Here is a 57,671-nt window from a genome sequence, read left to right as displayed (position 1 = left end):
GCCATCTTTCCAAACGCGATAACGCGGGAAGTCAGTTCGGATGTCTGAGTCTGCTGCAAGCTTAGTTGCATAGATACCTTCTTCGAGTACATCAAGCACTGGGCAGCTTTGCGGGTTACGGTGTGCATAGAGTAAAAAGTCATATGCCCACTCTTTTGGCACCGAAATCATGTTGACTTGCGTCATGCCCGCAGCCATGCCTGCTGTCGGTTTATCAAAACCTGCACGGATTTTTAAACGCGCCTCTAACGCGGCTTCAAGCTGAGCTGGGTCGACTTTAATATCCTTATACATGGTGTTCATCCTTATGCTTTATTTACAAACGGGCGAATTTCAATATTATTTTTTACAAGCTCGGCTTTAATGGCAGCCGACATCTCTAGCGCACCATCGGTGTCGCCGTGTAGGCAAATGGTGTCGGCTTGAATTGGGGTAAATACGCCGTCAATTGACTCAACTCCACCATTTTTAAGCATTGAAACCACACGACTGGCAACAAATGCCGAGTCATGTAAAACCGCACCTTCTAAACGTCGAGATACCAATGAACCATCACTGTTATACGCACGGTCTGCAAATGCTTCTGATACAACTTTTAAACCAGCCGCACGTGCTTGCTCTACCAAGTTCGACCCAGCCAAAGCCACTAAGACCATTTCAGGGTTATACATTTTAATCGCATCAATCACGGCTTCTGCTTGAGATTGGTCATGGGCAATGGTGTTGTAGAGCGCGCCATGTGGTTTAACGTATTGCACTTTTGAGCCTGCCACTTTAGCCAAGCCATCGAGTGCAGAAATTTGGTAAAGCACATCGGCAATCAATTCGTCACGTGATAAATCCATATTACGGCGGCCAAAGCCTACAAGGTCTGGGTAAGACACATGGGCACCGATGGTCACGCCAAGTTCAACCGCTTTACGAACTGTTTTTAAAATGCCGAGCGGGTCACCAGCATGAAAACCACAAGCAATGTTGGCACTGGTCACAACAGGTAAAATCTGGTCATCATTACCCATTTTCCATGACCCAAAGCTTTCGCCCAAATCACTATTTAAATCTACAAACATGGCATTATCCCTTTATCAATTCATGTCGTCTGGCTTAAAGCTTGGTCAAATAATTAAATACTGTCGTAAATGACATATAGCCCATCCACCACGTTAACAGACATGTTAATCCACCTAAAATAAGCAACCATTTTGGATAGTTATAATTACCCATTAAATCTTTACGGCATGCAGCCACATACACAAAAATTGTAAGGCCAATTGGCAACACCAATCCGTTAAAACCACCTACGAAAATGAGTAAGCCTGCCGGAGTTGCACCCAATAACACATAGAGCAATAACGCTAATGCGATAAAGGTAATGGTCGTATAGTTGGTCTGTTTTGGTGTTAAGTTCTTTTTAAATGCAGTAAAGAATGACACTGAAGTATATGCTGCGCCGATCGTGCTACTAATACCTGCTGCCCAGAAAATTAAACCAAATAATTTAAAACCAAATGTACCTGCTGCATATTGGAATGCTTGGGCTGCTGGATTGGCATCGTGACTGGCTAAATCAATATGAGCACCGCTTACCACCACACCTAAGAATGCTAAGAACAACACATAACGCATGATGCCGACTACAACAATGCCCTTGGTCGCAGCTTTGGCAACTTCATTAATATTTTCAGGTCCAACAGCGCCTTTATCGAGTAACCGGTGTGCTCCGGCATAACAGATATAACCACCAACTGTACCGCCAACAATGGTGGTAATAATGGCAAAGTCGATTTGGTCTGGAGCAAAGGTTTGCTGAACTGCTTGCCCAACAGGAGGCATTACAATGACGGCCACAATAATAATCAGCAAGATTTTAAGCAATCCCAACACGATCATGCTTTTATCCATGGCAAGCGTTGCTTTTTTAGAAGCAAAAATCAAAATGGCTAAGGCGCCACTTAAAATACCACCCCACTTTGTATCTAGGCCAAAAAGTGCATTTAAACCTAAAGCCGCACCTGCAATGTTACCGACACTAAAGAAAAACCCACCCAATATCACCAGAAACGCCAGTAAATAACCACTACCCGGTAAGGCTTTATTGGCAATGTCTGATGCACGCATCTGGGTAAGTGTCACCACTCGCCAGATATTTTGTTGGACGACATAATCAATCAAAATAGAAATTAAAATTGCAAAGCCAAATGCAGCACCTAACTTAACTGTAAATACAGCAGTTTGGGTTAAAAATCCTGGCCCCATTGCAGAGGTCGCCATCATAAAAATTGAGGCAACAATGGCCCATTGGCGATCTGATAAAAAAGAAGATTTCAGTAAAGACATATTAATGCGTTCCTCATCCATTTGAGCTTAACAACGCTATTTTCAAATTGAATCAAGAACATCATTTTTGTCCCAAACGATATTCTTTAATCCTTTTAAATGACAAAGATTCCCTGTTCCCCAATCAACACAATCGGTGATCAAATCTTGTGTTTAAAATAAAAACATAGCTAACCCCTACGAACAATAAGACTTTTTACAGAAATTTAAAATTTTAAATTTTTGATTTTTATAAACTTATCTTCAAAAGTAAGAGTGGGATAAATTTTACTTATTGAAGTACATAAGCTGCTTTTATCGTTTTACCTACAAAACAGCTTTTTTTAATAAGAAAAAATAGGGATAAAAAGCATTCAAGAAATAGCTTATTTTTTAATTTGTTCATTGAGTCTTTTCATGGCACTTTCTGAAACCTGAACCGCCACTTCAGTTAATTTTTCTTTCAAAGCAACGTCATTACCATGAATATAAATAGACGTGAAATGAAAGGTTTTTAAACGGATGGGCGTATTTAATATTTCCAATCGTCCGTCGGTAATTTCCTTTAATGCCGTTAAGGTCGGCACGACCGCAATACCCAAACCTTGCTCTGCTAGACGCAATAACGTCGCTAAAGAATAACTGGTAATAGAAAGTGGTTCATCAATCCCCTTTTCTTTCATTTTTGCCTTTAATTCTTTATAGGGATAGGTAATTTTTGGATAGGTTAAAATGGTATGCGACATTAAGGTTTTAAAAGACATTTGCCCAATTCCACCTTTAAAAGATGGCGCCGCCAAGAAACTCAGTTCAAAGTTACAAAGCGACTGCTCAATACATTCAAAAGCCAAAGTTGGCCCAAGCAAAAAGGCCATGTCCAAGTCGCCTGTCCGAACACCTTCTTGCAAGTTAGGGGTCAGATCTACCACAATTTCTACTGAAATTTTTGGGAACTCTTGTTGAACCTTTTCGATATATTCAACTAACCACGTATAGACAATAGTTTCGGAAACACCCAAACGTATGGTTCCGGTCAGGTGCTGATCTTCGGTAAGCTCTGCAACCAAATCAGTTTCTAAACGCATAAACTTTTCAGCATACTTAAATAATGTCATGCCTTTATGGGTCAGTTTAAACTGCCGCAAGCTCCGGTCTAAAACTTTAAAACCTAATTCATTTTCAAGAGATGTGATTTTTTGAGATACCGCAGGCTGCGTGGTTTGTAATTTAGTTGCTGCCTTATTGAAGCTATTTAAAGTCACCACCCAGTAAAATGCTTCAAGATTCTTTAAATTCACGTTTCGTCCTGTCTTAAAAATTCCTTTACTTTTATAGTATGTAAGCTTTTAGCTGAGTTAGGCTACCCATTTATTCGTTTTTATTTGAGCTTCTTTAAATCAGAATAGTAAATATTAATTTAAGTTTTTGAAATAAATATGGAAAGATAAGAATTCTAATTGATTATTGCACCAGCAGTCATGTTTACAACCGTTGCCGCCATTGAGTTCACATGCTCTGATGCAAGAAAAACAACGGTTTCTGCAACTTGTGAAAGTGTGGGTAATCGCTTTAGCATAGTACTCTGAGCAGCACCTTCTAGCCATTGTCCTATGTTAAGCCCCTTACCTGTGCTTTAGACTCAAACAATTCACGTGTATACGAACCCGCTTGAACAACATCAACTATTGCATGTGAGCGCCCACCGAATTTTGTAGTTTCTTTAAATCTCTTGCGCATAAATAAACATGTGCTCCTTCACGGATTAAAACATTTGCAATAGCAGAGCCAATTGCGCCACTGCCTCAAAAAAATTACTAATACTTTTCCCTTGAGTAACATACGGCTTCCTCTTGTTATTGTGCGCCATGGTTAGGTTATGACACACAATCAAAAGTGATGCATTTTATACAATTTAAAGTTTGTATGAGCTTATGGCAGATGAACAAAAATAATGTCTAAGTTTTGTTTTGGTACGAACTTGGTTTTTATCATTTCAAATTGAGTCGGACTAATTTTATTGACTTTGCCATCCCAACAAAATGAAACTAGTTCGCCTTTATCACGTTCAATCGTTAACTTAAAGTTTTCAATAGGTTTTGCCCAGTTAGCGCCTGTTGTCAAAATATAACCTAAAGCACTAAACGGCGAATGTTCTGCCTGAGCTTTTTTAAGACCCTGTTTAAATTGTTTATCCATGCAAAATCGCTTGCTATCTTCATCTGGTGTGAGACCTACAGATCCACCGACTAAAGGTTTATATTCATGATGAATTTTGGTCAAACTATTGGCTTTAAAGGTTTGCTTCCAGCTATAAATGACTTGAGATGACCACGGGATCACATCATCTTTTTCAAATTGAGCTAAAATTTTCTGCATTTGTGGTTTATTACATTTGTTTAGCTTATCTTGATAATTCAAATAATCATAGTTACTACGAATCCATGGATTCAGCATGTCTTTTTCAGTAAAACCGCATTGCTTAAACTCTTCGGTTACATCCATTAAAGGTGATTTTTCATCTTTTTGAATAAACGTTCTAACATGCATTTCTGGTTTTATATTTTTACCATCCACCACAATTTTAAAGCTTTTTAAAAGTGCTTCAGTATTTGCAAAATCTGCTTCAAAAAAGTTATCTACACGTGGTAGCGGAAATAAAACGGTTTCCTTCGCATCCTTATTACTTAAGTTTTTATATAGATAATCGACTTTAATGATTTTTTTACTAATAAATAGATCCTCACTTTGCATCGCAACTTGTGCATTTTTTAAATACTGAATACCACCTGTACCGACATAACCAGTCGAGTCATTGGCAAAGCTATAAGTTGAAAGTGGAATCAAAACAGCTAAGGTTATTGCAAGCTTTTTCATTTTAAAGTCTCTATATCGTCTTTTGTTTATGAAATATCAACCTAAATGATAGCTGTTTTAAGATTAAGTGCTGTTAATATTTTCCATTCTTCTAAAACCTACAAAATATAAAATACTGTAAATTACATCAACCGCCCTTAAGGACGGTTGATCGTTATAAATTAAAAGTAATTGAAGGTAATTTTTATAACATCACACGTGGTTACTGTCCTGCGTTCACACCAACAATAAACTGACTACAATTTGAACCTTCAGAAGCATTACCTAATTGCTTTTCAGAAAACTTAAATTTTGATGCAACAGAAGCATAATCTTTTTTAAGGGTTTGACCTGTGAGCTCACCTAACTCTTTCACTTGTTCAGGCTTCAAGATTTCATGTTCAACTGCCTGATTCACCATTACACATGCGGTGGTCATCGCATCATAACGTGCGGCCGTTTTAGAGTAACCTATCGCACCGACTACACCACCAATAATTAAACCAACCACTACAGCTAAAGTTACATGCATTTTATTCATTTTAAATACCTAAAAAATCAAACTAAAAAGGAGCACTTTAAGAGTTTGTGCTCAAGTCTGATTAAGATAACTACTTTTTCTTGATCATAAAAGTTAGATTCTTTCAGTTTTATTGATAGTTGAGTTGTCGTAAAGATATTACCATGCTCTTTGTAAGTATGGATGTTTACTCTTTCTATTCAATACCTAAGAAATAAGATTATTAATTTTATAGTGTTTCAAGAAAAATTTATTTAAAATTATTTATGTAACCCCCTAATTATCAAGATTAACATAAAATCATAAATTCCCGCATATATATTCAAAAATTCTCAACTCCACTAATTTTATATCTTTTTTGGAACTATCTATACTTAAAAAATAAATAAAATCCAGAAAACAAAATTCATCCATAAAGTTAAATAAATTTAGAAAAAATTCGTTAGTATTTATCTTAATCACTGGTTCAGATCCAGAAAAATATAAATATACGCTCTCCTCATTTAATAATTTAAATTTCAAATTCGAGAAAATTTTATTTATCACTGTATTATTAATTTCATTTGGAAAACTCAATTTTAAAAAGTCTGTACTTGTGATTTCCCAATTCATTTTGCCTGTTGTTCCCTTCCATAAAGGGCTCATAAACTCATTAATTTCATCAGTTAAATGTAATGGCATTTTTGAAAAATCAATCTCATATTTTCTATAAAACCCTTCAATATCTTTAATTAAATTCATAACTTATGCACTAGTCCTACTATATTAAAATTACAATAAAAATTTAAATTAATTTTTGATTTACATATTAAAAATTTTCAGAATTATCTAAAATAGCACCTAATAGCAAATATAAAGTTCTATTTTGAAATTTTATACAAACTATAACCATCTATTAGCTGGTGATAATTCCTCATATTTTTTTTAAATCAGTCTGTTTAATTTTTCCTAAAGATACTGCCTTATTAAATAATTTATAAAATCTAGCTAAAGATTCAGCATCTCCTGCTAATGAGGCATAAAGCATTAAATATTTTTCGATTTCTTTACTATCTAACTTTATTATTTCATCTATTTGATCATCTAGGATTTCATCAACTTTTTCATATTCTTCCTGTTCCGAAAGCTTATCTACAAGTTTATTAAACTCTTCAAATTTCATAAATAACAACTTAAACTACATTACTACACTTAAATAAAAATTAAAAATGACCCACTTAATCTTTGGACTCTCATTTAAAAACACAATATTATATTATTAATAAATTCCAAGTTAAAAACTTAAAAGCTATTAATATTTAATATATATTAACTTAAAGATTCGTATTTAATCCTCTTCCAGACCAAAACCATTACATCTACCAGTAATTTTTATCAAATCAATATAATTACCATATAAATGGTAAAAGCATATTTTAGAATCAAGCTATTTCTTTTACCCTATTAAAAAATATTAAGCATTTATCATAAAAAACTAATACATATAAGTTTTATCGGTTCTATAATCTTCTATTTCTTTATACTTATCCTGATTTACACTATTTAATCCATCAATATGCCCACTTAATAATTCAATACAAAAAACCCTTAATATATTTTTTAAATGCTCACTATCTAATGAGTAAAATTCTTTATATATTTCATAAAAAATAAAGTCCAGATTATCTTTTCTAACTAAATAAGCTCCATTCCAAGCAAATGGATATGCTGCATAAGATGAATATAGTTTTGTTATCGAATATAAAACTGCTGACATAAAATCTTTAACCGAAATTTCATTAACCAAATTAAAACTGTCCTGTGTTAAACAGCCAGACAAATAGTCAGTTATCACAACGTCATATTCATCACTAGTCTCTTCACAAGAGTTATAGTGATTTTCAATATATTTAAACTCAGCAGTCTTTAGATCTTTCTTATTAAAACCTGTCACTAACTGAGGATGAACCCAAATTTCAAAAAAATCATCGCTCAACCATTGCTTTAAAATTGATATTTCAATGTTTTCACTTAAAAACTTCATGTCGACTTCCCATTTAATGGAACTTTCGTTGGTAATGCTAGAGAATTTTCTAATTTTCTAATATATGGATCACCGTAAGCATGGAATCTTGCTTTATGTTTATCACAAAGGCTATGTGCTTTATCAATAGTCTTCATGGTATCTTTGAATCCTTTTAATAAATCTTTTCCTTTTTTAATATGATCGCTTCCTCCAACAAGTGTTCCTGTCGCTTTTGTATAACCAATTGCGCCACTAACACCTCCAGAGATTTTCAAATTAACGTTGCCGCGATTTGTATAATCATGTACAGCTATTAAACTTTTAATTTTTGTTAATTTCTGATTAAAAATCAATTGTCTTTTTTCACATTCACTCATTAATCCAAGAGGATCAATCCACTCCACTGGATTCGGTGCATATGCATATATATTACTACTACCCAGCAATCCAATTGGGTCTTTACTTACAAACCTACCTACATATGGGGAATAATAGCGATAACGGTTGTAATGAAGCCCTGTTTCTTGGTCAAAATATTGCCCTTGGAAGCGGATATTATTACTGATGATCTCAGAGTCTTCAAAGAAGTTAGATTTAGCTTTTTCAGCTTTACACTCACCCCAAGCCTTATATTCAGCTTTTCAAATGACCGCACCTGTATGATCCGTCATTTCTTGTGGTGTACCCAAATTGGTCACAATGATAGAACCAAAAATCTTTAAAGTCTTTTGGTGTTTTCGTTACTTTCCATAATGGGTCACGTTGTAAACTATAAGGCTTATCTGCCCAGTCAGGTGTTTGATGAAGCTCTATTTCTTCTGGATAAATGGCCTGTACCAGTGGTACAAATGAATCTTTCTCATATATATAATGCTTGGTAATTTGCTCATTCGACTCATAAGCAAGTGTATTGCTATCCCATCCATAAATGATGTTATGTTCTTGACCTGTATGGTGATGTTTACTCCACTTTTGAATACGGCGTCCTAACGCATCATAGCGGTACTCTGCTGTATATTCAGCATTAGGACTTTTAATCAGCCGTCCACATGCATCCCACTCAAGTTGTAAATCACTCTTACTTGATTTTTGACGACAGATTTTGCTATTTTTTGGGTTTCCAATATTCTAAACTTTCAAAAGCTCTTTCTAAATCATCCATATCATCTTCCCCTAAACTATTATCAAATTTACTAGATAAAATTCTTCTAATTCTCGCTAGTCTTTCACAAATATTATTATCATCAATAAATTTTGTAGTTTCATCTGCATATTCGATATAAGAATCAGGTAAGGTTTCAGCATAGTGAGATCCTACTTTGTGCAGAGAAACTAATATATATTCTATCTCTTTTAAAACCTCTACCATTTCATCACCAGAATAAAATATAGTTTGATTATTAACTAACATTATTTTCTCCTATGAATAGTTAAATTACACGGGTTATCTACGTCGCCTTTGATTGTAAGCTTTTCATTATGATACCTAGGGTTTTTAATGCACTCTGTTTTATTTTTTTGAACATCGAATTCTACATAGTCACGCCTTTTACCTCGTTTAATTTGACATTTATCCTCCGCTTCAACTTGAGATAAAGGCTTCCTATTAGCTAGTTCAACATATATCCTATTATTATCAGCAGCAATTATTTTTTGAGTTTTTTCAATAATATTTGAATCTTTTCTATTTGTGTAATGTCTTACACGTATCATTTCCTCTTCAGAATTTTTGGATTTTGAATTTAACCCCAAAGGATCAATCCACCCTACAGGATTCGGTGCATAAGCATATACATTATCTCCACCCAATAATCCAATAGGATCTTTGGAAATAAAATGCCCAACATACGGTAAATAATAACGATACCGGTTGTAATGAAGACCTGTTTCTTGGTCGAAATATTGACCTTGGAAACGGATGTTATTACTAATAGTTTCTGAATTTTCAAAGAAATCTGACTTAGCCGGTTTTACCTTACACTCACCCCAAGCTTTATATTGAGCTTTCCAGACAATAGCACCTGTATGGTCGGTCATTTCTTGCGGTGTGCCTAAATGGTCACGAAGATGAATAATAAAAATCTGTCTCCAATATTTCATTCAATTGATCAGAAAAGATATTGTTATAATCTAAATTTATTCTAGGATTTTTTAAAAATTGATTACTTAAGACAAATTTAAAATAATCAACAATAATTTCTTGCTTTCCTTTCCAATCAAAAGAAAAATCTCTATCAATATACTCAGAAGGATAAATTTTATAAAAGTACATCAATCAGCCTTTAAAATATTTTATTTTAAATAGTACTTAAAAAGTACTATTTAAATTTTCAAACTATTCAAGCAATTTAACCATATCTCATAATAATATACAATTTCATTGTAAAAATTATCACACTCAAACTAACTAATCATTTTATATGATAATTGCAACACATCAATTCAATAAAAATATTGACAATTCTTCCTCATGATAGTTTTCAATAACCCATTTTTTATTTCCGCCAATAATCCAAAAATCCCAATCCTCATCAAAAATATTATCTAAATTTTCTAATACAAACTTAATATCACAAAGAATTGAATATTTATTTAAATTTGACCAGAATACATGAACTTCCTCATGAATCGGCTTCTTCATTAAATATTTTCGTATCATATTCAGCAAGGATTCTCTATCATCCTGAACTATTAATTCCACCTTATCTGTCTCTTTATCTATTACTCCGTAGTTTAAAACATCCAGACCTAAACTTTTAATTGTATTTTCTAAATCAATTGAACTTAATGAAACTCTATTTAATAGAGCTTCATTAAGAAATAAAGGGATAATCATTAAATATTCCTTTTTAAAAGTGTTACAAATGTTTTTTCATTACCTGGGACTAAAGGGCCAATTAACTGTAATGCACGAGTTCGTGCAGCTTCAAATGAACTAAAATTTTCAACTATTTCTGGTTCCCTTTTAGGAACATTACAATCTTTTTTTGGGGATAATCCTAATGGATCAACCCAATTATTAGGATTCGGCGCATAAGAATAAACATTAAATCCCCCCAATAATCCAATCGGATCTTTACTGATAAACCTACCTACATACGGCGAATAATATCGATAGCGATTGTAATGTAATCCTGTCTCTTCATTAAAATACTGACCTTGAAAACGGATATTATTTGAAATAATTTCACTATTTTCGAAGAAATTCGACTTGGCTTTCTCTGCTTTACACTCACCCCAAGCTTTATATTCAGCTTTCCAAATAATTGAACCAGTATGGTCAGTCATTTCTTGCGGTGTACCTAAATGGTCGCAGTGATAGAACCATACATCATCAAATTCTTTACCCTGTTTTTCAGTTTTCCAAAGTGGGTCACGGTGTATGTTATAAGGTCTATCTGACCAATCTGGTGTTTGGTGCAATTCTATTGGACTTAAATAAACAGCCTGTAGCATCGGTACAAAACTATCTTTTTCATAGATGTAATGCTTAGTCAGTTCCTCTGTGGACTCATAAGCAAGCGTATCGCCATCCCATCCATAAATGATGTTCTACTCTTTACCTGTATGGTGATGTTTACTCCGCTTTTGAATACGGCGACCTAAAGCATCATAGCGATATTCTACTATATTTTATGTTCTAAACCGTATTGCTCATATATAACTCGCTGTACACTATTCTAAACATCCCATATTGCCAAAAATAAAAAATCTTCAAGCCTAATAGTGAATTAATAATTTAAATAATTAATTCACTATTAAAAAATTATTAATTTTTATTATTCCAAGAAATTCATTTTGAATTTAAATTTATTAACAATATCTATAAATTTTTTGCTCACTCGGTAGATATAAGGTTTATCAGTATCTCTAGCAATAAAAAAGTCATCTATTATAAGATCATTTTTGACGAATCAGACCATTGGTAGTTTGATTTCTTATATCTCCTAATTTAACATTACGTTATCCTTAAAGGAAAGTACTGTCCATTATTTTAGTTATGATCAGAGCGCTAAATTGATAAATAAAGAGCCCAAATACTGATGATTTGAGCTCGATATTTCACCTATAAGTTATATATTCCAGATTAGTCTTTTTCGGCTAAGGGAAGCAGCGATAGTCCTAACTCTTCGAGGAAAGTGTTATGAGAGAAAGTTGCTCTCTTAATTCTTTCTTCCGATGCCCCCCAATTCATTGTGGATATCACTTAGATCTATTTTTTCTTCAGCCCGTGCTGTACTGACATAACGTGAGATATTCAAATTGAAGCCATCTTCTCATCTCACTGATCCTAAGTCTTCATTTATTTTCCTTTCATATGATCTCTTATCGTATTAGTGCATTCATTCCTCTTCAAGAATATCAAATGAATGTAAATTTATATTATCCAAACTCGCTAATTGTTTTTTCATAAATTCATACTTACTTTGCTTTTCTTTATTTTTTCCATTTAAAAAGCCCAATTTCAAAATAGTTTCTATTCCACCGTTATTTATTTGCAGATCACCATCAGGTAACTTATTTTGCAATATTTTAAAATTATCACATAATAATCCCTCATAAGAGTAATAATTTCCCAAATAATCACTGCTATGTTCAATAAAAGAAATATCAAATTTTTTTTCAAAAATTCGAACTAAATCAATTGAATTTAAGTTTGTCGTATATGCTAAAAAAAAACTCTTTTTCATTTTACACCTTACATACAGTTTGCTGGAATTCGTGTACCTTCCGCTTTAGCTTTGGCACTTTCTGGACTATCAAATATCATAACATTTACATCCCGTCCTCCCGCGAGTTTTGACATCTTTTGAAGTACGCCATTAATACCTAATTTATTTGCTTCGACTGAGTTTATCTCAATAGGTAATGTACGATTACCTTTTGCTATACCCATTTTTTTTTGCTTTTTCAAATAATTCTGGTTGAACCACTGCTATGTCAAAATCACTTACTCTTCCATCATCAAAAGCTTTACCCGTCTCAAAACTTCTACCACTATGTGCACTTCCTTGCATATACATCGTCGCACCTTTAAATCCTAATTTAGAAAACCTTGCCTGCATCGCTTGTCCAAACTGCTTTAATTGGCCAAAGCTTTTAAAGCCTTTTGGTATTTTTGACAGCTTAATCCTAGTGGATCAACCCATTCTGTAGGATTTGGGGCATAAGCATAATTATTACTCCCCCCCAGCAACCCAATCGGGTCTTTACTGACAAACCTACCTACATACGGCGAATAATAACGATAACGGTTGTGATGAAGTCCTGTTTCCTCATCAAAATACTGACCTTGGAAACGGATATTATTTGAGATAATTTCACTATTTTCGAAGAAATTCGACTTGGCTTTCTCTGCTTTACACTCACCCCAAGCTTTATATTCGGCTTTTCAAATAATTGAACCAGTATGGTCAGTCATTTCTTGCGGTGTGCCTAAATGGTCGCAGTGATAGAACCATACATCATCAAATTCTTTACCCTGTTTTTCAGTTTTCCAAAGCGGGTCACGGTGTATGTTATAAGGTCTATCTGACCAATCTGGAGTTTGATGCAATTCTATTGGAGTTAAATAAACAGCTTGTAGCATCGGTACAAAACTATCTTTTTCATAGATGTAATGCTTGGTCAACTGCTCTGTGGACTCATAAGCAAGCGTATCGCCATCCCATCCATAAATGATGTTCTGTTCTTGACCTGTATGGTGATGTTTACTCCGCTTTTGAATACGGCGGCCTAATGCATCATAGCGATATTCTACCGTATATTGACTATTACGGCTCTTCACCATACGGCCATAGACATCCCACTCAAAGTTTAAATCACCTTGACTCGTTTTTTGTCTTACGAGTTGTCCATAAGCATCATATTGGTATTGTTGATCTAGATATTCTTTAACTACGTTATTAACTAAACGGTTATAACCATAGTCTTTTTCTTCCGTAGTTTGTGAATAGCTTTGTGCCTTGTGACTATGATACGAATCTATAATGTTACTGGCGGGGTCAAAACTAAACGTTTCTTTTCCAAGTTTACTGCTCGCTTCAAGTAAACGCCCTATAGGATCGTACTTATAGGCAATATTGCCACGGCGTGTATCTCGAATTGCCGTTAGCTCACCTGTTTTATCGTAGTGATATAAGCGTTCAATCAATTGGTTGGTATGCTAGATAGCATTATTTTTAGTTTGGGCCTGATAACCTTTGTCATGCCCATTCAACATTAATTGCTGAGTTAAGCGGCCTGCTTCATCATAACGTTGTTGTTGGCTAAGACCATTTGCATAGTGGCGTAATGTCTCTCTATGTAAATCATCACGTTCAAAGCTAACAACATCTTCACCATTTAAAGCTACGCCATAGACATGTCCACTTCCATAAGTCAGCCAATCTATTTTCTGTCCATCTGGTCGAATAGTTGTGGTGCGATTATTTAATTCATCATAGACATGGTTCCAGACATAAAAAAGCCCATCAGTTAGATAGGCCATATATTAAAAAATCAAAAAAATAAAATATTATTAATTTTCTAGATCTAAATACCAAATCGTTTCACCCCAAGAGTTATCTTTAATTTCTGGCATAATTTCGCCCTGATTAAAATAACGTTTTTGCATGTCATTCGCTGGGCTATACCATTCTCCAGACTGTGGACAAGATTGACCTGCTTCACAACGTAAACGGTTAGCTTCTCCCTCTATATTTCCATGTTCATCTAGAACCATATACTGGCTTCGAGCATAATCAACTAAGTCTTTTGGATAGTATGGTTTATCTCGATAACTACTGTCATCTATTCGTAAAATAACTGTAATTGCTGCTGCCTCTAATGACCAGTAACCCGGAAACTGACTACTTTTATGACGATCATGATAAGGTTCTCTTTTACTTGCACCATACCATTCATCCATGTAAGCTGACATCAGAGCTGGACGGTGAGCTTCATCCGCCGTAAATACTTTTTCAAGCTTTCTATATGGAAGTTGTCTTAAATAGACTTCCGAGATTTCCCGATCTGGTAACCATGGAGACACTAGCTTATCCAGTAATGCATCTTGCTCATCATTTTCATAAGCCAGAATTTCCATAATTGTTTTTAAATGCTCAGGTTGAGCAAATAAAATAGAGAAACAAACTAACTGTAAAGCTTCCCAATATTCACTTGTAATTAATTCTAAGTGCGGTACTAAATGTCCATCACATTCTGAACTTTGATGAAAATTGATATGATGCTTTGCATAAAGCTGCCAATATTCCACTACCTTTGGAAAAAAGTCAGCAAGTTCTTCTACTGTTAGACAAGCAGAATAACTAAAAAAACACTTTTGAGGTCTCCGCACTAGTTGATCTTTTACCTAACCCTGACTGTTCATTGTACTCAGTCTTTCCATCAAAAATTTTACCAATCTCGCTCCGATTACCTTCAATAGCTTTAGCATCAGAATCTGTCATTCCCGCTAAAAAAGCAAAATGACCAAAAATGCTTCCCTTTGTTTCACCAACTAAATATTTACGACCTTTATGGCTTCCAAACCACAAATGATCTATACCAGTTTGGTTAATATCTTGTTTACGTATTCGGTCACCTGCTGCATTACGCTTTAAACGATCATGTTCTTCTATTAAACGTCCATTATCATTAATTTTACGTAAAGCTTTTCGTCTTTCTTTTGAATAGTAATCCACAATATGCTCAGCAGGCACCCCCGTAGACCAACGCTTTTTTTCGATTGTCTAATTTCTTGACTACGTTTTGTTTTATTAGCAGCAGAACTCTGAACAGTCGGAGCTTTGTCTTTTACTTGCTGCTGTGCTCCACCTCTTTGATGACTTGAAGGTTGTTGAGATGAGTTTTTTCCTCTCCCTGCAACTGTCGTCTGTCTAGGCGGAACTTGACGTGTCGTCTTAGCTGCTGCTGTACTCGGTAATGGTGGATGCATATTCAACATTTGATTAACTGTTTTTTGAATTTCTGCAAATGCAGAATTCATATATTTTGGAGCATCTTTTTTTACTTGCTGAAGCATACGAATTACTTCGTTTACTTTGGGTCTACCCATTACTTGTTTTGCCAACCAAGAATCTAGAACATCTACAAATTCATCGATCATTTTATTGAGTAAAGAAAGGCATTTGTTTTTAAGTTGATTCCAATCCATTTCTTTTAATGCTTTTTTAGGATCTATCTTGGTATATTTACGCATAGCATCAAATACACGCTCTGCATTTGCACCACTTCTTGCAAGCTTAAACCCTGCTTTGAATGCATCTCCAAATCCAGAAATACATCCAATTAAAGTTATGACTAAATCTACCCATCCCATTATATTAGCCGGATTTGTAGCTACTAAGATAATCCCCTTAATTAAATCACGTAAATCAAATAATTGTCCTACGACAGGAACGCATCCTAAAATTGCTGTAACAATAATTTGACTAGGCCCCGTACCGCTCCCATCTAGTAAGCCTAAAAACCACTTCCCCACATCATCATCTGCTTTTTTTAACTGCTGAGGTGTTACTCTTTGTGTTACAGGTTGTTTAGTTGCTTTTGCTGGTACAGAAGGTAAAGTCGCCATTAAATATCACCTTCTTGATAACTACGCTCGGATTCAGCTTCGTCATCTGTTAAATCTTGCGTATGCATTTCTTCAATTTCATCATCAAAAAAATTATCTTTTAGATAAGCATTGTATGTATCAGAAAATGTTGCCCTCGCAGATAACACATCTTCTTCAGTACGTATTTTTTGCTCAGCAATAGGATTTTTCAAAAGATCTATAAAATGCTCAGGTTTAACTCTAATATCTTCACCATATAAAACTTTGGCTTTCTTACCTAACTCGATATTGTCAATTTTAGCGTAACCATTTGCATCCAACATACCTTTTTTACTGGTCCCATCTTCAAATAAAAGTTCATATGTTGCTTGTTTTACAGGAGATAAATCTTCATAAACATAATTAAGCTCTATTGAACCCGTATTTTTTCCTATTGCTGGCAAAGCAGGCAAAGTAGCAGAAGCACTTCCTCCCCCCATAAACAAATGCTGCCCAGCCTTCACCTCAAACTTGCCACCAGTGACAGGAAAAATTCCCGAGCCATTAATCTTGATTTGAGATCCACCCGCCGTGATAACGATTTCTTTAGAAGCACTAATTTCAATTTTGTCTTCAGTTGAAATAATCTGAACAGCTTTACGGGCAATTAAATCAGCTTCATCGCCTTGCGCCTGTATTTCGACTTTACCTTTGCCTGCATACAGTCTCGCCCCTTGTTGCGCTGCAAAAAGGCTAATCTTATTTTAGGCATGTGCAATCAAGTTCTTTTGAGTAGACAGATTGATGCTATCTCCAGCACTTTGAGTGAGCTGACCATTTGTACTGAGGTGTATATCTTCATTACTACTTACAGCAATACTTTTTGGAGATGCCAGCAGCAACACTGCTGATTGAAACTCAGCAGCCTTTTTAGGATCTTCTTGTTTGAGAACTTCTAAAAAAGTCTGAATATTCTCAAGCATATCTAACGGGTCAGTTTGCTGATTTTTAGCAACTTCACTGAGTGCCTTGGCATTGTTGAGACCACCTTCGATTTGTTGCTTGGCCTCATTTGCATCAAGGTGGTCTCCTTTGGCATTATCCTGTTTATGGGTAGATACCAATAAGCCTTGCCCCGCGCGTAAAGCTCCCCATTGGTCCGTACGCAGTTCAAATCCTTCTCCGCGGTCTTCACTTTCCGCTTTATCTTTAGGATGGCTCAATTTCCCGAGATTCAACTGACTTGCACCATGACTGCTTTGTAGCTGGGTACTAATTTGTCCCGGGGTATCATCAAATCTAAGTTGCCCAAACCCACCACCTGAGACTTCTTTAGAACGGATATCACTCAGCTTTTTAGTATCAGGAAGCTTACCTTAGTTATCAAATTTGGTTGGATGGCGCTGGGCCTCATGAATTCGGCCCATTACAAATGGTCGGTCGATATCGCCATTAAAGAAGTCAATAACGACAATCTCACCGATACGCGGTAAAAACCGCGCACCATAACCTTCTCCAGCCCACGGCGTTAGAACGTCAATCCAAGCTGAATCGGTGTCATTGTTTTTGGTTCCTGCTCCACCATTATGGCTATGGTCATTACTACGCGTAAATAGGAAGCGGACTTTAATACGCCCCCACTCATCTACATAGATTTCTTCACCTTCAGGACCCACCACTTTTGCGCGTTGTGGATGAGTGACTGGACTATGAATTTGCGGGTTATAAGCTGGTGTTGTTGGAATATGACGACGTTGTAAAATCAGTTGATTCGCTTGGCGTTCATCACTGTTCTCGGGGTTTTGTATTGCCCAGTTACTTTGCGCCAATAAACCATTGATTTGATCATTCAGATCTTTAGGTAAGTTGTTCTGATTGAAAAAACTTTTAGAGATAATCAAAAAACTTCTATCTGTGCTTTCATGCTGATCTATTTCTGGATGTTCATTTAATTCGAAATAGTAGCCCACATAGGCACGTGAACTGTTGTTTGTGCAATAAACCGCTTAGCCTGTGCCTCGTAGTAATTGCGGAGGTTCTGGTTTAATCGTTCAACTTGTTGATTTCCAGATTTAGTAACCCCATCCTCACCCTTTAAGTCACCAATCCATGCAGGCGAATAGTTCCAAGCTTGCTCCAAGCCAAGTGTAGCATTGTCATAATGTTCACTATGCTGATGCTTACTTTGAACACTTCCAATCCCTTCTTCTTGTTCTAATATTTCTGCTTGCCAACGTTGTATATGCATAACGTTAGGTTGAAGAGAACGCTCGGCAGTTAAGCGAGTCATGCTGTCGTATTGTTCCACCGCACTACTACGGTGGTAACGAATCGTTTTACGGTCTAAAGGCTGATATTGACTATTGGCATCAATTAACCTGAGTTTCTGAGCTTGAATAGATGTATCTGTACTTGGAACAATATGCTGAGCTTCATCAATGAGCCAACTGATATTTTCACTACGAAGTAAGCGTGTAAGGAAATTCCAGTCACTTTCGTTATGTTGCATCACAAAAGGACGCACATCATAAGTTTGTGTTAGACCGCTTAAATCTAAACTTAAACTTGCAGCAAATAGCGGATTTTTAGTTTGCCATTCTTTAAATAGTATTTCCCATATCTCAACCACGCTTTTATTCATAAATACATGTGAATTACGGCGATATTTCCATAATGCAGTTGGATCTTCTAAGATCAGCTTATATAAAGTTAGACTTCCATCTGATTGGCCCTGTTGAGCATGAGTAATAATGCCTGTAACGCGAGTTAATTCACCTCGCTCCGTCACAATATCTACAGCAGCCTGAACACCAATAAAAGATTTAAGTTGAATCGTTGCATTTGTCGATAGGCATAAAAGTTCTGCTTTTAAACCATCATTGAGTGCATGTACACCATCAATTCTTTGCAGAAATACTTGGTCATTCAATATCGGAGACGTAAATTGAACATGAATAGCACGTTTCTGCGGGCTAATACCCAAACTATCTAAAACTTGATGAATACTGTTCAACATCTTTATATGACTAAATTATATTTTGCAGTATTTTATAAAATACATACAAATCTGTCTATTTCATTAGCAGTGAATTTTAAGTGTAAGAGACACTTCTTATCAGTGCATAAACAATATTTTCGAAACTTAAATATAATGAAAATAATGTTTAATTTTATATATTAAGCTTAATTTTTAGCTTATATTTTTTTTAAAATAAGATAAAGAATCTATTACTTAACAAGATAGAGGTAACAAAAAACAATACTTGTCAATCTTTTGTTTTTTATATTCTTTTTTCAAAATTAATTAAAAAATTTCTTATATCTATAAATCTAGGTAGAAAAATTCTTTTATTGAATGTTTAGTTTAAAATATTTATATATTTCAAAAGACTAATTAATTTAATCTTAGGGAAAAGAGTCATCAATATTGAGTGTTCTAAGTTGTCTGTAAACTTTATTGACAGCCATGTTTTTATAGTTAATTAGGGTTTGATAGGCGTGTGAATAGGTATTTTTAGTCTCGTAAATAGCTTTAGATAATAGATAGTTGAGTCCTGTTAAATTAGTATGTAAATAATAAGTACTTTAAAACTATTTCATAAAAACTGTAGATGAATCTGAATATAAGAGGACATTTAATGAAGAACTTTCTCACCAAGAAAATGTACGCAACTAGAGCTTTATTTTTTGCTGTAGGTGTTATGGCTTTGAATGTTTCCCCTATTGTTATTGCTACTACTCATGCAGCGACAGAACAAAAAATGGATAATTTATCGACTACACTTTCATTAATTTTTGCAGATAAACCCATAGAAGCTTCTTTATTTAGCCCTCAATTTTTAGGACAAGTTCCCATCACACAAATTCAAAAAATTGTTGATGATTTAAAAGTCTCTTTAGGCGCTCTTAAAAGTATTAATGTTTCAAATGGCTCTGGAACTATGGATTTCGAAAAAGGAGAATTACCCGTTTCAATTAGCTTAAATGAGCAAGGACAAATTAGTACTCTTTGGTTTAGTGCGCCTCATTTTAAGACAATAAGCCTAGACGAAATGGTTAAAGGTCTACATGAAAATGCAATCGGTAAAACCTCTCTTTTAGTTATTGTAGATAACAAGCCTGTGGTTGTAGAAAACGATAAAACCCCTATGGCTGTCGGTTCGACTTTTAAATTACTGGTTTTAAAAGCTTATGAAGATGCAATAAAAAAAGGCGAATTAAAAAGAGAAACTATTGTTTCTTTAAAAGAAAAGAATCGCTCATTGCCAACTGGAGTTTTACAAAACTTGCCTGCTGGTACGCCTGTAAATCTCGAACTTCTTGCGCAGTTAATGATACAAATTAGCGATAATACAGCAACCGATAGCTTGATAGAGGTATTAAAGAAACCTCATATAGAAGCGTTGTCACCTAGAAATTCTCCTCTGCTGACGACACGAGAGCTATTTCAACTGATTGACCCAAGTAATGAAAAGTTCAGAAATAAGTTTAAAACAGGAACAAAGTCGGCTCGTCTAAAAGCACTCGCTGAACTAGACAAACTGCCGCTACCAAGTGTGAGTAGCATTGGAAAATTGGCTACTTGGCAAGATGCTGAATGGTATATGTCAGCCAATGAGATTTGTCCTCTTCTTGAAAGTGTTCAAGATGCTCCTGCTCTGAACAGTTCTTTAAATCCACTTTTTAAAAATTTAAATTGGCAAAAGATTGGTTTCAAAGGTGGTTCTGAATACGGCGTGATTAACTTTTCCGTGATTGGAAAAACTCAAAAAGGCCATAAAGTTTGTGCTGTATTTACCGCAAATGGAAATGAGCCACAGCCTGAGTCAAAACTAGCCATATTATTTACAGGCATACTTCAAGCTGTTGATTCTATGAATCATTAAGAGTAAAAGCCCATCATGATTAGAAGGTTTTTTAGCACCTCCTTATGATGGGCTATTTTGATTTAGAGTTATTCAAAGAATAATCGTAAAAGTATTTTAATTAAACTGAACAATAGATAGAAATTCGCTATAAATATTAATCTATTTATAAAAGATGCTAAAAATGAAAAAAGTTCTCTTGTTTGACCTAGATCAAACTATTCTTAACCGAAATGAATCACTTTTAAAATTTCTTAACTGGCAAGTAAGCTACTTAAACTTAGTACCCCATGAGCTAAAAAAATCTTTTATTAACCGATTCATAGAGCTAGACAATAACGGAAGCGTTTGGAAAGATATTGTTTACAGTCAATTAATTAAAGATTTTAATATCAAAAAATATAATACGTCTGAATTGCTGCAATCTTACATTAATGATTTTAATAAATTCTCTACAGCATTTGAAAATGCTCCAAAAACTATTCAAAATCTTCATGCTCAAGGATACACATTAGGCTTAGTATCCAATGGAAAAACACCTTTTCAGGAGAAAAATTTTTATGCTTTAGAATTAACGGACTATTTTTCGATTATCGTGATTTCTGAAGCTATAGGTTTAAGAAAACCAGATCCTGAAATCTATTTATACACTTGCAATCAACTAGATTGTAAGCCATCAGATTGTATTTTTATTGGAGACAATCCCAAAGCAGATATAGAAGGTGCCAAAAAAATTGGTATGAAAACAATATATTTTCATCCAACTCTTACCCTTCATCCTTCTCTTTCAGATGCAAGTATTCATCATTACGATGAACTCGAAGAAACGGTTAGAAGGTTAATTAATCCGCCTCATTTTTAATCTAATACGTACTATATGAAAAAGGCTAATTTAAATAATTAGCTAAATTATTTATCTTGTTTTATATCTTATAAATATTTTTGAAAAAACGAAGTCTTGAATATTATAGATAATACTTGCAGGAAAAAATGATGGAAATTTCATTAAGATTCGCGAACACTGCCGATCTCAAAGCTATAAACGAACGCTATGCCGAAATTGATTTTGTTCCATCACATAATGATGAACTTATTATACTAGCTTCTATTGATGAGAAAATTGTTGGTCAAGGTAGAGTTGTGGGTATTGATGCTAACAGTGGCGAGCTTGGCGGAATTTATGTTTTTCCGGGCAATGAAGGATTAGGAATCGCCCGTAAGGTAGTTGATTTCTTAATTAAAAATTCAGATTTTTCTATGCTTTACTGTTTACCCTTTGCCGAGTTAGAGGGCTTTTATGGCTCTATGGGTTTTGCTGCTGTGAAAGACATGGCTCAGGTTCCAGAAGCTGTGCTAAAAAAAAATGAGTGGTGTAACAGTAATTACGACAAACCGGTTTTGCTTTTAGAAATAAATAAAAGAATATCTATAAAAAAACCGCCCCAGAAGGCGGTGGCTGAATTTAAACCAGCAATATATAGAAGTATGGTGGACGAATACTTCTATATTCTTTACGAAGGAGTTTTATTGGTTTTCATAAAATCTTCCGATTTAAAATATTTAATAATCATATCTGCATGCTCTTCTTTAGGAGGAGCAACAGTCACAGGAAATGATTCTTTAGAAATTTTAAATCCGTGCGGAATTAATTGTGAAATTGGTGGAAATTTAGGTTTTCCGCCATCGGTAATTCGCTCGATAAAACTTGCTAACCAGAGCAAATACTCTCCTTCGTTTTCAAACTTCGGCATTACACTTAGATCAACTTTGACTTTACATTCACTAAGAGGCTTCGTGAGCTGCTCGTCAAAATCAATATAATTGAACTTAAGTTTAAACTCAGTCCCTTTAATGGCCTTACGTATCTGACTGATTAAACAATTCAGATTTTGTGTAAGGTCATTGGTGAATAAGTCGTCTTTTTTAATATTCTTATAAACCTTTTCAGCCACGGCTAAATACTTTGGCATTTTTACCCTCCTCAATCTCAATTGTTATAAAGTTTTGATCTTAAAATGTTTTATGGTTCTGATTATGATTAAACAAATGTAAAGGAGTGAAACAATATTATACTCAAACGTAAGTAGTTAAAGCTTTATGTAAAGACTATTAAACAATCACCTAAAAAAATTATGGTTTTGATAACTCATCCGCAATTTTTTTAAAAATATTATTATCTTTTGAAATATTTATTTTCAATTAAAATTTACCATTTGGTAAAATTAATAGGGTCTCATTTGCTGATCTCGTCTTACGAGTCCTAAAACTGATCTACGAACTCTTATTTCATCTTCAGAAAATGGTAAATGCTCTTTTAGCTCATCTATAGAAAGTGAATTATTTTCTATTAAAAAACAGTCTTGTTCGGTCGTCCAACGTGAAGCTATTGATTCGGTTTGTTTCCAGTAACGTTTCATATGCCCTAGTAAATTAATCAGTCTAAAAGCTTACGATGAGTGCAAGCTTTTTATAGATTTTGTGCGGAAAGAAGAATAGGAATAGTACCGAAATACTCAAAAATAAAAAAGCCAAACACCTCAATAAAGCACTGTTTGGCCTTTCATAAAAACTGGTTTAATCCAACTCTAATTGTTGTCTCAATTTTAAAATATCGACTAGTCCTTTATCCCTTTTTTGAGATAAATCGATATCTTTATAATGTGTTAAAAGCTCTTTAGTTTGTTCTTCTAGCAACTCAGTAGTTTCTTCAGAGTGCTGAAAATTTTGCATATCATTCCACCATTCGGTCATAGGTGGTCCTAAATGGTGAATTGCCTCTTTAAACCCCTTCTGATTGGCAAGTTCCATATTTATATAGGGGCCAAATAAAGCCCATCTCAGCCCAGGCCCACTGGTGATTGCGATATCAACATCTTCTGCCGAACACACCCCTTCTTTAACCAGTGAAAATGCCTCTCGCCACAAAGCAGCTTGTAAACGATTTGCTACATGCCCTTTAACTTCTTTATTTAAAACAATCGGATGCTTACCCAAACTTTGATAAAACTCGGAAGCTTTCTTTAAAATTTGCGGATCTGTTAATTTTCCACCCACAATTTCAACCAAAGGTAATAGATGAGGCGGGTTAAATGGATGACCTAAAAAAATACGCTCGGGATGAGTTGCATCTTTTTGAAAGTCAGAAACTTTTAAGCCTGAAGAACTTGAAGCAATTAATGTTTTTTCAGGGCAATATGAAGTGATTTCTTGATATAAATTTTGCTTTAAATCTAACCTCTCCGGTGCATTTTCTTGAATAAAATCGGCATCAATCACCGCATCTTTTAAGTTGTTGTAAAGCTCTAAATTTAGGAAAATATCTTGTAAATGATGACTTGAATCTGTTTGCTGATCTAAAGCGAGCAAATCACTAAGATTTGCCTGTATTCTCTTTTTAAATAATTCTTCGTCTATTGGATAAGGGTCATATACCTTTACCTTAAAGCCTTTATATAAAAATAATGCTGTCCAGCTTGCACCAATGACACCGACACCAACCACACCGATTGTTTTAATTCCTTCCATATCTTCCTCGTGACCTTATTACTTCAAAACTTTTCTTATTCCTTGCATGACTATAAAAATAGTCGACTTCTTACCTTTTCTCAGTTATTCAAAGCCAATTTATAATAAGCACGCATAACCAAAACTTCATACCATTATTGTACTTTTCTTGCATTACCTTCATTTTTTAAGCAAATTGTGGCTACCGCTTGCAGCCCTATAAGCACTGAGGGGGTATAATTGGCAAGATTTTGAGCCATTTAGCTTTAATATGACGAATACATTTTCTGACCACAAGCAAGTTGAAGTGGTATCTACTTTTGCTGAACTTGTGAATACACATTTTCAGGGAAATAAGAATGCTATTTGTTGGTACAGAAATTTGGTAGGCGACTTTAAAGAAATTGTGGCTAAACTTGAGTTAAAAGAAAATATTACCGAAATTTCTACTGAAGACCTGTTAGCACTTGAGCTTTCAGAACAAGGTGGTTTGGCTCGAGATATTATTTTAAAAGACATGCAGCTCTTAACTGATATGGGTGCATCACCTGTACTTAATTTACTTAAGCATTATGAACGTGATGAAGAGCTCGATTTTATTTCAACAGATGTCTATTCATTTCATGTTGATCGTTCCCCTATTGAAACCGACACATTCTTATGTACTTATCACGGCGCGGCTAGCGACATTGTGCCGAATGATCAGGTTGAACAAAAAGTTTTAATTCCTGAAATTAGAGAAAAGCTCAAAGCTTTACATGACGGCCCAGAAGCCGAATTTGAAAGCTTTTTAGCAGAGTATTTTTTTGATTTACATTATCAGCCTAAACCGAATGCCCAACCTATAAATTTAGGTATTGGACACTTATGGCGTTTAGCAGTAGATCATCCCACTCAAAAGGTTTTACCGTGTGTGCATCGGGCACCTGTTGAAAATGACGGTGAATATCGGTTGCTATTGATTTGTTAGGTATTTCAAAATCTTATATAAAACCAGACAAAAACCAAAAATTACTTTTAGAATCGTGAATAATTTCTGGTGGTTAAACCACAATAAAAAGATAAACCTGAACATTTACCAAAAATAAAATAATAAAAAATTATGATTTAAAGTAGTTGACCCTCACGTAACGTAAGCCCCTAGCATAAAACACGCCTAAGGAAGAAGGAGCTAAAAAGATGCTGTTAAAAGTTGGTGAATTGGCTAAGCAAACAGGACTTACTGTCCGTGCTCTTCATCACTATGACGATATCGGTTTACTTCAGCCTTCGGCCCGTTCCGATGCTGGTTATCGACTATATACCCCTAAAGACATCACTCGTTTGCATCAAATTCAAGCATTACGAGGGCTGGGTATGTCGCTAGCCGAAATCTATACGGTTCTTGAAGATCCCAATCTAGCACTTTTACCGATTATTGATCGGCAGATTCAAGCAATTGATCAAAGACTGGCAGAGCAGAAGAAATTGCGAAATCAGCTTGGACAATTGAAATCTCAGCTCATCAATGGTGAAGAACTTGATTTGGAGGATTGGCTAAATATGCTGGAGCTTATAGCAATGTACGAGAAATACTTTACGCAAGAAGAACTTGAAAAGCTTACATTTTTACAATCAGGTACTAAAACCCACCAAGAATGGCAAGAGTTAACTCAAGCTGTAAATACGGTATTTAATGCTGGAGAATCATCTAGCAGTGAAACCGCTCAAAAGCTCGCCCATAAGTGGATGAAAACACTTGAGCAGAATACGCGCACCAATCCAGAATGGCTTGTTAAATTAAATAACATCAATTCTGCAGAACCTGAATTTCAGGAAAAATTAGGAGTAATGCCAGAAGTTGTTGAGTTTTTACTTAAGGCCTTTTCAGAGAGTAAGCTGAGTATTTTTGCTCGTTATTTATCTGATAATGAGTTTGCTTTTTTAAAGGAAAATTATGTTCGCGAAATGAAAAAATGGCCTCAACTATTAGTCGATATTGAGAAATTGATTGACGCTGAGGTTAAACCGAATAGTGAAGGAGCAAAGCGTTTGGCACAGCAATGGCTCTCTATGCTACAAGGTTATACTGGCGAAAATCCAAGCACTCAAGAAAAGATCCGTTCAGCAATGCAAAATGAACCAAGCCTTGCTGACGGTACTTGGCTCAAACCGGTTACCCTACACTTTCTAGAAAAAGCAGTAGCAGCATTCAAGCATAGTGCTTAGTTCGATCTATCAATTTAAATGGCTCTTTTTTCAGGAAGAGCCATTTACCCGTAAATATGATTAGAGTAAAGAAACAGTTTCAGGATGTTTAGTCATAAAATTTAATATTGCAGACTGTGATTCAATACTAAATAAATGACTTCGAAATTCTTTTTATAATTCTGTCCATTCTCGCAATTGCATAAGTAATGTATTCAAAATAATATTCAGACAAATAGATTATAACTTTACATATTGTTTAGCTTATAGATCAATACTAAGAAGATTGTGAAGTTAAATTTAAAATGAATCATTTTGGCAGTTAAAGCCATCCATATTTAATTAGAGAAACATTTGATATGAAAAAATATTTATTCTTACTTTTACTGAGTTTTTACTCAATTCATTCATTTGCTTCGGACAAGTTACATGGCAGTGTTTGGAAAACTATTGATGATGCCACCAATCAACCGAGAGCGCTGGTAAGATTTAGCCAAGACAAAAATGGAGTTCTATCCGCAAATATTGAAAAAATCCTTGTTTCAAGCGAAGCCAGTAAATGTACGATGTGTGAAGGGACTTATAAAAATAAATCTTTAATTGGTTTAACCATTGTCAAAAATTTAAAAAACGTAGGTCAAAATAAATATGACAAAGGATCTATTCTCGATCCTCAGTCAGACAAGACTTATCGCTTTAGCGTAACCGTATCACCAGATGGGGAAAAACTTACCGCTCGCGGCTACATAGGTATTTCTGCAATTGGCCGAAACCAAACATGGTATCGAGTTAAATAATCCATGAGTAGCTTGTGACCAACTCTCTGAAGCTACTCACCGATCATAATTACGGTCTATATGTGCACTATGTGAATTCTATATTTAGACCGTATTATGACCGATACTTGGCCTGAATCATCAGCATGATAATGACGAATAGCGAAGGTATGGCAGCAATCACAAATAAATGGGTAATGACCAGAAATTGAGAGAGATAACCGCCAAATAACGGCCCAATGACAGAACCCAAACGAGCAATTCCAATACTCCAGCCCACCCCTGTAGTACGAAGTGAAACTGGGTAATAACTGGCCGACAAAGCATTAATGGCAGGTTGCCCACCAACAATGGCAAAGCCAGCAATAAAAATGATAATAAACAATAAAACGATATGACTAACAGAATAGCCAATTAAAGCAACACTAATCACTGCAACCAGAAAAACAGGAATTAATACTTTATAAAATCCTGTCTTATCAATTTTAAGGCCCATCACCACACTACCAATCGTACCGCCTAATTGTAGAGTGGAGCCGATCAACAATGCCTGATTTAATGAAAGCCCTGATTCTTTGGCCAAAGTCGGAAGCCAATTTGCCAGAAAATATAAACTGATCATATTTAAAATACTGATGATCCAGATGGAATAGGTAAAAAACGCACGCTGATTTTTAAATAACTCAAGCGGTGACTTTTTAACCTGAACCTCAGTATTATTGATGATTTTTATCTCTGAATTGAATGTTAATGCTGGATAAAACTTCTTTAACCAAAACAAAATTTTGGAGCTATTTTTGCTATTTTCACTCAAAAAATATAAAGATTCTGGCAACTTAAAGAATGTGATAAAGAAAATAATTAAAGGTATAATACCGCCAAAATAAAAAATCGCCTGCCATCCTCCCCAAGGAACTAGTAAGGCTGATATTCCGCCCCCCAACATCGCTCCTACCGTATAGCCACAAGAAATGACCATCATGGTAAAAATACGAGATTTATATGGAACAATTTCGGAGCTATAAGCCATCACATTTGGCATGATACCGCCTAAAAAAATTCCTGTAACAAAGCGGATTACGGTCAATTGCTCAATATTGCCTACATGTGGTGTCAACAGCATCAATATGGAGAATATAAAGGTCGAGATCAGTAGTATCGGACGGCGACCAAAACGATCAGAAAGTGAACTTAATAAAAATGATCCAACAAACAAACCAAACAAGCTTGCACTAAACACCACTCCCAACATGGATTTTTGAACACCCCATTCTTCTATAATCAGTGGGGCTGCGTAAGCCATGGACTGAATGTCATACCCATCCATAATCATTAGTAATAAGCAGGTAACCAAAATAAATTTTTGATAAGGTCCAACTTTCTGCTGATTGATCAAATCACTTAATACAATTTCTTTCATGGTATTCCTTTCTCCATGACTCGCTTTAAATTAATTCCATTTTAATTATGATATACGTAATCTATTTACGATTAGCGTAAAAATAAAATAGCAATATTATCGCCACAAAGTCAAAAATATTAATTTTTATAATATAAACAGTATGTTATATCTAATTATTTGATCTAACCTGAGTAATGAGCTCACATCATTGCAGGGTGTATATGGTCTGCTCATCTAATAAAAATCAAGCAAACCATACATTCTTTTATTTAAATAACTCATTTACCTCAAACAAGTTGGCTTAAAAAAATACTCCACCACCACATCCCTTTCATCCAAACTCTTTGTACTCAAAAACCCGAACATCAAGCCATCTATTAAGTTTAAAACCATGTTGGCATCGGGTTTTAACGCACGTGTTTCTAAGCTAAAAATCAGTTCAAAAATTTCACGAGTCAGCCATTTTCTATACTCAATTGCCATACGGTAAGCCTGCTGGTAAGCCACTTTAATTTCAAACAAAGCTTTAAGTAGCAAGTGATACAGACTGTTAGAGTTAACATGTAAAACTACTATTTCCTTGAGCTTATCGGTTGGCGTGCAATAACGGCTTGAATAGATAATCGCAAGCACGTCTTCTTTAAGTAGACTTTTTTGGAAAGCTATACACATTTCAATAAGCCGTTCTTTTGAGTGAAAATAGTTATACAAGGTGGCTTTCGGTATTTCTGATTCTTTAACAATCAGGTCTACGCCTGTTGTATGGAATCCATGTGTGGTAAACAAACGAATAGCGGTACGAATAATATGTAATTTTTTAGAAGAGGTTTCTAAATTTGGCATAGTTTTACCGTTATAAATTCTTGTTGTATGTAAAGAGATAGAAATGCCGTCACTCTTAAAATGAGTGCTAAATACAGGCATGCAAAAGCCGCACAAGTGGTGTGCTCGCCTATCTCAAGTTTTGTTGTTGATATGATTTTTTAGTCGTGACGATTCTTAAGGTGTAGAAAACCTAGAGCCGTTTTAAAGACTGTTCCGGCGGTATAAATAAAGAGAATTTGGCAAAAGCCAATAAATGAGATGTATTAGCGCGCATGGCGGACTCCTAGATGCAATAGAAGTTCTACCAAATCACTGTCAAATGATGGTGGCAGAACGAAGGCGGGTTGACAGACCAGTCATCTAGAAACCGGCACGCACAAGGCGTCCCACCTCCGTCCTACCGCTACGAAGGGGGACGAACGAGTTCGCCACCAAAAAATTACTTTCTTGGTGTTCTAGATGAAAAGCGGCCTGTCAAAACCGACTGGCAATGTGGCCAGCAGGCAAAGGATAGTGCTCTGCCCTATTACAGTCAAGCACACAAAATGACATTTGTTTTAAATTAGATCATTAAAAACTAAGGATAAATAATTAAAATTTATTGTTAATTTAGGATTTATAAAGTCTCGGTTTAAAGGCCTTTAAATCTCTCAGTTGACTATATAAAAAGGCATAACAAAATCAGTAAAACTTCGCTTCACCAGCAGGACGAGTTTTAAACCTTCTATGAAACCACATGTATTGTGTTGGGGCGATCCGAATCTGGTTTTCAATAATTTTATTGACGCGTTCAGCATCATTCACTTCGCATTCGCTAGGAAAATTATCAAGTTTAGGTTCTACCAGTACATTGTATTGAGGATCTCGAATATCCCCGCTTCTGTAAAAATATAATGGTATTGCAACAGCGTTTGAAATATCCATGAGTCTTCGATGTGCCGTGACTGTGGCTGCTTGTATTCCAAAGAATGAAGCCATGACACCTTGCTTTAAACCAAAGTCCTGATCAGGGCTATACCAGATTGCATGACCATTTTTGAGTTTTTCAATTAAGCTACGCATGTTGTCTTTTGCAATCTGATTTTTATAAACCCTAGCGCGACTACGATGAATGAGGAAATCCATAAAAGGATTATTTTGAGGTCTATACACCACATCCATATCAAAAAATAGCGTACATGCAGCACCTCCGGCATCGAGTAATGTGCTATGCGTGCCTAAAAGCAGAATACCGCGATCCCGATTGTCATTTAGATGTTCCAAGCCTTCTATATGAACTCTTTTTTTAAACCATGCAGGACAATACCAAGCATTTAAGGCTTCAAATATACCAATCATCGTATCGGTAAAAACCGACTTAGCCTTGGCTTCAATTTGCTCAGGTGTTTTTTCAGGAAAACATGCACCTAAATTTCTTAAAGTCGTTTTCCTTCTAGAAGCCAATAGTGTCCAAGCAATTTTTGAAAATAGTTTTGCTAAGCGCCACTGGATTGCCCAAGGCAAGTACGCAAGAAACATTAGAATAAAAGCTGTGAACCAGATACCCCAATATTTTAATGATAGAAAGGAAAATTGAAATTGCCCTGATTGATACTGCGCTTCAGGTTTCGTCATATTGTAAATATCTAGAGGTATAGAAATTCATCCTAACACACTCGCACTCTACATACGTTTGTAAAGTGTGTCTTAATATTAGGCTCAATCTAGCAAACAACTGCTAAACAGTACTGGTGAGTGCTCCGATTTATTCTTTATCGGTCTTGATGGGCAATTGCTTGATAAAGTCATTTAAAGACATTGGACAGCCCCATAAATAGCCCTGAAACTCGGTACAACCATTACTTTTAAAAGCACTAAACTGTTCAGCCGTTTCTATTCCTTCTACCAACACGCGAAGGTTTAAATCTAGGCCAATTTTAATTATACCCGTCACTAATTTATTGCTGCGTTTATCATCTAAAGCTGCCTGTACAAAGCTGCGATCAATTTTAATTTGTTTAATGGGCATTTTTTGTAAATAGCTTAACGATGAATACCCTGTACCAAAGTCATCAAGTGAAAGCTGAATACCATGCTTAGACAAGAAGTGCATTTTTTCAATCATGCTCGCACAATTATTTAAAGCAATATTTTCAGTAATTTCTAATATAAGCCGAGATGGATTGAAGTCATACCGCTGAACCAGACTAATCACAGTGTGCTCAAAGTTAGATTGCATAAAATGATCAGCACTAATATTGATTGAAAGCGTAAGATCTTTGGTCTCTTCTTTTTTACTCCAGTCCTGTAAAACTTGGCAGGCTTCGGCCAATACCCACTCTCCGATCTCTGGCATTAACCCAAAAGTTGCTGCTGCCGGAATAAACTCTTTTGTTGGAATATACCCTAAAACCGGATGATGCCATCTTAACAAGGCTTCCGCACCAATCAGCTTTTCTGACGAATTAACTTGGGGCTGATAAAAAAGCTCAAATTGTTGCTTAGTGAGTGCCAAACGTAGATTGTGCTCCATACTGCTTTCTATTTGTATTTCTAATTGCATGGTATAAATTGAAATACAAATCATAAGAGTAGCGACACAAGTGGCTATCCACCCACCATGATCACGAATATCTTCTGATAAAGGTATGGCACTATCGAGAGTAAAAGAGCTGCCACTAAAAAATATAAAGCAGCTAATCGACAGTAAAATTAAAACAATTTGTAAGAAGCTTGGCTCTCTACGGTAATTCAAATACCCCAATATCGCTCCGGCAGGTAAAAACAAATGGGCCACTCGAGGGCGATCAGGCGTAGCGACATCGAAAAATAAGCAAAAGACAACTGGAAAAACCAGTAGAACCGCTTGTGATAAAAGTATCCCTGCCGAAATACGGTTTATATAAATAAGAAAAAAGCTAAATATGGAAATTAGTGTGAAACATATATCCATATAAACAATCACCCACATTTGGGCAAATGCAAAATATATAGTCCAAAACAAGCAAAAAATAATACAAATAAAGATATTTGCTTTGGCTGCAATTGTAAGCTGCTGGTCCTTTAGGGAGCGGTAATTTTTCTTGTGTTTTTTAAAGTAAGACGAAGTTATCATAAATAAACCAACCGTAAATATTTCTTTAAAGGACCCCAGCCAGCTTGGTCATTGATACTCCATTTCAATATTTACCAATAAAACGTAATCGTTTCTCCCATTGTGATTTGTACTTATTATTTTGAGATCAAGTTTCAACCATCTTAATGGTATAGCCCGATTAGGTCACTTGAACGATACTGCTTTTTAAACACTCTATAATTTTAAAGTATCATGACTTAACGATACATGCCTATGACTCTCAGGTACAGCCTTTAAGTGCAGAAAAATTAGTGAATTACAATTTTTGCGTTAAATATTTTTATTATTTAGATTCATCAATAGGACCATTTAAAATAATGCACATGTGTGCTTAATTATGCTGCTAATGACCAAGTTGTGAGCTTTGTTATTCTTAGGTTGGAGCTAAAAGCTAAAGAACCCATGAGATACCCATCTCATATTTTTTGATCGGGTTATCTCATGTTTACCAGAAATATTTATTTTTAATAATATAGAAGTCTCAGTTTATACCTTATTACGTTTATAAGAAAAATAAGAGCAACCTGCACACGATGCCATAATAATTGTTATGCCTAGAACCTGAAAACTATTTAATCGTTCATCTAAAATCAGCCATCCAGCCAAAGCGCTGACTGCGGGTGACGCACTTAGTAAAATCCCAAAAACTCGAGGATGCAGTTTTTTCATGGCAATCATATCTAATATAAATGGAATAGCACTTGCTAGCATCGCCATAAGTAAACATGTAAAAAGAATCTTATAACTATCAAAAATATGGATAATGTGAGATGCACCTAAAGGTGTTGCAAATAAAGCCGCTATAAACATTCCAGTCGCAACAGAGCTACCACCACCTTGTGCAACTTTTGAGCCATAAATCACATACAGCCCCCAACCCACTGCGGCTAATAAAGCATACGTCATGCCAATAAAACTAAAGTTATTATTGGCATTGCCCATAGGTAGAAGAAGCAAACCAATAATTGATAATCCTCCCCAAAAATAATCTAATTTATTTTTAGACATTAAAATAGCAACCGTAAGTGGTCCTAACACTTCGATGGAAATCGCAATCCCAACAGACATGTAAGAAAATGCTTTATAAACCAAAGTATTCATTAAAGTGAGGATTGATCCATAAATAATTAGATTTTTCCAATTGGTCTGTTTATTCCACTGCCGCCATGGTTTAAAGACTACCCATAAGAAACAGGCCGATAAGGCAAGTCGAGTTAAGGTGACCCCTTCAGCAGTAAGAATCGGAAAAAGGACTTTTGCTATTGCTGCGCCGATCTGTACAGAAACTAAAGATAAAAATGCGGCTGCAAATGCCATACCTTGTTTGGAGTTTGTCTCAATCATCATCTTTACTATTGAGGGGAATGATTGAAATTTTAATTCTCTATAATCAATATATTTCTTCTATTTTTCACGGTAAAACGATTAAATAACTCTATATTTAACATTTAATGAGAGATTTACTCATGTCAGAGATTTCTTTAGATAATTTTGATTATGCGATCTTAAGAATATTGCAAAAAGACAATAAAACTTCCCATCGAGAAATTTCTGAAAAAATCGGTCTATCCGCTGCATCTGTACAAAGGCGTATAACTCGGATGGAAGAAAAGGAAATTATTTTAAAAAATTGCGCTATCTTAAATCCCCTCAAATTTGGTGAAAAAATTACTTCCATTATTGAGGTCCGCCTTAGCGAAGATCGTTCAGTAGTTATGGACAGAGCGAAGCTATACTTTGCTTCTGTTGAAGAAATTCAACAGTGCTACTTCGTGAATGGAGGAGTCTCATTTATAATTATCATGCTGAGCAATAACTTATCTCATTTTGAAAGTTTAGTTAGAAAACATTTCGCTGATAATGAAGACGTAAAAACTTATAGAACACTCATTGTTTTAGATCGCGTAAAAGTAAACTTTGAGTTGAATATTTAAATTTTTCAATCCTTGGCTTAAAAGACCCAATTGCTCTATTTTTATGTCTTGCTAAATTCAACCTCTATTTCAATGCTTGATCACTTTTTTTCGTTAACTCAAATTTGTTACCATTGCACCACTGGAATGGTCTGAAGTCACTTTATACTAGGGATGCTGATTCTAAAGTTCATCCAGTTGTTGTACTTTTCTTGAATTACATTCATTTTTTAAAGACTTGAAATTGGTTAATAAACCAAAAGTAGATTTTTCGTTTTTTAAGGGTTTATTACGCATGAATAGCGCTGAAATCATGGCTGATCTCTCCAACCACACTCCAATGATGCAGCAATATCTCAAAGTCAAAAAAGACTATCAACATGCGTTGCTGTTTTATCGTATGGGCGACTTTTATGAACTGTTCTTTGAAGACGCGCATTTAGCAGCCAAACTTTTAGGAATTACCTTAACCCATCGGGGTAAAGCAAATGGCAACCCGATTCCAATGGCAGGTGTTCCCTACCATTCAGCCGAAGGTTATTTGGCGCGTTTAGTAAAAGCCGGCCGAACTGTAGCTATTTGTGAGCAAGTCGGCGAAGTTACTGGCAAAGGCCCGGTTGAGCGCAAAGTTGTTCGTATTCTTACACCGGGTACTTTAACTGACGACGCACTACTTACAAGTTATCAGTCCTCTAACCTTGTTGCGCTATGTATCCATCAAAACCAGATCGGTTTTGCTTTACTCGACTTAAGTGCGGGTATTTTTAAAGTTCAACAACAAGACTACAAACCGGAACAACTTCCAATTGAACTGGCTCGCCTCATGCCAAGTGAAATTTTGATTGATGAAGATCTGGTTGACCCGAATATTATCGAACAAATTAAAAAGCATTTAGATTGCCCTGTAACCAAGCGCCCAAATGTCGATTTTAATTTAAACAATGCGCAAAAAACCTTATGTGACCAGTTCTCTGTATCAACACTCTCTGGTTTCGGACTAGACCCGTTACCTTTGGCTAAAGCCGCCGCGGCAGCACTTATTCACTATGCCAAAGAAACTCAAAAAACGGCTTTACCTCATATCCGTTCAATTCTTTTAGAACAAAGTTCTGACTTTATTGCGCTCGACCCAATCACGCGCCGTAACTTAGAAATTATTGAACCTTTGTTTGAGCATGGAACTTCTTTATTTCAGCTTGTGAACGATTGCCAAACCGCAATGGGTGGACGTTTACTTAGCCGAACACTCATGCAACCTGTCCGTGATACAGCATTACTTGATGCACGTTTAGATGCGATTGAGCAATTGATTCAAGGCTACCATGAAAGCCCAGTTCGTATGGTGCTTAAAGAAATTGGGGATATTGAACGTGTTCTTAGTCGTGTGGCGCTGGGTAGTGCCCGACCACGTGATTTAGTTCAACTTCGTCATGCTTGCGCGCAAATTCCATTTTTAAGAAATGCTTTAGCACCTGTTGTACAAGCAAAGAAATCTAAGTTATTAGGACAGCTCGATCAGGAATTGGGTGACTTTAAAGCACTTCATCAACATTTAATGGCTGCGATTGTTGAAAATCCGCCTGTATTACTTCGTGATGGCAATGTAATTGCAGAAGGCTATGATGCTGAACTTGATGAATTACGTCAAATTCGTGATCATGCAGGTCAATTCCTCATTGATTTAGAAATAAAAGAGCGTGAACGTACTGGTATTAGCACCTTAAAAATCGGTTATAACCGTGTGAGTGGTTACTACATTGAGCTGACTCGTGCTCAAGCCGAGCAAGCCCCAGCCGACTATATCCGCCGTCAAACCTTAAAGAATGCTGAGCGCTACATTACGCCTGAACTAAAAAGTTTTGAAGATAAAGTTTTATCCAGTGAGTCGCGTGCATTAGCTCGTGAAAAAGCGTTATTTGAAGCTTTACTTGAAAACCTTCGTGAAAATATTGCTCACCTACAAATGATGAGCTCAGCAATCGCGCAAATTGATGTAATTGCAAACTTTGCTCATCAAGCGCGTTTAAACAACTGGGCACGCCCTGAATTTACACCAGAAACAGGTATTAAGATTCAAGGTGGCCGCCATCCTGTAGTTGAAGCGTTAAGTAAAGCACCATTTACACCAAATGATACTTTCCTTGATGTGCAGCACCGTATGGCAATTATTACCGGTCCAAACATGGGTGGTAAGTCTACCTTTATGCGCCAAACAGCATTAATTAGTTTGCTTGCTTACTGCGGTAGTTACGTTCCGGCACGAGCTGCCAAACTTGGCCCAATCGACCGTATTTTTACCCGTATTGGCTCAGCCGATGACTTATCGACAGGCAAATCGACCTTTATGGTTGAGATGACTGAAACTTCACAAATCTTGCACCATGCGACGAATCAATCGCTTGTGTTAATGGATGAAGTTGGTCGCGGAACCAGTACCTACGATGGTCTTTCTTTAGCGTGGGCTTGTGTAGTTGATTTAACCAAACGCGTTAAATGTCTTTGCTTGTTTGCGACTCACTATTTCGAATTAACAGAGTTGGGTAGCGAACCTGGTATTGATAACTACCATGTCACTGCTCAAGAGTTAAACGGTAATCTCATTTTATTGCATAAAGTCCAACAAGGACCAGCAAGCCAAAGTCATGGTTTACAGGTTGCAAAATTAGCCGGTATTCCAGCTAATGTGATTAAAGAAGCTCAGAAGCGTTTACGTATTTTAGAGAAGCAACAACAGCAGCACTTACAAATTAGTGTTCAAAGTGATTTGTTTGCAACTTTAGATTCAGAAGTTACCCCAAGCACTCAAGTCATAGAGAAAGTGATAGAAGTTGAAGCCTCTTCACCTGCCCTCGATTTACTTAAGCAAATCGAAGTAGACAACCTGACTCCTCGTCAGGCACTTGAACAGCTTTATGAGCTAAAAGCAGCGCTTAATTCATAATCACTCATTGAGCAAACATGTGTATAGGCATGTTTGCTCTTACTTTAAGGAGAATAAAATTTCTATTTTCTTAAGGCCACTACAATACACAGAGATCGATTTAATTTGGCAACAGATTAATCATCGTGAACTGATTACCCAACTCTACTTACAAAAGCAAGAACACTTAGAATTAACAGATTGTTTTTATGATGTTAAACATTGGGATGCTTATCATTTAGAAAATGATCCGCCCAAATTAAAAGAACTCTATGAACAAGGGGCTTTATTTATCGGTGCTTTTGATGCGTCTGAACAGTTGGCTGGCATTAGTGTAGTCTCGAATCAGACTATTACTGATTATCCCGATGCAAAATTACTGCAATATTTTTACGTCGATGCCGATCAACAAGGCAAAGGTATTGGTGCAAAGCTGATGCAAGCGGCAAAAGAATCGGCCAAGCAATTGGAAGCCCATCAACTTTATATTTCAGCCACTCCAAGTAAGCGTACAGTAGATTTCTATATAAAGCATGGCGCGGTCGTATTAAAGCACCCAGATCGTCAATTATGGGAACTTGAACCAGAAGACATCCATTTACTTTGTACACTTTAAGCTCATTACTTGACGATTTTTTTTGTATATCAATTCAGCATAGAGGCAAAATTTAAAAGTAAATGTTGTAGTTGAGGTGTCTGCCTAAACAGATACCTTGACCCAAATGACATTAAAACTCATGACAAAAAAATTATTTAAACTATTGTTTTATAAAACTTATTATTATCCTGATTTTATAATTTAGCTCTTATTTAAGCTGAAACATTCTTTTGAATATCAATGTATTAACTTATCTTCATATGTATAAATAAACAATATCAATAAAAGCAATTGTTTGTTTACCCCTTTTTTGCCTAAAATAAGCTATTCGAAATGAAACCATATTTTTTAGGTAGCTGTCGCCATGACCTTTGTTGTCACTGAAAATTGTATTAAATGTAAATACCAAGATTGCGTAGAAGTTTGTCCTGTAGACTGTTTTTACGAAGGTCCGAATTTCCTAGTGATTAATCCGGATGAATGTATTGACTGTGCATTGTGTGAACCAGAATGCCCTGCAAATGCAATTTTCTCTGAAGATGAGCTACCAGAAGGTCAAGAAGTATTTATTGAATTAAATGCTGAACTTTCTCAAAAGTGGCCTAACATTACTCAAATTGGTGAACAACCTGCTGACCGCGAGGAATGGAACGGCAAACCAGATAAGTTACAGTATCTAGAAAAATAATTTCAAAAAGATCAGCAACCGCTGATCTTTTTTATACCCTATTCAAACATTTCATTGCAAATTCCTCGTAATTTGTGCACTGTTTTGCATTAAAATAGGCGCAATATTTATAAGCTTTTGATTTTTCTTATGCGGAAGTTTTTGCAGAGCATGCTGCCCCTATGCATAATCCCTGCGATTATGGTGGGTTGCGCCAGCTCTCCTCAACACACAACAACAGGCAAAACCTCTCCAAGCGGTAAGCGCATCTTTATTCCTCAAGAGCGCGTTATTATCGAACGTCCAATTCCACCTAAAGTTGAACCTGCTTCCTATCGCGCTTGGTTAAATACAGGCGATCATTATGAACGTGTACGCGAATATGAAAAATTTCTGGCGCGTCATGATGTGGCAGGTATCGTACCAAGTTTTGAATTATTAAGATCCGCTCGTGATTGGCAGAAGTGTGGCCGTTCAGAATATGCGGTACCTAACCGTGAACTTTGGAATAATTCTTTATCGACCTTACGTGTCTTTAAATATCTTATTGCCGCAAAAGTTTTAACCGACTTTGAGGTAACTTCAGTTTACCGAGACTTACCTTTAAATGAATGTGCAGGCGGCGCAAGTTCTTCTAAGCATTTATTTAACTCTGCCATCGATTTCCGTATTGGGCCAGAAGTTCCACAGCCACAAGACTATGCGTTTATTGAAAATACGAAGTTTAAATTGTGTCAGTTCTGGGCTCAGCACGGCCAAAGTTTAAATTTAGGTATTGGATTATATAGTTCAGGACAAATCCATATTGATACTCAAGGCTATCGTACTTGGGGACCTGACTTAACCCGCAATACATCAATGTGTAATTTCTAAAATATAAATCCCCTTATGCGCTTCAGTTTAAGGGGATTTGCTCATTCTATAATCAACCAAAATTTCTTGAATCGAAGATTTTTGCACTCTAGTCATAAACGTTTAAAATACGCCTATCAACATACAGGTAAATTTGACTATGCAGCAGATGTGGACAGACATTGACGAATATATCGATTCACATTTAATTCCCGAAGATCCTCGACTCGACTTTGCATTAAAAAATACCGACGAACACGGCTTTTCAAATCATCTTGCAGTTGCTCCAAATCAAGGAATGTTCTTGCAAATGCTCATTCAGATGAATAAATGCAAGCGTGTTTTAGAAATTGGGACCTTTGCTGCCTACAGTACAATCTGGTTAGGACGTGCACTGCCTGAAGATGGCTATTTGCTTACCATTGAAGGTCGTGATACTCATGCAGAAATGGCTCAAAAGAATATCGATCATGCCAACCTGCCTGTAAAAGTTGAGCTTAAATTAGGCCGTGCTGCCGATGTACTTTCCGCAATTGACCCTCAATCGATTGAGCCTTTTGATTTTATCTTTATCGATGCCGATAAACAGGGCTATCCGGAATATTTAGAACTCAGTCTCAAATTTTCAAAATCTGGCACTATTATTGTGCTAGATAATGTCATTCGTGCCGGTGATATTTTGAATCCTGAAAACAAAAAACCAAGTATTGAAGGCATTCGTGAAACCTTTAAAGCCCTAGAAAATCATCCGCAAATTTTGTCTTGCACAGCTTTACAAACGGTTGGCTCAAAAGGTCATGATGGTTTTGCAATTGCAATTGTGAAATAATGGTTAAAAAATCATCTTTTTCATTTTATTATTTATAATCAATAAATTACTTTTATTACCCCTGCTTTTCCATATAGTTATCCACAAGATTTGCGGATAACTATATGCAAATCTCATCATTTAGCCACAAGTAATGGTACAGTCGCGTTACGGAAAATCGTGGTTGCAATACTTCCCAAGAAGAACTGATGTATTTTGCTATGGCTAAATGCGCCGAGCACAATAATTTGAATGCCGTGTTCTTGTTGGTACTCTAGAATATTTTGCGCCACATCGCCGTATCTATAAACGGTCACTACATCTAGTCCCGCTTGTTTCAAGTAATGCTCTGGTTCATTCAATATTTCAGGATGGTCACCGACATAAACTAAATGGCACTGTAAAGTCCGTAATAAGTCACTTTGCGCAATACGGCGCATCATCTTTTGACATGTCGGAGAGTATTCATAAGCAAAAATAAAACGTGTCGGTACTTTGAAGTTTTCACCAATGGTCAAAACCGTACAATTTGCACCACGGATAAAGTTTTCAACATTGCTACCAATCGGTTTATGTTTTTCGGCGGCTCTTTCACCTACGCGACCTAAAATCACGATATCATTTTCATGTAAGAGATTAAAACTTTGCTCTAGAAAATCCCCTTTTTCCTGAATTTTTGAGCAAGTAATTCCGTGTTTTTCTTTAATTAAGTCAGAAATATGTCTGAGTAAATTATTGCTGTAATCTAAAGCGAGTTCACTTTGTTTTTGCTCTAATTCAGCTAACTCTTTAAGCAACATTGCATTGCTTTCAAAGCCGATTACACCACTAATTTCACCAAGGTGATAACTTGCTGGGTAGTAATCTAGAATTTGTAATAATACAAGCTCTCGTCCAGTTGCTTTCGCAACCCAAGCCGCTGCATCTGCAATAGCATTAATACAAGGTGATGAGTCAATACACGCAATAACACGGTTCATTTTTGCCTCTCTTCTTCAGGTCTATTTGCCTTGGAGATTTTTCTATAACTTAGCTTTAACTTAACATAGATAAAAATCCGTATGTTAAGGTTTATGTATTAAAATCCACTTTTTTGTTTAAAGATCAAACATTTTATTACATTCTTGAGACTGCATTATTCTCTTAAACGGATAAATTTTGCTGGGTTTCCTCCCACAATATGGTACGGCTCCACATCTTTTGTCACCATACTATTCATGCCAACTACAGCATGTTTTCCAATTTTAATCCCGTCTTTAATCCCCACATGCGCACCTAACCAAACATCTTTTTCAATTTCGATACCCTGTGAGCGAACCGGCTGTTGGTAAAGTGGACGGTCGAGTTGCATGCCATGATCAAATGCATAGAGATGACAATAAGCAGCAATACGAACTTGATCATGCAGTTTTATGCCTGCTCGACCACCATCTAAAATACAGTGGTGGTTAATTGCAACCTCATTACCAATCTCAAGCGGTCCATGCAAACTACAATCTGCCGCAATAAAACAATTATCACCAATCTTAATTTTCCGGCCCGGCTCGGCAAAAATATGGGCTAACGGTGAAATAAAACAGTTCTCCCCGATCTCGACCGTTTCCATATCCATTAAATAAGCCTGATATTCTTTTTGCCATTCTTCCGCCCAAACACGGTGTTTGGGTTTCAATGTCCAATATAGCCATGGCATATAATTTAAACGGTGTTTATGCTGCTCGCGGTACTTGAGTAAAGAATCAGTCATCAGTCAATTCCTCCTCAACTTTTAATTCTTCGCGACCACGAGTTACATCTTGCAGTTTTAGAGCGAGTGGTTCAATTTGGTGAACCTGTAGCCTCGCTTCAATATCGACACCTGTTGCAGTATAACTTTCCTGATATTCAATTTGCTGCTGTGTCAGCTCATACTGAAAGATGGCCCATTCATTAAAATGACAAGAAAAATGAATCGTTTTCTTGGCAATCAGTTCAATACGTTCAGCTAACAATAATGATTGTCCGGCACAACCACCATATGCCCGAACAAGCCCACCAGTTCCCAGTTTTATACCGCCATACCAGCGATTCACCATGACAATAATATTAGTCAGGTCATTTCCTTCAATAGTTGCCAGAATTGGGCGTCCCGCTGTACCAGATGGTTCCCCATCATCATTAAAGCGAACGTTATGCCCAATTTTCCATGCCCAACATTGATGTGTGGTCGAGATATCTTTATTTAATTCTAAAAACTCTTTCACTTGCTGTTCATTTTCTACTGGCGCAGCAATCGCCTGAAATCTACTTTTTTTAATTTCTTCTTCAAAAGTAACGGGTGATGCAATCGTAAAAGCCATAAATGAAATAAAGCATAATAAAAATCAAATTATAACGTGAATTTAATAGAAGCAAACCTATAAAAAAGCCCCGAATTTCGGGGCTTTTTTCTTATCTTTCTCTTAATGCTTCTTTGGCTTTATTAAATGGTTTAAGTAAATAATCCAGTACAGTCTTCTCACCCGTACGAATATCTACAGTTGCCACCATACCCGGTGTAATACCGAATGCTTTACCTTCTTTATTGTAAAGCTTGTCGGAGTCAGTTCGGATATAAACACGATAATAGAATTGATCCTGTTTCACTTCATCGCGAATGGTATCTGGAGAAATAACCGTAACCTTACCTTTTAAACCACCATAAATTGAGTAGTCATAGGCCGTGATCTTAACCAAAGCTTCTTGACCAGGACGAATGAATGCAATGTCACGGGGCAAAATACGGGCTTCAATTAATAACTGTTCATCAATTGGAACGATGGTCATTAACTTACCGTTTTGTGGAATCACACCGCCATGCGTTGTCACTGTAATTTCTTTTACCACACCGCGCACAGGAGCTTTAAATACGGCACGTTGTAAACTGTCATTACGGCCCATGACCACTTGTTGTTGAGTTTGCGTGTCAGTATTTGCTTTAGATAACTCTTCACGTGCTTTAACGTAGTATTGGTTACGTGCATCGTTCATCTTGTTTTGCAAATCATTTGCTTCACGGCGTAAGCGTAAAACCTCAACCTCACTAGCCGCACCTTTAGCAACCAAAGGCTCTGTCATGGCCAATTCTTGCTGAACCAGTTGTAAAGCCTGTCTTAATCCTGAAAGTGTTTGTTCAAGATCGGCTCTACGTGATTCATACAAAGCAGTCTCTTCATGAACAAGCTTCGGATCTTGTGCAACTATTTCAGGGAAAACCAGTGGTGTACCGTTCACTTCCGCACGTAAACGTGCTGCTGTGGCTTGAGCTGCAATTAATAAAGATCTCGACTCGCCCACATTTGAAGCAAAACGGGTTGGGTCAAGCTGAGCAAGAATTTGCCCTTTTTGGACAATATCGCCTTCTTGTACATTTAGCTTAGTTAAAATACCGCCCTCTAAAGACTGGATGACCTGTTCTTTAGATGATGGGATAACCTTACCTGTACCGGTCGAAACTTCTTCAAGCTTAAAAAACCATGCCCAGATAAAGAAAATAACCAAACCAATGCCCACAATCCAGATGACTAAACTGGCACGTGGTAATGGTGGTTCACTATAAGATACATTCATTGAACGGGTAAGTTCTTGTTGTTGTTCGCTCATGAATTGCCCCCTTGGCTCACTTGTTTTTGTTGGGCTGTAGATTGATTAAGTACCTGATCTCGTGGTCCATCCATCACGATTTTGCCTTCATTGACAACAATAATACGGTCCACCAGTTCAAGAACAGCTCGGCGGTGGGTCGCCACAACCAACGTTCGGTGTGCTAACCATCCTTTGAGATGATCAATTAATTGTTTCTCTGCAACATCATCAATGGCTGCTGTCGGCTCATCAAGCAATAAAATATTCGGTTGACGAATCAATAAACGCGCCAGCAATAAAGCTTGCTTTTGACCACCAGAGAAACCAACGCCTCCTTCTAAAACCAAGTAATCCAAGCCTTCTTTTTTCTCTTGAACAAAAGATAAAGCACCTGTTACCACCAATGCACGAAGAATGTCTTCATCTGTTGCAAGCGGTGCACCTAAAGTCAGGTTTTCACGGATTGTTCCGTAGAATAAATGTGCATTCTGGTTGAGTAACCCCATATCTCGGCGCACATCTGATGGATCAATTAAGGAAAGATCGAGTCCATCTAAATGCACAGCTCCCTGAGTTGGAACCTGCATACCGGATAAAAGCTGAAGCAATGTCGACTTACCAGCACCATTACGACCCAAAATCGCAATTTTTTCTCCGGCGCGAATTTTTAAATGGCGAATTGCAAGACTTGGTCTCGGATCTTCTTCTCCATATTGGAACAAGATATTTTTTAATTCATAGTCGCCATTTAAAACAGCTTTGTGTACCAGATGTGAACGGTCGGCCTGATCAATCGGACGTTGCATAAGCTCATCTAAACTTTGCTTAGCAACTTTTGCCTGTTGTAAACGACCTAATACGCCCGTAATCTGGGCAATTGGCCCTAACATACGCGAAGATAAAATTGAACATGCGACTAACGCACCTGTGGTCATTTCACCGTCCATTACCGCAAAACAGCCCACTAACACCACAATGGCATAAGTTAAACCCTGAACCATTTGGGTCCAAGCCATTAAGGTACCCACAATTTTACGCTGTCTCATACCAATGTCGGCTGAGACTTCATTCATATGGTTCCATTGGTTTTGGAAACGTGATTCAGCACGTAAGAGCTTAATGTCTTCAATACCTTGTACCGCTTCTACCAAAATTGCGTTACGAATTGAAGATTCTCTCATGCCTTCTTGTGCCAGTTGAGCCAGCTTCTTCTGTACCAAAATACCCGGCAAGATCATAAGCGGCACAACAAGTAGCATTACCCAGAACAGTTTTCCACCAATAATGGCAAAAATTACTAAAAACAGGAAAAAGAACGGAAAATCGGCAATCGCACTAATTGTAGTTGAGGTGACCAGTTCACGAACGCCTTCGAGTTCACGAATCTGGGAAATAAAACTACCTGTAGATTTTGAGCGATCTTTATTTTTAATTCTTAAGGCATGGCCAAATACACGATCCGACACACTTAAATCAGCACGTTTACCAATAATATCGGATAAATATACTCGTGAAACACGTAAGGTAAACTCAAAAAGAGCGGCAATCAGTACACCACCCGCCAAAACCCATAAAGTGGGAATTGACTGGGATGGAACCACGCGGTCATACACTTGCATCGAGAAAATAATGGTTGCCAGTGCCAACACATTGGCAATCAGCGAGGCAAACATAATATCAACGTAGCGTTTCCAGTCTCTTAAAACGATTGACCAGAACCAGTTGGCTTCATAAGGTTTGATATATTCGTCAATACGTGCATCTGGAATAGACGTTTCAGGACGCAAGATATAGACATTTTTAAGTGTAGTTTTTAAAGCGTCTAAAGATAAACTTTGTGAAAGGCCCTGATCTCCACTGAACTGGATACTCACATTTCCTTGTGTATCGGCCTTATCGATTACACCGACTTGGCCATCATTAAACTCCACCATGACAGGTAAACGCCATGGGTTGAGTAAGTCTAAGGAAAATGGTGCCTTACGAAGATTCAGACCGACTTGACGTGTCATTAACTGCAAGACGTTATCTAAATTCTGATTTTGGTTCCAATCAAGTTGTAAACGAATTCTTTCTTCTGAAGGCTCTATTCGATAATGTTTAGCAATAGTTAAGACCGCCTGTAGCCAAGGCTGGTAATTTATTTTTGTCATCATGGTTGTACTTCGAACCCCTGAATTGAAATATTATTTAAGCCATAGGCTTGGCGGGAACGTCCTGTTGCTTCAATGTACTGAACAATGCTGCTATAAATGTCATAACGTGCTGATTCGAGTTCTGAGTTGGCACTATGAATAGCTTGTTCAGCATTTAATAAATCGACCAATGAACGCGTACCGAGCTTGTATTGCTCTTGATAGAGCTCACGTGTACGAACCGTTGTTGCTTGGCGACTTGCCAAAACCTGCATTTGACGCTGTTTATTTTCAATCTGTTCGCGACTTGTTCTAATTTGGTCCAGAACATCCATATACACCGAATTCACTTTGGCTTTTGCAGCTTCTTCGGCATAACTTGCCATTTTTACTTGTGAAGCGGTAGCACCACCTTGGTAAAACTGACTGGTTGCTTCAAGCATGACTGAACTATATAAACCGTCATCTTTGTCGTTATTCGGGTTTTTACCATTAATCGCCTGACTTACCGAACCTTTCACAGCCAAGGTCGGATATCGGGTTAAACGGGTTTGTTGTTTTTGAGCTTTTGCAACCTCAACACCTGCCTGCGCGGCAATCATTTTTGGAATAGTATTAAACTCAGGTTCACCATAAAGATCAGATTGCTTCACGAGATCATCGGAAATAATCCATCCGGTATGACTAACATCTGCACCTAATAAGGTTCTTAAATGCTGTTGGTATTGACGTAATAATGATTGCTGAGCAATCAAAGCAGACTGCGCTGCCTGTAAGTATGACTGCGCCTGAATTGGGTCGGCTTGACTCGCGACACCAGCGTTTGCACGCAGGTTAGCAATTTCCTGAATACGTCGAATACCGGCGATTTGCTGCTCAGCAATTTTATTAAGCTGTAGATAACGCTGAATATTCACAATGGTCTGTGCAACGTCCAAAGCTAGAGTATCAACACTAACCAAAACATTGGCTTGTTCGACCTGAACTTTCGCTTCTTCAACATCAACACCTGATTTGACTTTACCGAAGTCATAAAGCATTTGAGTAGCACTTAAGGTTAATAACTGCCGACCTCGTTCTCCACTGCTTAAATCACCAGTCGTAATCCCTCCTGAAAGCTGGGGATAGTAACCGGCTTTAGCAACGTCAACTCCTGAATTTTGACCTGCTAAAGTTGCAATAGATTGTGAAATATCGGGGCTACGCTGAATGGCAATTTTTACCGCATCTTGCAATGTCATCGTTCTAGATGGCAAGTTAGAAAAAGATGAAGCTCGATTATCATTAAGTTGAACAGTAGGAAATTCCTGCACAATAGAACGGTCTAGCTTAAAATTACTAAGCTTGTGCATTTTGGCAACTTTAAAGTCATCACTACTTTTAGGGACAAAAAGTTGTGACAAGTTCTCTTTCAGGGTGTGGTATTGCTCACTTGGCTTAGCAGCGTATATCACGACAGGTACATGTAGTGTACTTAAAAGCATAAGCCCTTTCAGGAAAGCCTGCTTTCTACATATCCCTCTTACTCTTCTTTGGTTATATCCAATCATGCTTATCTTGTTGATCTTGTTTGTTATCGTTTAAAAGCTTCTACATTCTACATAGTTTTTCACCTAAAGCAGCATAATTGATGGAATAAATCACACATTATTTTTTCATTAAATGATTGATATATGTATTTGTTTTTATTTATAAAATACTAAAAAATAAAAAAAGAGGCCTTGACCTCTTTTTAACCAAACAGATTAATGCCTTTAATTAAACTGTGAAATCATCACCTAAATAGACTTTACGTACCTGTTCATTGTCTAAAATTTCTTGTGGTGTGCCTTCGGCAATTACCGAGCCTTCACTTACAATATAAGCACGTTCACAAATTGCTAAAGTTTCACGAACATTGTGATCGGTAATGAGGACACCAATACCTCGATCCTTTAAGGTCTGGATAATATCTTTAATATCGCCCACTGAAATTGGGTCAACACCCGCGAACGGCTCATCCAAAAGCATAAATTTCGGATCTGCGGCCAAAGCACGTGCAATTTCTGCACGACGACGTTCACCACCAGATACACTCATTCCTAATGAATCTTTAATATGACTAATTTTAAAGTCATTTAATAACTCAGTAAGGCGCTGCTGACGTTGCTGTTTATTCAAATCTTTACGCGTCTCTAAGATCGACATAATATTTTCAGCAATCGTCAATTTTCTAAAGATAGAAGCTTCTTGAGGTAAATAACCAATACCCTTACGTGCACGTTCATGCATCGCTAGGTCTGACATATCCAAGTCATCAAGATGAATCTCACCTTTATCCATGCGCACTAGTCCAACCACCATATAGAAACTGGTGGTTTTTCCAGCGCCGTTAGGACCAAGCAAACCAACAATCTGTCCACTTTGCATACTAAAAGAGACGTCTTTGACAACCCAACGCTTACTATAGTTTTTTGCTAAGTGTTTAATACACAAAGTTTGCGGTTGTTGAAGAGCTTGCTGCATTAGTCACGCGCTCCTGGGAAACTTTTTGAACTTGAAGGTGGAATAATGATTTGTACACGGTTTGAAGAAGAACCTTGAGCTTCAACATCACCCTTATTCATACTATATTTCAGGGTGTTACCGCGAATACTTGAACCATCTTGGTATAAATATGCACCGCCAGACAAGGTAATAATGCCTGTATCTGCATTATAAACAATCGTTTGTCCTTCACCGCGTGCAATACCTTTATCAGCACTTATTTGTTGCTGAAACTTAGACGGTCTACCTTTAGCAGTGATCGTTTGAATTTCACGTTTAGAGTTTAGCGTAGCAACAATTGAGTCAGCCTGAAGCTTCATGGTGCCCTGCTCAATCACGACATTACCCGTATAAGTCGTCAAACCGGTTTTCTCATTATAAGTTGCACGGTCTGCCACTAATGAAATTTGTTGATTACGGTCAGACGGCAAAGCAAAAGTCGAAGCAGATGATAAAGCAACGAATGTAATTACCGCAGCTTGTTTTAGGAAAGCTGAAGAACGTTTTAAATTAAGACTTTGGTGCATACTTTCCTCGAATATTAAAAAATTCGTACTGACCATTATTCAAATTGGCTTTTAGTCCTTTGCTCACAAACTCGCCTTGTGGAGACTGAACTGTCACTTGATGATTAGTTTCAATGTCTCTAGTTTTTGGATAACCAGTTAATTCATCGGTTTGAAACTCAATGGTTCCTTGCGGTGCCAACTTAGTGGCTACCACGTCACCCGATAACACAACCTTTTGATTATCATCATATCCATAAGCTTGTTTAGCAAAGAATGTTGCATCAACTTTACCTAATTTATACATAGTGGCATTGAGTTGATCCAACTTTGACGTTTTTTGTTGCATATCCTGTTCAAGCTGACGAACTTCAGCACGAATATACAAATTGCCTTTGTCATCAGTTTGAGTCAAATGGACGCCCTGCGCCGAATAAGTCATATTCTTCGCCGAACCAATGTCCAGTTTTTTTGCCTTGCCACTATAGTAGTAGTAACCACCACTCACAGCAGCAACCACTACAGCAACAATATATAAAACTCTGGTATCCATGAGCAGGAATAGCCTACCTTTTTAAGTAATCTTGTTATTAATGCGGTACTGCAAGATATTTTTCAAGAAGTTCTTGGTAAATGCCTTTTGCGATCAGCAACATATCACAAACTTCACGCACAGCTCCACGGCCACCCATCGCCTGTGTTACCAAATCCGCACGACGGCGCACTTCTTCATGCCCGTTTGGAACAGTAACACTCATTCCGGCAATGGCAAATGCTGAAAGATCCGGCCAATCATCACCCATATATAAGCAATCTGAAGGCAGGATATTAAACTGTGCACACGCTTCACGTAGCGCCGAGCCTTTATCTTCACGGCCTTGGAAAACCAGATCGACACCTAAATCGGACATGCGTTTTTCAACGATATTACTTTTTCGTCCAGTAATAATGATGACTTTCATACCCGCTTGTTGCGCAAGTTTCATACCCAAACCATCACGAATGTCGAATGATTTAATTTCATCGCCCGTGTTGGTTAATGTCACAAAGCCATCACTTAAAATACCATCAACATCCAGAACCAATGCCTGCAAATGACGTGCTTGTTCTAACAATGCATACGATGCCATTGATTAATTCACCCCTGCCTGAATAAGGTCATGCATACTAATTACACCAATCACTTTGTTCTGGTCATCGACTACCACAAACTGACTGATTTTTTTCTGGTTAAGTTGTTGTAAAGCTTCTACAGCTCGTGCTTCTTGAGAGATCGTTGACGGTTTCTTTGTCATCACTTCAGACACAGGTAAATTTACATCAAACCCTTGTTGTTTATCGATGAGACGACGTAAATCCCCATCTGTAAAAATACCGAGTAGATGGTCTTGTTCATCAACAATTGTTGTCAAACCTAAACGCTTATTTGAGATCTCGTAAAGCACTTGATTCATTGGTGTATTAGGTGAAACTTTTGGTAATTCGTCGCCTGTATGCATTAAATGTTTTACATGTAACAGTAAACGCTTACCCAACGCACCTGCCGGATGCGAACGAGCAAAGTCATCAGCAGTAAAACCACGAGCTTCAAGTAAAGCAACTGCTAAAGCATCGCCTAAAACCAAAGTCGCTGTCGTACTTGAAGTAGGCGCCAAGCCTAAAGGGCATGCTTCGTCAGACTCACCTAGAGTTAAAGCAATATCTGCATTTTGCGGCATTGGGCCTTTATCATCACGACTAATCGTAATAAGAGGTACACCAAGATGCTTAATGAGTGGCATTAACATCATGATTTCATCGCTTTTTCCCGAGTTGGAAATTGCAATAAGTACATCGCCACGAACCAGCATTCCTAAATCACCATGCCCTGCTTCGCCAGGATGCATAAAGAAAGACGGCGTACCTGTCGAAGCAAATGTCGCTGCCATTTTTCGGCCAATATGCCCAGATTTACCCATACCCGTGATCACAACACGACCTTTGCATTGTAATAATATTTCACAAGCACGATTAAAACGGTCATCAATTTGTGTTGCTAATACATCTATGGCTTGTTGCTCAATGCGCAATGTCGCTAATGCACTGCTTTGGAAATCTGTAGGATTAGGCATACGAGTTTGACTCAAAATAATTGATCTGATCTCTGGTTGAGATCGGTGATTTTAATCAAAAGATTTGGGGGCATTCTAGCATAACTCAATCAGTTACACGTTTTTAAATGTATAAGATTTCACAAGCTTATAAAATTCATGCATAAAACTTTGTTAAAAATGATGCATCAGTTATGATGTAACACTGTTTTTGTTGAGTGTTTGAAAACCCTTATGCAACCGTTTGTTTTATATAACTCTGAGCAACGAAAAAAAGTTGAATTTGTACCTCGCAAAGAAGGTCACATCGATATGTACGTCTGCGGTATGACCGTTTACGACTACTGTCATATCGGGCATGCTCGAGTTATGGTTGCATTTGACTACATTATCCGTTTTTTGCGTAGTCAAGGCTGGAAAGTCCGCTACATTCGCAACATTACCGATATTGATGACAAAATCATCAAACGTGCGAATGAGAATGGTGAAACAATCCAACAGCTCACCACGCGTTTCATCGACGCCATGAATGAAGATGCAGCGAACTTAGGCTGTTTAGCACCAGATGAAGCACCTAAAGCGACTGAATATATTGACCAGATGCAAAACATGATTGGCAATCTGGTGAATAAAGGCGCTGCTTACCCTGCTTCAAACGGTGATGTTTATTTTGAAGTCACCAAATTTGAAAAATATGGTCGTCTCTCTGGCCGTAAGCTTGATGATATGCAAGCAGGCGCAAGTGAGCGTGTCGATGTAGAAGTTGAAAAGAAACATCCTTTTGACTTTGTGCTTTGGAAACATGCAAAAGAAAATGAACCATCTTGGGCATCCCCTTGGGGCAATGGCCGTCCGGGTTGGCACATTGAATGTTCTGCAATGTCGACTTGCTGCCTAGGCAATCACTTTGACATTCATGGTGGCGGTTCAGATTTAATGTTCCCGCACCATGAAAATGAAATTGCGCAAAGTGAAGCTTCGACTGGTGAGCAATATGTAAACTACTGGATGCATGTTGGCTTTATTAACGTTGATGGTGAAAAGATGTCTAAGTCTTTAGGCAACTTCTTTACGATTCGTGACGTAATGGAGAAATTCCACCCTGAAGTGATCCGCTACTTTATTGTGTCTTCACACTATCGTAGCCCTGTGAACTTCTCTGATGTAGCACTTAAAGAGGCAAAAACTTCTTTAACTCGTTTCTATCATTCATTTAAAGCTTATCAACAAGTGTACGGTCAAACGACAACTGAAACGCTTGATCAAAGCTTTATTGAACGCTTTAACAATGCAATGTGTGACGATTTCAATACTGCCGAAGCAATGGCTGTATTGTTTGAACTGAACAAAGAGTTAAACCGTGCTGTAAAAGAAGAGCAAGCTGACCAAGCGACTGTGCTTTATTCGACATTACGTCACCTCACTAACATTTTAGGTTTGGTACAACACAATGTAGACGATTTCTTAAAATCAGATATTGGACAAGATGCGCTTGCTTTGTCTGATGCGGAAATTGAAGACTTCATTCAACAACGTGTTGATGCGAAAAAAGCAAAAGACTTTGCTAAAGCAGATAGCATTCGTCAGTCTTTACTTGAGCAAGGCGTAGTTCTTGAAGACACTCGTCAAGGTACAGTTTGGCGTCGTGCTGATTAAACGTTCAATTAGATCACAAGAGTGTTGACACTTTAATGAAACACTCTATAATGTGCTCACATTGCGGGAATAGCTCAGTTGGTAGAGCATAACCTTGCCAAGGTTGGGGTCGCGAGTTCGAGTCTCGTTTCCCGCTCCAAGATTTTATGTATTAAAATCAATAGGCTGCATAACTTTAACGAGTTATGTGGCCTGTTTTTTATTGTCGATCGGTCAGCTTTGACTACTCAAAATAGTCAAAATTCGCATTAAAAAACGCTTTATATTTCCATTGCAGTACCATGAAATTTGGAGTGTTATTATGCAAAAGCTGGTTAAGCGCGGAGACGCGTGGCGCATCACTGTCCGTTATTTAGGTAAACATTATACAGCTACTCGAGATACTGCGAGTGAGTGTGAACAATGGGCCGCTAAAAAATTATTAGAATTACAATCTTAACAGGCTAATCCTGAGTCTGAAAAATCCATATCCCCTTCTATGCCCTTTTTGAACAGTACTATCAAGAAGAAGGCAGAAAAATGAAGAGTGCCCGCTTAATTGTTCAAATACTTAAATGCCTAAAGAAAAAAGAATAATGAAAATATAATTAATATTTTATGATTAAACCCATCATTAAGTTTTTATTGATATTGAAATTAAAAATTAGCTTAAAAGTATATTATCGCAAAGTCTCCCCCATTGAGGAGACTTTCTAAGTATTAAATGACTTAAGGATGAATTTTTTTCAATCCATCTTCTACAGCAAATTTAGCTTCCTCCCACTGCAAACGTGAACTGCCTTTAACTTGTTCCCATTTAGTTTTCAATTTAGATTCAACCTCGGAAAAATTAATTTCTGCATTATTAGGTACACGATTTTCATAACCTAAACGATAAGCCGCCCGATAATCACGATCATATTCTAGATTCTTGTCTTCAGTATAATATGGCATTTTTTTATAGTTTTCTCGCCAATAATTATCTTCTTCTTGCCAGTAATTACTATCATCTTTTTGATTATTTGTTTGAGCTATATCATTACCTGCTATTGCCCCTACCACACCACCAATAATCCCCCCAACAACAGCACCTGGAGGGCCACCAACAACACCAAATGCAGCACCTACCGCCGCTCCTCCCAAGGTTCCTGCACCTGTAGCAACCAAATTCTCTCCCCCTTCATTCATATCGGTATTAGTCGGTGGAGAGTTTAAATCTGGACGAGCATTATCAATTGTGGATGAAATGTCTTGTAATGGTTTGCTATTTGATACATTACCATTAGAAGATGGCTCTTTTTGAGTCGTATGATTACCATCTAAATTTGATTGTTTTATATTTACCATTTTCTTACTCCCTATATTTTAAAATCTAGTGTCTTTCAAAAGAGCTAGAATATTAAAAGAACTTTTGAAATATGCTTGACAATTATTATTATAATTCACCTTTAGGTTAGTTATGTTTTATAAATACCCCTATTAAGTAAGGAGATGTTATTAATTAAAGAAATTATTTCTCATCAATAAAAATTCTTATTCAAATAGACATCACAATTATATCATCCTTTACCCCATAATCATTATATTTCACCAGATTAAACATTACCCATAACATTCTAGTTTTACACTACCCTGCAGGAAATTATGATTTTATGTATATGCAATTTAAAAAGCCTAGTTAATTAATACTAGGCTTTTTAAATGTATTTTTAAAAGATAATAATTATATATTATTTCATATTTTTAAATATATCTTCAGCTGCTTTTAAGTGTTTCGCAACAGCATCACGTGTTTGTACGAGCATATTTTTTAATTCAGAACTTTTCGTGTTTGGTATTAACTGCTTATCAATTATCGTCAAAACTTTACGGTGAACTTCAACTTGACTCATCATATAATTTTTATCAGTATCTGATGTTATTTGATTAAGCTTACTAACAATTTTATCACTATCATTTTGCAATGATTTACTAAGATTACTGGTTTGTGAAATCAACTGTAACCGACTTGCCAACGCTTGTGCATTTTTTTCATTGGCTGAATGTTCTTTAATCATCATTTCAGCATATTTCTTAGCTTCATCCATTTTTAATTTTGGCAATGCAGTTTTTGCCTGCTTAATTTCACCATTATTAGCTGTACTTAATATCTTGAAAATTTGACTATCAGTCAAATTTTCATGGTTTTCATTTAATATTTTAGAGTGATTCTTCCCATCATTTATAGTTTGTTGATTCGCTGCCATAATCTCACATGCACTGAAACTTAAAACACCACTAATTGCGATACAGCTAATAATTTTCTTCGTTAAAATAGCTTTCATACCAATATCCTTTAACTTAATTCATGAGTATTTCTACCTATGGGTAGCTTTTTCACACTTCCAATCTATATCCCTACTTGTAAATTCAAGGTTGGGGTTATTTATTCATTATTTCAATCAACCATATTTATACCGCTCGTTGATATTCTTCGCAAAGGGTAAATAGCTTATTTAAAGTAGATGATATAAATTTAATAATAAATCATGCACCTGTATCCAATCTTATTAATGTAAATATGAAATATATATAATTTTAAAAAACATTAACTTAAAAACAATTTTTATTTTTTATTTTTACGAAAATAACAATAAAGCTCGTTATATTAACTTATAGATACTAAAGCTAAAATTAAATATATTTAAAGAAAATTTAAACCAATTTAACTTATTCGCCCATCTATAAAAAAGCGTTCTCCTAAAGACTTTAATTCATACACTGCACACAAACAGTGTCATGCACTTTTGTAGATATCGTATGAGCTGTGCAACCTGAAAGTAGCATACACAGCGAAATCAAAACCTTCATAGTGAAACGCGGTTAGCTGATCCAACCATAAAAGAATTGCTCTTGGGTAGGATTTCGTTCACAGATTTCAATGTAACGTTGGCCTTGCATGATATTAAGAACTCGAACTAATACCTTCTCTCCTTCTTTACCGCGCTTAGCCAGTGTTAGTGAAGAGGTAAGTAAGAAATAAAGTTCTATCTTCCAACCTAAGCTAGCCATTTTCCCCTAACACTCACATATTTTTAGCTAATTCTTTTGCCAAACATTGTTCATGCCAAGTGGTTTGAAAATTCTCGACAGCTTTTGACTTAATGAGAGGGTCTTCAAATAGCTTTGAAGAATATGCAGATTTGATAAGCTCGAGCCTGTAAATTATTTTGTGTAAGTTCCATTTTTTATAAATGATCTTTTAATCGATCATCGAACTGAATCGTAAACCAATTCATTGCTAAACGCCAATTTTGAATTGGCATCGTCCATTTCTTCGCAGCATTTGATGTTGCTAAGTAAATGACCTTCTTTACTGAGTCATCAGATGAAAAGATTTTCCTTTTCTTCGTTGAATGGCGTATTACGCTATTCAACGACTCAATCGCATTTGTTGTATAAATTGCATGACGTATTTCGGCTGGATAGCTAAAGATCGTTCGGATATTTTCCCAATTGGCCCGCCAGGATTCTCCAATTTTGGGATACTGGTGATTCCATTGATCACAGAAGATGTCTAGGGATTTTAAAGCATTTTCCTCTGTACTTGCCTGATAAATCGCTTTCAGACCCGACGTAACAGCTTTGTAGTCTTTCCAGCTTACAAATCTCAGGCTATTGCGTACAACATGCACGATACACAGTTGAATATCAGTATGAGGGTAAACAGAGGCTATCGCGTCAGGGAAGCCTTTTAATCCATCTACACAGGCAACAAGAATGTCCTGTACTCCTCGATTTTTTAGCTCTGTCATGACTGACAGCCAGAATTTGGCACCTTCTGTCTGAGCAATCCACATACCCAGTAATTCTTTTTGCCCATCCATATTGATGCCTAAAGCAAGGTATACGGACTTGTTAATCACATTGGAGTGCTGACGGACTTTGACAACAATACAGTCAAGATAGACAACAGGATAAAGGCTATCTAAGGCTCTATTTTGCCACTCAGTCACTTGCTCAATCACAGCATCGGTAACTTTGCTGATGAGAGATGCTGACACATCGGCATCGTACATTTCTTTGAAGAAGGCTACAATTTCCCTATTAGTCATTCCTTTTGCATACAGTGAGAGGATTTGGTCATCCATACTGGTGATGCGTGTTTGGTGCTTTTTGATAATTTGTGGCTCAAATGAACCTTCTCGATCACGGGGAATATCTAAAGCCAGTTGTCCATCTTGAGTTGTAATGGTTTTAGAACTAAACCCATTACGGCTATTTGAGCCTTTCTTGGGCTGATGCTTTTCATAACCGAGATGGTCTGAAAGTTCAGTATTGAGTGCAGTTTCAATCATGAATTTTTTAAAGACTGCTGTCATTTGGTTTAAGTCTTCTGGTGTTTTTAGACCTTTAGCCAATTCGGCAGCCATACTTTTGATTGTTGCTTCATCCATGTGAAGTACCTTTTGTAATTATCCTCTGAAGGATAAATGAAAATTAAGTACTTACACAAAATTTAGAACAGTCCC

The 57,671-nt window shown here is 36.7% G+C and carries 52 protein-coding genes, 1 tRNA gene and 10 pseudogenes (1 of these 63 running past the window's edge); 15 read left to right on the top strand and 48 right to left on the bottom strand.

The features are described from left to right. From MKL62_RS02005 to MKL62_RS01885, 25 genes and pseudogenes are all read right to left on the bottom strand, one after another. Positions 1–303 carry the start of a putative hydro-lyase gene (locus MKL62_RS02005; protein WP_109850690.1) on the bottom strand. It extends 513 nt beyond the left edge of the window, so only the first 303 of its 816 coding nucleotides appear in the window; the start codon lies at positions 301–303; its stop codon lies beyond the left edge, outside the window. A gap of 2 nt (positions 304–305) precedes the next feature. After that, positions 306–1,070 (bottom strand): LamB/YcsF family protein, encoded by a 765-nt coding sequence (locus MKL62_RS02000; protein ID WP_005128975.1) that lies wholly within the window; start codon positions 1,068–1,070, stop codon positions 306–308. A 34-nt stretch (positions 1,071–1,104) separates the two neighbouring features. Continuing rightward, the gene (locus tag MKL62_RS01995) at positions 1,105–2,358 is read right to left on the bottom strand and encodes an NRAMP family divalent metal transporter (protein WP_001987220.1); all 1,254 of its coding nucleotides are present in this window, start codon (positions 2,356–2,358) and stop codon (positions 1,105–1,107) included. A 344-nt stretch (positions 2,359–2,702) separates the two neighbouring features. Beyond that, a complete protein-coding gene (gene mumR, locus MKL62_RS01990; protein WP_005128976.1) occupies positions 2,703–3,614 on the bottom strand; it encodes a LysR family transcriptional regulator MumR in 912 nt (303 codons plus the stop codon). 155 nt (positions 3,615–3,769) lie between these two features. Continuing rightward, positions 3,770–4,020: pseudogene (locus MKL62_RS19635) on the bottom strand (short-chain dehydrogenase); the annotation flags it as partial. 225 nt (positions 4,021–4,245) lie between these two features. Further along, on the bottom strand, positions 4,246–5,190 hold the full coding sequence (locus tag MKL62_RS01975) for a DUF4424 family protein (RefSeq protein WP_000731772.1): 945 nt from the start codon (positions 5,188–5,190) through the stop codon (positions 4,246–4,248). A 202-nt stretch (positions 5,191–5,392) separates the two neighbouring features. Then, positions 5,393–5,710 (bottom strand): hypothetical protein, encoded by a 318-nt coding sequence (locus MKL62_RS01970; protein ID WP_001038419.1) that lies wholly within the window; start codon positions 5,708–5,710, stop codon positions 5,393–5,395. Positions 5,711–5,989: 279 nt separating this feature from the next. Continuing rightward, on the bottom strand, positions 5,990–6,430 hold the full coding sequence (locus MKL62_RS01965; protein WP_005128977.1) for a hypothetical protein: 441 nt from the start codon (positions 6,428–6,430) through the stop codon (positions 5,990–5,992). Between the two features lie 172 nt (positions 6,431–6,602). Then, positions 6,603–6,851: a hypothetical protein gene (locus MKL62_RS01960; RefSeq protein WP_005128978.1), complete on the bottom strand. Its 249-nt coding sequence runs from the start codon at positions 6,849–6,851 to the stop codon at positions 6,603–6,605. 312 nt (positions 6,852–7,163) lie between these two features. After that, on the bottom strand, positions 7,164–7,712 hold the full coding sequence (locus MKL62_RS01955; RefSeq protein ID WP_000670742.1) for a hypothetical protein: 549 nt from the start codon (positions 7,710–7,712) through the stop codon (positions 7,164–7,166). Continuing rightward, positions 7,709–8,798: pseudogene (locus tag MKL62_RS01950) on the bottom strand (RHS repeat domain-containing protein); the annotation flags it as partial. The pseudogene MKL62_RS01950 and the gene MKL62_RS01955, both read right to left, overlap by 4 nt. A gap of 1 nt (position 8,799) precedes the next feature. Continuing rightward, positions 8,800–9,105: a hypothetical protein gene (locus MKL62_RS01945; protein WP_005128981.1), complete on the bottom strand. Its 306-nt coding sequence runs from the start codon at positions 9,103–9,105 to the stop codon at positions 8,800–8,802. Beyond that, positions 9,105–9,755, bottom strand: a pseudogene (locus MKL62_RS01940) (RHS repeat-associated core domain-containing protein); the annotation flags it as partial. The gene MKL62_RS01945 and the pseudogene MKL62_RS01940, both read right to left, overlap by 1 nt. 1 nt (position 9,756) lies before the next feature. After that, positions 9,757–9,966, bottom strand: a pseudogene (locus tag MKL62_RS01935) (hypothetical protein); the annotation flags it as partial. 165 nt (positions 9,967–10,131) lie between these two features. Further along, a complete protein-coding gene (locus tag MKL62_RS01930) occupies positions 10,132–10,530 on the bottom strand; it encodes a hypothetical protein (protein ID WP_005128990.1) in 399 nt (132 codons plus the stop codon). Between the two features lie 149 nt (positions 10,531–10,679). After that, a pseudogene (locus tag MKL62_RS01925) lies at positions 10,680–11,318 on the bottom strand (RHS repeat domain-containing protein); the annotation flags it as partial. A gap of 719 nt (positions 11,319–12,037) precedes the next feature. After that, the gene (locus MKL62_RS01920) at positions 12,038–12,385 is read right to left on the bottom strand and encodes a hypothetical protein (RefSeq protein WP_005128997.1); all 348 of its coding nucleotides are present in this window, start codon (positions 12,383–12,385) and stop codon (positions 12,038–12,040) included. 186 nt (positions 12,386–12,571) lie between these two features. Then, positions 12,572–12,712, bottom strand: a complete 141-nt coding sequence (locus MKL62_RS01915) for a hypothetical protein (RefSeq protein WP_228134564.1) — start codon at positions 12,710–12,712, stop codon at positions 12,572–12,574. 107 nt (positions 12,713–12,819) lie between these two features. Continuing rightward, a pseudogene (locus MKL62_RS01910) lies at positions 12,820–14,154 on the bottom strand (RHS repeat-associated core domain-containing protein); the annotation flags it as partial. 60 nt (positions 14,155–14,214) lie between these two features. Then, positions 14,215–15,033, bottom strand: a complete 819-nt coding sequence (locus MKL62_RS01905) for a PoNe immunity protein domain-containing protein (protein ID WP_005129001.1) — start codon at positions 15,031–15,033, stop codon at positions 14,215–14,217. Beyond that, positions 15,005–15,379: a hypothetical protein gene (locus MKL62_RS01900; RefSeq protein WP_025470068.1), complete on the bottom strand. Its 375-nt coding sequence runs from the start codon at positions 15,377–15,379 to the stop codon at positions 15,005–15,007. Before MKL62_RS01900 ends, MKL62_RS01905 begins: the two co-directional genes overlap by 29 nt. Further along, on the bottom strand, positions 15,316–16,272 hold the full coding sequence (locus tag MKL62_RS01895) for a hypothetical protein (RefSeq protein ID WP_005129002.1): 957 nt from the start codon (positions 16,270–16,272) through the stop codon (positions 15,316–15,318). The genes MKL62_RS01900 and MKL62_RS01895 overlap by 64 nt, the downstream gene beginning before the upstream one ends. Further along, positions 16,272–16,733 (bottom strand): hypothetical protein, encoded by a 462-nt coding sequence (locus tag MKL62_RS01890; RefSeq protein WP_005129003.1) that lies wholly within the window; start codon positions 16,731–16,733, stop codon positions 16,272–16,274. The genes MKL62_RS01895 and MKL62_RS01890 overlap by 1 nt, the downstream gene beginning before the upstream one ends. Next, positions 16,709–17,150 (bottom strand): annotated as a pseudogene (locus MKL62_RS19630) (DUF2345 domain-containing protein); the annotation flags it as partial. The gene MKL62_RS01890 and the pseudogene MKL62_RS19630, both read right to left, overlap by 25 nt. A gap of 74 nt (positions 17,151–17,224) precedes the next feature. After that, a pseudogene (locus MKL62_RS01885) lies at positions 17,225–19,249 on the bottom strand (type VI secretion system Vgr family protein); the annotation flags it as partial. A gap of 622 nt (positions 19,250–19,871) precedes the next feature. Here MKL62_RS01885 and MKL62_RS01880 point away from each other — a divergent pair. The 3 genes and pseudogenes from MKL62_RS01880 to MKL62_RS01870 all read left to right on the top strand — a co-directional run. After that, positions 19,872–21,119 (top strand): serine hydrolase, encoded by a 1,248-nt coding sequence (locus MKL62_RS01880; RefSeq protein WP_005129011.1) that lies wholly within the window; start codon positions 19,872–19,874, stop codon positions 21,117–21,119. Between the two features lie 163 nt (positions 21,120–21,282). Then, a complete protein-coding gene (locus MKL62_RS01875) occupies positions 21,283–21,960 on the top strand; it encodes an HAD family hydrolase (RefSeq protein ID WP_005129015.1) in 678 nt (225 codons plus the stop codon). Between the two features lie 131 nt (positions 21,961–22,091). Further along, a pseudogene (locus tag MKL62_RS01870) lies at positions 22,092–22,517 on the top strand (GNAT family N-acetyltransferase); the annotation flags it as partial. Positions 22,518–22,609: 92 nt separating this feature from the next. On the opposite strand, the gene MKL62_RS01865 reads toward MKL62_RS01870, so the two are convergent. The 3 genes from MKL62_RS01865 to MKL62_RS01855 form a co-directional block, all read right to left on the bottom strand. Continuing rightward, positions 22,610–23,068, bottom strand: a complete 459-nt coding sequence (locus tag MKL62_RS01865; RefSeq protein WP_001127331.1) for a hypothetical protein — start codon at positions 23,066–23,068, stop codon at positions 22,610–22,612. A 252-nt stretch (positions 23,069–23,320) separates the two neighbouring features. Next, the gene (locus tag MKL62_RS01860; RefSeq protein WP_001984101.1) at positions 23,321–23,515 is read right to left on the bottom strand and encodes a hypothetical protein; all 195 of its coding nucleotides are present in this window, start codon (positions 23,513–23,515) and stop codon (positions 23,321–23,323) included. Between the two features lie 157 nt (positions 23,516–23,672). Continuing rightward, positions 23,673–24,623: a 3-hydroxyacyl-CoA dehydrogenase NAD-binding domain-containing protein gene (locus tag MKL62_RS01855; RefSeq protein ID WP_002047149.1), complete on the bottom strand. Its 951-nt coding sequence runs from the start codon at positions 24,621–24,623 to the stop codon at positions 23,673–23,675. Between the two features lie 250 nt (positions 24,624–24,873). Here MKL62_RS01855 and MKL62_RS01850 point away from each other — a divergent pair, with 250 nt between their 5' ends. From MKL62_RS01850 to MKL62_RS01840, 3 genes are all read left to right on the top strand, one after another. Continuing rightward, positions 24,874–25,572, top strand: a complete 699-nt coding sequence (locus tag MKL62_RS01850) for a DUF1826 domain-containing protein (protein WP_005129021.1) — start codon at positions 24,874–24,876, stop codon at positions 25,570–25,572. A 209-nt stretch (positions 25,573–25,781) separates the two neighbouring features. After that, positions 25,782–26,810, top strand: a complete 1,029-nt coding sequence (locus tag MKL62_RS01845) for a MerR family transcriptional regulator (RefSeq protein ID WP_000925263.1) — start codon at positions 25,782–25,784, stop codon at positions 26,808–26,810. A 338-nt stretch (positions 26,811–27,148) separates the two neighbouring features. Continuing rightward, positions 27,149–27,586, top strand: coding sequence for a DUF2147 domain-containing protein (locus tag MKL62_RS01840; RefSeq protein WP_000760333.1), 438 nt, complete (start codon positions 27,149–27,151; stop codon positions 27,584–27,586). A gap of 94 nt (positions 27,587–27,680) precedes the next feature. On the opposite strand, the gene MKL62_RS01835 is transcribed toward MKL62_RS01840, so the two are convergent. The 5 genes from MKL62_RS01835 to MKL62_RS01810 form a co-directional block, all read right to left on the bottom strand. Then, entirely contained in the window at positions 27,681–28,985 is a 1,305-nt protein-coding gene (locus tag MKL62_RS01835) for an MFS transporter (protein WP_000659374.1), read from the bottom strand. A 264-nt stretch (positions 28,986–29,249) separates the two neighbouring features. Beyond that, a complete protein-coding gene (locus MKL62_RS01830; RefSeq protein WP_202962346.1) occupies positions 29,250–29,810 on the bottom strand; it encodes a TetR/AcrR family transcriptional regulator in 561 nt (186 codons plus the stop codon). A 663-nt stretch (positions 29,811–30,473) separates the two neighbouring features. Continuing rightward, positions 30,474–31,406 carry an LpxL/LpxP family acyltransferase gene (locus MKL62_RS01820; RefSeq protein WP_005129023.1) on the bottom strand — a complete coding sequence of 311 codons (933 nt, stop codon included), beginning with the start codon at positions 31,404–31,406 and terminating at the stop codon, positions 30,474–30,476. A gap of 130 nt (positions 31,407–31,536) precedes the next feature. Continuing rightward, entirely contained in the window at positions 31,537–32,886 is a 1,350-nt protein-coding gene (locus MKL62_RS01815; RefSeq protein WP_079270566.1) for an EAL domain-containing protein, read from the bottom strand. A gap of 507 nt (positions 32,887–33,393) precedes the next feature. Next, positions 33,394–34,254, bottom strand: a complete 861-nt coding sequence (locus MKL62_RS01810) for an EamA family transporter (protein ID WP_000972450.1) — start codon at positions 34,252–34,254, stop codon at positions 33,394–33,396. 119 nt (positions 34,255–34,373) lie between these two features. Here MKL62_RS01810 and MKL62_RS01805 point away from each other — a divergent pair, with 119 nt between their 5' ends. The 6 genes from MKL62_RS01805 (at position 34,374) to MKL62_RS01780 (ending at position 40,686) form a co-directional block, all read left to right on the top strand. Next, positions 34,374–34,841, top strand: coding sequence for an Lrp/AsnC family transcriptional regulator (locus tag MKL62_RS01805; protein WP_001290075.1), 468 nt, complete (start codon positions 34,374–34,376; stop codon positions 34,839–34,841). Between the two features lie 274 nt (positions 34,842–35,115). Then, positions 35,116–37,761 (top strand): DNA mismatch repair protein MutS, encoded by a 2,646-nt coding sequence (gene mutS, locus MKL62_RS01800; RefSeq protein ID WP_005129030.1) that lies wholly within the window; start codon positions 35,116–35,118, stop codon positions 37,759–37,761. Positions 37,762–37,825: 64 nt separating this feature from the next. Next, complete coding sequence (locus tag MKL62_RS01795; protein WP_109850664.1) at positions 37,826–38,356, top strand: GNAT family N-acetyltransferase; 531 nt, start codon at positions 37,826–37,828, stop codon at positions 38,354–38,356. A gap of 346 nt (positions 38,357–38,702) precedes the next feature. Continuing rightward, positions 38,703–39,026, top strand: a complete 324-nt coding sequence (fdxA, locus tag MKL62_RS01790; RefSeq protein WP_000144889.1) for a ferredoxin FdxA — start codon at positions 38,703–38,705, stop codon at positions 39,024–39,026. Between the two features lie 129 nt (positions 39,027–39,155). Further along, positions 39,156–39,878 (top strand): D-Ala-D-Ala carboxypeptidase family metallohydrolase, encoded by a 723-nt coding sequence (locus MKL62_RS01785; RefSeq protein WP_001986294.1) that lies wholly within the window; start codon positions 39,156–39,158, stop codon positions 39,876–39,878. A gap of 139 nt (positions 39,879–40,017) precedes the next feature. Further along, on the top strand, positions 40,018–40,686 hold the full coding sequence (locus MKL62_RS01780; RefSeq protein WP_001186837.1) for an O-methyltransferase: 669 nt from the start codon (positions 40,018–40,020) through the stop codon (positions 40,684–40,686). A gap of 116 nt (positions 40,687–40,802) precedes the next feature. Here the strand turns inward: MKL62_RS01780 and MKL62_RS01775 are convergent, their stop codons facing one another. From MKL62_RS01775 to MKL62_RS01725, 11 genes are all read right to left on the bottom strand, one after another. Next, a complete protein-coding gene (locus MKL62_RS01775; RefSeq protein ID WP_001082436.1) occupies positions 40,803–41,645 on the bottom strand; it encodes a universal stress protein in 843 nt (280 codons plus the stop codon). A 155-nt stretch (positions 41,646–41,800) separates the two neighbouring features. Further along, entirely contained in the window at positions 41,801–42,412 is a 612-nt protein-coding gene (locus MKL62_RS01770) for a chloramphenicol acetyltransferase CAT (RefSeq protein WP_000132356.1), read from the bottom strand. Next, positions 42,405–43,004 carry an IMPACT family protein gene (locus MKL62_RS01765; RefSeq protein ID WP_005129033.1) on the bottom strand — a complete coding sequence of 200 codons (600 nt, stop codon included), beginning with the start codon at positions 43,002–43,004 and terminating at the stop codon, positions 42,405–42,407. Before MKL62_RS01765 ends, MKL62_RS01770 begins: the two co-directional genes overlap by 8 nt. 91 nt (positions 43,005–43,095) lie before the next feature. Next, complete coding sequence (locus tag MKL62_RS01760; protein ID WP_000003555.1) at positions 43,096–44,286, bottom strand: HlyD family type I secretion periplasmic adaptor subunit; 1,191 nt, start codon at positions 44,284–44,286, stop codon at positions 43,096–43,098. Further along, positions 44,283–46,424, bottom strand: coding sequence for a type I secretion system permease/ATPase (locus tag MKL62_RS01755; protein WP_005129036.1), 2,142 nt, complete (start codon positions 46,422–46,424; stop codon positions 44,283–44,285). The genes MKL62_RS01760 and MKL62_RS01755 overlap by 4 nt, the downstream gene beginning before the upstream one ends. Continuing rightward, positions 46,421–47,887 (bottom strand): TolC family protein, encoded by a 1,467-nt coding sequence (locus tag MKL62_RS01750; RefSeq protein WP_000927323.1) that lies wholly within the window; start codon positions 47,885–47,887, stop codon positions 46,421–46,423. Before MKL62_RS01750 ends, MKL62_RS01755 begins: the two co-directional genes overlap by 4 nt. A gap of 274 nt (positions 47,888–48,161) precedes the next feature. After that, complete coding sequence (lptB, locus tag MKL62_RS01745) at positions 48,162–48,908, bottom strand: LPS export ABC transporter ATP-binding protein (protein ID WP_001183458.1); 747 nt, start codon at positions 48,906–48,908, stop codon at positions 48,162–48,164. Continuing rightward, positions 48,908–49,456, bottom strand: coding sequence for a lipopolysaccharide transport periplasmic protein LptA (lptA, locus tag MKL62_RS01740; protein ID WP_000554244.1), 549 nt, complete (start codon positions 49,454–49,456; stop codon positions 48,908–48,910). Before lptA ends, lptB begins: the two co-directional genes overlap by 1 nt. After that, complete coding sequence (lptC, locus tag MKL62_RS01735; RefSeq protein WP_000381220.1) at positions 49,440–49,988, bottom strand: LPS export ABC transporter periplasmic protein LptC; 549 nt, start codon at positions 49,986–49,988, stop codon at positions 49,440–49,442. Before lptC ends, lptA begins: the two co-directional genes overlap by 17 nt. A 37-nt stretch (positions 49,989–50,025) precedes the next feature. Then, a complete protein-coding gene (locus tag MKL62_RS01730) occupies positions 50,026–50,565 on the bottom strand; it encodes a KdsC family phosphatase (RefSeq protein WP_000179337.1) in 540 nt (179 codons plus the stop codon). 3 nt (positions 50,566–50,568) lie between these two features. After that, entirely contained in the window at positions 50,569–51,546 is a 978-nt protein-coding gene (locus MKL62_RS01725; protein ID WP_001133555.1) for a KpsF/GutQ family sugar-phosphate isomerase, read from the bottom strand. 213 nt (positions 51,547–51,759) lie between these two features. On the opposite strand from MKL62_RS01725, the gene cysS reads away from it, so the two are divergent. From cysS to MKL62_RS01710, 3 genes are all read left to right on the top strand, one after another. Then, complete coding sequence (gene cysS, locus MKL62_RS01720; protein ID WP_001182279.1) at positions 51,760–53,181, top strand: cysteine--tRNA ligase; 1,422 nt, start codon at positions 51,760–51,762, stop codon at positions 53,179–53,181. Positions 53,182–53,244: 63 nt separating this feature from the next. Further along, positions 53,245–53,320 (top strand) — tRNA-Gly (locus MKL62_RS01715). A gap of 162 nt (positions 53,321–53,482) precedes the next feature. Then, positions 53,483–53,620 carry a hypothetical protein gene (locus MKL62_RS01710; RefSeq protein WP_001170989.1) on the top strand — a complete coding sequence of 46 codons (138 nt, stop codon included), beginning with the start codon at positions 53,483–53,485 and terminating at the stop codon, positions 53,618–53,620. A 269-nt stretch (positions 53,621–53,889) separates the two neighbouring features. Here MKL62_RS01710 and MKL62_RS01705 read toward each other — a convergent pair whose 3' ends face one another. The 4 genes and pseudogenes from MKL62_RS01705 to MKL62_RS01690 form a co-directional block, all read right to left on the bottom strand. Then, positions 53,890–54,507 carry a hypothetical protein gene (locus MKL62_RS01705; protein ID WP_005129039.1) on the bottom strand — a complete coding sequence of 206 codons (618 nt, stop codon included), beginning with the start codon at positions 54,505–54,507 and terminating at the stop codon, positions 53,890–53,892. A 383-nt stretch (positions 54,508–54,890) separates the two neighbouring features. After that, complete coding sequence (locus MKL62_RS01700; RefSeq protein ID WP_005129041.1) at positions 54,891–55,484, bottom strand: DUF4142 domain-containing protein; 594 nt, start codon at positions 55,482–55,484, stop codon at positions 54,891–54,893. Between the two features lie 538 nt (positions 55,485–56,022). After that, positions 56,023–56,154, bottom strand: a pseudogene (locus MKL62_RS01695) (putative peptidoglycan-binding domain-containing protein); the annotation flags it as partial. A 233-nt stretch (positions 56,155–56,387) separates the two neighbouring features. Beyond that, positions 56,388–57,596 carry an IS256-like element ISAba26 family transposase gene (locus tag MKL62_RS01690; protein WP_000343018.1) on the bottom strand — a complete coding sequence of 403 codons (1,209 nt, stop codon included), beginning with the start codon at positions 57,594–57,596 and terminating at the stop codon, positions 56,388–56,390. Positions 57,597–57,671: the final 75 nt, after the last annotated feature.

Source organism: Acinetobacter sp. AOR01_HL (genome assembly GCF_027855455.1).
GTDB classification, from domain to species: domain Bacteria; phylum Pseudomonadota; class Gammaproteobacteria; order Pseudomonadales; family Moraxellaceae; genus Acinetobacter; species Acinetobacter baumannii.
This window is presented reverse-complemented; position numbering and strand designations above follow the sequence as displayed.

Excerpts from the sequence above, each read along its gene's own strand:
- MKL62_RS02000 (WP_005128975.1), bottom strand. The coding sequence starts at position 1,070 with ATGTTTGTAGATTTAAATAGTGATTTGGGCGAAAGCTTTGGGTCATGG.
- MKL62_RS01995 (WP_001987220.1), bottom strand. The coding sequence starts at position 2,358 with ATGGATGAGGAACGCATTAATATGTCTTTACTGAAATCTTCTTTTTTA.
- MKL62_RS01975 (WP_000731772.1), bottom strand. The coding sequence starts at position 5,190 with ATGAAAAAGCTTGCAATAACCTTAGCTGTTTTGATTCCACTTTCAACT.
- MKL62_RS01970 (WP_001038419.1), bottom strand. The coding sequence starts at position 5,710 with ATGAATAAAATGCATGTAACTTTAGCTGTAGTGGTTGGTTTAATTATT.
- MKL62_RS01965 (WP_005128977.1), bottom strand. The coding sequence starts at position 6,430 with ATGAATTTAATTAAAGATATTGAAGGGTTTTATAGAAAATATGAGATT.
- MKL62_RS01960 (WP_005128978.1), bottom strand. The coding sequence starts at position 6,851 with ATGAAATTTGAAGAGTTTAATAAACTTGTAGATAAGCTTTCGGAACAG.
- MKL62_RS01955 (WP_000670742.1), bottom strand. The coding sequence starts at position 7,712 with ATGAAGTTTTTAAGTGAAAACATTGAAATATCAATTTTAAAGCAATGG.
- MKL62_RS01945 (WP_005128981.1), bottom strand. The coding sequence starts at position 9,105 with ATGTTAGTTAATAATCAAACTATATTTTATTCTGGTGATGAAATGGTA.
- MKL62_RS01930 (WP_005128990.1), bottom strand. The coding sequence starts at position 10,530 with ATGATTATCCCTTTATTTCTTAATGAAGCTCTATTAAATAGAGTTTCA.
- MKL62_RS01920 (WP_005128997.1), bottom strand. The coding sequence starts at position 12,385 with ATGAAAAAGAGTTTTTTTTTAGCATATACGACAAACTTAAATTCAATT.
- MKL62_RS01915 (WP_228134564.1), bottom strand. The coding sequence starts at position 12,712 with ATGCAAGGAAGTGCACATAGTGGTAGAAGTTTTGAGACGGGTAAAGCT.
- MKL62_RS01895 (WP_005129002.1), bottom strand. The coding sequence starts at position 16,272 with ATGGCGACTTTACCTTCTGTACCAGCAAAAGCAACTAAACAACCTGTA.
- MKL62_RS01890 (WP_005129003.1), bottom strand. The coding sequence starts at position 16,733 with ATGGGGGGAGGAAGTGCTTCTGCTACTTTGCCTGCTTTGCCAGCAATA.
- MKL62_RS01880 (WP_005129011.1), top strand. The coding sequence starts at position 19,872 with ATGAAGAACTTTCTCACCAAGAAAATGTACGCAACTAGAGCTTTATTT.
- MKL62_RS01875 (WP_005129015.1), top strand. The coding sequence starts at position 21,283 with ATGAAAAAAGTTCTCTTGTTTGACCTAGATCAAACTATTCTTAACCGA.
- MKL62_RS01865 (WP_001127331.1), bottom strand. The coding sequence starts at position 23,068 with ATGCCAAAGTATTTAGCCGTGGCTGAAAAGGTTTATAAGAATATTAAA.
- MKL62_RS01860 (WP_001984101.1), bottom strand. The coding sequence starts at position 23,515 with ATGAAACGTTACTGGAAACAAACCGAATCAATAGCTTCACGTTGGACG.
- MKL62_RS01855 (WP_002047149.1), bottom strand. The coding sequence starts at position 24,623 with ATGGAAGGAATTAAAACAATCGGTGTGGTTGGTGTCGGTGTCATTGGT.
- MKL62_RS01850 (WP_005129021.1), top strand. The coding sequence starts at position 24,874 with ATGACGAATACATTTTCTGACCACAAGCAAGTTGAAGTGGTATCTACT.
- MKL62_RS01845 (WP_000925263.1), top strand. The coding sequence starts at position 25,782 with ATGCTGTTAAAAGTTGGTGAATTGGCTAAGCAAACAGGACTTACTGTC.
- MKL62_RS01840 (WP_000760333.1), top strand. The coding sequence starts at position 27,149 with ATGAAAAAATATTTATTCTTACTTTTACTGAGTTTTTACTCAATTCAT.
- MKL62_RS01835 (WP_000659374.1), bottom strand. The coding sequence starts at position 28,985 with ATGAAAGAAATTGTATTAAGTGATTTGATCAATCAGCAGAAAGTTGGA.
- MKL62_RS01830 (WP_202962346.1), bottom strand. The coding sequence starts at position 29,810 with ATGCCAAATTTAGAAACCTCTTCTAAAAAATTACATATTATTCGTACC.
- MKL62_RS01820 (WP_005129023.1), bottom strand. The coding sequence starts at position 31,406 with ATGACGAAACCTGAAGCGCAGTATCAATCAGGGCAATTTCAATTTTCC.
- MKL62_RS01815 (WP_079270566.1), bottom strand. The coding sequence starts at position 32,886 with ATGATAACTTCGTCTTACTTTAAAAAACACAAGAAAAATTACCGCTCC.
- MKL62_RS01810 (WP_000972450.1), bottom strand. The coding sequence starts at position 34,254 with ATGATGATTGAGACAAACTCCAAACAAGGTATGGCATTTGCAGCCGCA.
- MKL62_RS01805 (WP_001290075.1), top strand. The coding sequence starts at position 34,374 with ATGTCAGAGATTTCTTTAGATAATTTTGATTATGCGATCTTAAGAATA.
- mutS (WP_005129030.1), top strand. The coding sequence starts at position 35,116 with ATGAATAGCGCTGAAATCATGGCTGATCTCTCCAACCACACTCCAATG.
- fdxA (WP_000144889.1), top strand. The coding sequence starts at position 38,703 with ATGACCTTTGTTGTCACTGAAAATTGTATTAAATGTAAATACCAAGAT.
- MKL62_RS01785 (WP_001986294.1), top strand. The coding sequence starts at position 39,156 with ATGCGGAAGTTTTTGCAGAGCATGCTGCCCCTATGCATAATCCCTGCG.
- MKL62_RS01780 (WP_001186837.1), top strand. The coding sequence starts at position 40,018 with ATGCAGCAGATGTGGACAGACATTGACGAATATATCGATTCACATTTA.
- MKL62_RS01775 (WP_001082436.1), bottom strand. The coding sequence starts at position 41,645 with ATGAACCGTGTTATTGCGTGTATTGACTCATCACCTTGTATTAATGCT.
- MKL62_RS01770 (WP_000132356.1), bottom strand. The coding sequence starts at position 42,412 with ATGACTGATTCTTTACTCAAGTACCGCGAGCAGCATAAACACCGTTTA.
- MKL62_RS01765 (WP_005129033.1), bottom strand. The coding sequence starts at position 43,004 with ATGGCTTTTACGATTGCATCACCCGTTACTTTTGAAGAAGAAATTAAA.
- MKL62_RS01760 (WP_000003555.1), bottom strand. The coding sequence starts at position 44,286 with ATGAGCGAACAACAACAAGAACTTACCCGTTCAATGAATGTATCTTAT.
- MKL62_RS01755 (WP_005129036.1), bottom strand. The coding sequence starts at position 46,424 with ATGATGACAAAAATAAATTACCAGCCTTGGCTACAGGCGGTCTTAACT.
- MKL62_RS01750 (WP_000927323.1), bottom strand. The coding sequence starts at position 47,887 with ATGCTTTTAAGTACACTACATGTACCTGTCGTGATATACGCTGCTAAG.
- lptB (WP_001183458.1), bottom strand. The coding sequence starts at position 48,908 with ATGCAGCAAGCTCTTCAACAACCGCAAACTTTGTGTATTAAACACTTA.
- lptA (WP_000554244.1), bottom strand. The coding sequence starts at position 49,456 with ATGCACCAAAGTCTTAATTTAAAACGTTCTTCAGCTTTCCTAAAACAA.
- lptC (WP_000381220.1), bottom strand. The coding sequence starts at position 49,988 with ATGGATACCAGAGTTTTATATATTGTTGCTGTAGTGGTTGCTGCTGTG.
- MKL62_RS01730 (WP_000179337.1), bottom strand. The coding sequence starts at position 50,565 with ATGGCATCGTATGCATTGTTAGAACAAGCACGTCATTTGCAGGCATTG.
- MKL62_RS01725 (WP_001133555.1), bottom strand. The coding sequence starts at position 51,546 with ATGCCTAATCCTACAGATTTCCAAAGCAGTGCATTAGCGACATTGCGC.
- cysS (WP_001182279.1), top strand. The coding sequence starts at position 51,760 with ATGCAACCGTTTGTTTTATATAACTCTGAGCAACGAAAAAAAGTTGAA.
- MKL62_RS01710 (WP_001170989.1), top strand. The coding sequence starts at position 53,483 with ATGCAAAAGCTGGTTAAGCGCGGAGACGCGTGGCGCATCACTGTCCGT.
- MKL62_RS01705 (WP_005129039.1), bottom strand. The coding sequence starts at position 54,507 with ATGGTAAATATAAAACAATCAAATTTAGATGGTAATCATACGACTCAA.
- MKL62_RS01700 (WP_005129041.1), bottom strand. The coding sequence starts at position 55,484 with ATGAAAGCTATTTTAACGAAGAAAATTATTAGCTGTATCGCAATTAGT.
- MKL62_RS01690 (WP_000343018.1), bottom strand. The coding sequence starts at position 57,596 with ATGGATGAAGCAACAATCAAAAGTATGGCTGCCGAATTGGCTAAAGGT.